Annotated in this window: 50 protein-coding genes and 2 pseudogenes (1 of these 52 only partly in view); 27 read left to right on the forward strand and 25 right to left on the reverse strand. The window is 73.7% G+C overall.

Annotated elements, in window-relative coordinates:
• On the reverse strand, positions 1 to 252 hold the 5' end (the start) of the coding sequence (locus ACZ45Q_RS29580) for a serine hydrolase (protein WP_468267007.1). Its footprint begins 723 nt before the window's first position; only the first 252 of its 975 coding nucleotides appear in the window; its start codon is at positions 250 to 252; its stop codon lies beyond the left edge, outside the window.
• A gap of 301 nt (positions 253 to 553) precedes the next feature.
• On the opposite strand from ACZ45Q_RS29580, the gene ACZ45Q_RS29585 reads away from it, so the two are divergent.
• The gene (locus ACZ45Q_RS29585) at positions 554 to 1,519 is read left to right on the forward strand and encodes a LysR family transcriptional regulator (RefSeq protein WP_468266887.1); all 966 of its coding nucleotides are present in this window, start codon (positions 554 to 556) and stop codon (positions 1,517 to 1,519) included.
• A 144-nt stretch (positions 1,520 to 1,663) separates the two neighbouring features.
• A complete protein-coding gene (locus tag ACZ45Q_RS29590; protein ID WP_468266889.1) occupies positions 1,664 to 2,455 on the forward strand; it encodes a PIG-L deacetylase family protein in 792 nt (263 codons plus the stop codon).
• Positions 2,456 to 2,464: 9 nt separating this feature from the next.
• Here the strand turns inward: ACZ45Q_RS29590 and ACZ45Q_RS29595 are convergent, their stop codons facing one another.
• Both ACZ45Q_RS29595 and ACZ45Q_RS29600 read right to left on the reverse strand, forming a co-directional pair.
• Positions 2,465 to 3,295, reverse strand: coding sequence for an alpha/beta fold hydrolase (locus ACZ45Q_RS29595; RefSeq protein ID WP_468266891.1), 831 nt, complete (start codon positions 3,293 to 3,295; stop codon positions 2,465 to 2,467).
• Positions 3,296 to 3,558: 263 nt separating this feature from the next.
• Entirely contained in the window at positions 3,559 to 3,906 is a 348-nt protein-coding gene (locus ACZ45Q_RS29600) for a VOC family protein (RefSeq protein ID WP_468266893.1), read from the reverse strand.
• Between the two features lie 390 nt (positions 3,907 to 4,296).
• Here ACZ45Q_RS29600 and ACZ45Q_RS29605 point away from each other — a divergent pair, with 390 nt between their 5' ends.
• On the forward strand, positions 4,297 to 5,676 hold the full coding sequence (locus tag ACZ45Q_RS29605; RefSeq protein ID WP_468266895.1) for a TrkH family potassium uptake protein: 1,380 nt from the start codon (positions 4,297 to 4,299) through the stop codon (positions 5,674 to 5,676).
• Positions 5,669 to 6,391 (forward strand): potassium channel family protein, encoded by a 723-nt coding sequence (locus ACZ45Q_RS29610; RefSeq protein ID WP_468266897.1) that lies wholly within the window; start codon positions 5,669 to 5,671, stop codon positions 6,389 to 6,391. Before ACZ45Q_RS29605 ends, ACZ45Q_RS29610 begins: the two co-directional genes overlap by 8 nt.
• Before the next feature lie 49 nt (positions 6,392 to 6,440).
• Here the strand turns inward: ACZ45Q_RS29610 and ACZ45Q_RS29615 are convergent, their stop codons facing one another.
• From ACZ45Q_RS29615 to ACZ45Q_RS29635, 5 genes are all read right to left on the reverse strand, one after another.
• Entirely contained in the window at positions 6,441 to 7,583 is a 1,143-nt protein-coding gene (locus ACZ45Q_RS29615) for an RNA polymerase sigma factor (protein ID WP_468267009.1), read from the reverse strand.
• 17 nt (positions 7,584 to 7,600) lie between these two features.
• On the reverse strand, positions 7,601 to 8,008 hold the full coding sequence (locus ACZ45Q_RS29620) for a YciI family protein (RefSeq protein WP_468266899.1): 408 nt from the start codon (positions 8,006 to 8,008) through the stop codon (positions 7,601 to 7,603).
• Positions 8,009 to 8,213: 205 nt separating this feature from the next.
• A complete protein-coding gene (locus tag ACZ45Q_RS29625; RefSeq protein ID WP_468266901.1) occupies positions 8,214 to 8,729 on the reverse strand; it encodes a GNAT family N-acetyltransferase in 516 nt (171 codons plus the stop codon).
• Positions 8,730 to 8,851: 122 nt separating this feature from the next.
• A complete protein-coding gene (locus tag ACZ45Q_RS29630) occupies positions 8,852 to 10,321 on the reverse strand; it encodes an aldehyde dehydrogenase family protein (RefSeq protein ID WP_468267011.1) in 1,470 nt (489 codons plus the stop codon).
• A gap of 156 nt (positions 10,322 to 10,477) precedes the next feature.
• A complete protein-coding gene (locus ACZ45Q_RS29635) occupies positions 10,478 to 11,368 on the reverse strand; it encodes an MBL fold metallo-hydrolase (protein ID WP_468266903.1) in 891 nt (296 codons plus the stop codon).
• 158 nt (positions 11,369 to 11,526) lie between these two features.
• On the opposite strand from ACZ45Q_RS29635, the gene ACZ45Q_RS29640 reads away from it, so the two are divergent.
• The 5 genes and pseudogenes from ACZ45Q_RS29640 to ACZ45Q_RS29660 all read left to right on the forward strand — a co-directional run bounded on the left by ACZ45Q_RS29640 (position 11,527) and on the right by ACZ45Q_RS29660 (position 19,063).
• A complete protein-coding gene (locus ACZ45Q_RS29640; RefSeq protein ID WP_468266905.1) occupies positions 11,527 to 12,609 on the forward strand; it encodes a glycoside hydrolase family 43 protein in 1,083 nt (360 codons plus the stop codon).
• Between the two features lie 209 nt (positions 12,610 to 12,818).
• Positions 12,819 to 13,664 (forward strand): MIP/aquaporin family protein, encoded by an 846-nt coding sequence (locus ACZ45Q_RS29645; RefSeq protein WP_468266907.1) that lies wholly within the window; start codon positions 12,819 to 12,821, stop codon positions 13,662 to 13,664.
• Between the two features lie 24 nt (positions 13,665 to 13,688).
• Positions 13,689 to 15,206 carry a glycerol kinase GlpK gene (glpK, locus tag ACZ45Q_RS29650; protein ID WP_468266909.1) on the forward strand — a complete coding sequence of 506 codons (1,518 nt, stop codon included), beginning with the start codon at positions 13,689 to 13,691 and terminating at the stop codon, positions 15,204 to 15,206.
• A 73-nt stretch (positions 15,207 to 15,279) separates the two neighbouring features.
• Positions 15,280 to 16,833 carry an MFS transporter gene (locus ACZ45Q_RS29655; RefSeq protein WP_468266911.1) on the forward strand — a complete coding sequence of 518 codons (1,554 nt, stop codon included), beginning with the start codon at positions 15,280 to 15,282 and terminating at the stop codon, positions 16,831 to 16,833.
• Between the two features lie 355 nt (positions 16,834 to 17,188).
• A pseudogene (locus ACZ45Q_RS29660) lies at positions 17,189 to 19,063 on the forward strand (PP2C family protein-serine/threonine phosphatase).
• Between the two features lie 44 nt (positions 19,064 to 19,107).
• Here the strand turns inward: ACZ45Q_RS29660 and ACZ45Q_RS29665 are convergent.
• Positions 19,108 to 19,719, reverse strand: a complete 612-nt coding sequence (locus ACZ45Q_RS29665) for a DUF998 domain-containing protein (RefSeq protein ID WP_468266913.1) — start codon at positions 19,717 to 19,719, stop codon at positions 19,108 to 19,110.
• A 22-nt stretch (positions 19,720 to 19,741) separates the two neighbouring features.
• The gene (locus tag ACZ45Q_RS29670; protein ID WP_468267013.1) at positions 19,742 to 20,833 is read right to left on the reverse strand and encodes a protein kinase family protein; all 1,092 of its coding nucleotides are present in this window, start codon (positions 20,831 to 20,833) and stop codon (positions 19,742 to 19,744) included.
• A 205-nt stretch (positions 20,834 to 21,038) separates the two neighbouring features.
• Here ACZ45Q_RS29670 and ACZ45Q_RS29675 point away from each other — a divergent pair, with 205 nt between their 5' ends.
• The 5 genes from ACZ45Q_RS29675 (at position 21,039) to ACZ45Q_RS29695 (ending at position 25,677) form a co-directional block, all read left to right on the forward strand.
• Positions 21,039 to 21,701 (forward strand): lipoprotein, encoded by a 663-nt coding sequence (locus tag ACZ45Q_RS29675; protein WP_468266915.1) that lies wholly within the window; start codon positions 21,039 to 21,041, stop codon positions 21,699 to 21,701.
• Between the two features lie 272 nt (positions 21,702 to 21,973).
• Positions 21,974 to 22,249 (forward strand): acyl carrier protein, encoded by a 276-nt coding sequence (locus ACZ45Q_RS29680; RefSeq protein WP_468266917.1) that lies wholly within the window; start codon positions 21,974 to 21,976, stop codon positions 22,247 to 22,249.
• Positions 22,246 to 23,532, forward strand: a complete 1,287-nt coding sequence (locus ACZ45Q_RS29685; RefSeq protein ID WP_468266919.1) for a beta-ketoacyl-[acyl-carrier-protein] synthase family protein — start codon at positions 22,246 to 22,248, stop codon at positions 23,530 to 23,532. Before ACZ45Q_RS29680 ends, ACZ45Q_RS29685 begins: the two co-directional genes overlap by 4 nt.
• A complete protein-coding gene (locus tag ACZ45Q_RS29690; protein WP_468266921.1) occupies positions 23,529 to 24,509 on the forward strand; it encodes an ACP S-malonyltransferase in 981 nt (326 codons plus the stop codon). The genes ACZ45Q_RS29685 and ACZ45Q_RS29690 overlap by 4 nt, the downstream gene beginning before the upstream one ends.
• A gap of 127 nt (positions 24,510 to 24,636) precedes the next feature.
• Positions 24,637 to 25,677 carry a LacI family DNA-binding transcriptional regulator gene (locus ACZ45Q_RS29695; RefSeq protein ID WP_468266923.1) on the forward strand — a complete coding sequence of 347 codons (1,041 nt, stop codon included), beginning with the start codon at positions 24,637 to 24,639 and terminating at the stop codon, positions 25,675 to 25,677.
• A gap of 45 nt (positions 25,678 to 25,722) precedes the next feature.
• Here the strand turns inward: ACZ45Q_RS29695 and ACZ45Q_RS29700 are convergent, their stop codons facing one another.
• The 10 genes from ACZ45Q_RS29700 to ACZ45Q_RS29745 form a co-directional block, all read right to left on the reverse strand.
• Positions 25,723 to 26,433 (reverse strand): sulfite exporter TauE/SafE family protein, encoded by a 711-nt coding sequence (locus ACZ45Q_RS29700; RefSeq protein ID WP_468266925.1) that lies wholly within the window; start codon positions 26,431 to 26,433, stop codon positions 25,723 to 25,725.
• Positions 26,430 to 27,881: an amidohydrolase family protein gene (locus tag ACZ45Q_RS29705; protein WP_468266927.1), complete on the reverse strand. Its 1,452-nt coding sequence runs from the start codon at positions 27,879 to 27,881 to the stop codon at positions 26,430 to 26,432. The genes ACZ45Q_RS29700 and ACZ45Q_RS29705 overlap by 4 nt, the downstream gene beginning before the upstream one ends.
• Positions 27,878 to 29,629: a uracil-xanthine permease family protein gene (locus ACZ45Q_RS29710; RefSeq protein WP_468266929.1), complete on the reverse strand. Its 1,752-nt coding sequence runs from the start codon at positions 29,627 to 29,629 to the stop codon at positions 27,878 to 27,880. The genes ACZ45Q_RS29705 and ACZ45Q_RS29710 overlap by 4 nt, the downstream gene beginning before the upstream one ends.
• A 218-nt stretch (positions 29,630 to 29,847) precedes the next feature.
• Positions 29,848 to 32,862, reverse strand: coding sequence for a 3-keto-alpha-glucoside-1,2-lyase-like domain-containing protein (locus ACZ45Q_RS29715; RefSeq protein WP_468266931.1), 3,015 nt, complete (start codon positions 32,860 to 32,862; stop codon positions 29,848 to 29,850).
• A gap of 297 nt (positions 32,863 to 33,159) precedes the next feature.
• The gene (gene lpdA, locus ACZ45Q_RS29720; RefSeq protein WP_468266933.1) at positions 33,160 to 34,572 is read right to left on the reverse strand and encodes a dihydrolipoyl dehydrogenase; all 1,413 of its coding nucleotides are present in this window, start codon (positions 34,570 to 34,572) and stop codon (positions 33,160 to 33,162) included.
• Positions 34,573 to 34,709: 137 nt separating this feature from the next.
• Positions 34,710 to 35,303: a DinB family protein gene (locus ACZ45Q_RS29725; protein ID WP_468266935.1), complete on the reverse strand. Its 594-nt coding sequence runs from the start codon at positions 35,301 to 35,303 to the stop codon at positions 34,710 to 34,712.
• 79 nt (positions 35,304 to 35,382) lie between these two features.
• Positions 35,383 to 35,823: a nuclear transport factor 2 family protein gene (locus ACZ45Q_RS29730; RefSeq protein ID WP_468266937.1), complete on the reverse strand. Its 441-nt coding sequence runs from the start codon at positions 35,821 to 35,823 to the stop codon at positions 35,383 to 35,385.
• Between the two features lie 163 nt (positions 35,824 to 35,986).
• Positions 35,987 to 36,907 carry an aminoglycoside phosphotransferase family protein gene (locus ACZ45Q_RS29735; RefSeq protein WP_468266939.1) on the reverse strand — a complete coding sequence of 307 codons (921 nt, stop codon included), beginning with the start codon at positions 36,905 to 36,907 and terminating at the stop codon, positions 35,987 to 35,989.
• Between the two features lie 75 nt (positions 36,908 to 36,982).
• Entirely contained in the window at positions 36,983 to 38,461 is a 1,479-nt protein-coding gene (locus ACZ45Q_RS29740) for a glutamate-cysteine ligase family protein (RefSeq protein WP_468266941.1), read from the reverse strand.
• A 135-nt stretch (positions 38,462 to 38,596) separates the two neighbouring features.
• Positions 38,597 to 38,950: a hypothetical protein gene (locus tag ACZ45Q_RS29745; RefSeq protein ID WP_468266943.1), complete on the reverse strand. Its 354-nt coding sequence runs from the start codon at positions 38,948 to 38,950 to the stop codon at positions 38,597 to 38,599.
• Between ACZ45Q_RS29745 and ACZ45Q_RS29750 the strand changes: the two genes are divergently transcribed.
• The 11 genes from ACZ45Q_RS29750 to ACZ45Q_RS29800 all read left to right on the forward strand — a co-directional run bounded on the left by ACZ45Q_RS29750 (position 38,942) and on the right by ACZ45Q_RS29800 (position 48,504).
• A complete protein-coding gene (locus ACZ45Q_RS29750) occupies positions 38,942 to 39,319 on the forward strand; it encodes a thioesterase family protein (RefSeq protein WP_468266945.1) in 378 nt (125 codons plus the stop codon). The genes ACZ45Q_RS29745 and ACZ45Q_RS29750 overlap by 9 nt on opposite strands.
• A 115-nt stretch (positions 39,320 to 39,434) precedes the next feature.
• On the forward strand, positions 39,435 to 40,532 hold the full coding sequence (locus ACZ45Q_RS29755; protein ID WP_468266947.1) for a winged helix DNA-binding domain-containing protein: 1,098 nt from the start codon (positions 39,435 to 39,437) through the stop codon (positions 40,530 to 40,532).
• A gap of 73 nt (positions 40,533 to 40,605) precedes the next feature.
• Positions 40,606 to 40,932, forward strand: coding sequence for an antibiotic biosynthesis monooxygenase family protein (locus tag ACZ45Q_RS29760; RefSeq protein ID WP_468266949.1), 327 nt, complete (start codon positions 40,606 to 40,608; stop codon positions 40,930 to 40,932).
• 99 nt (positions 40,933 to 41,031) lie between these two features.
• Positions 41,032 to 41,604 carry a GNAT family N-acetyltransferase gene (locus ACZ45Q_RS29765; protein ID WP_468266951.1) on the forward strand — a complete coding sequence of 191 codons (573 nt, stop codon included), beginning with the start codon at positions 41,032 to 41,034 and terminating at the stop codon, positions 41,602 to 41,604.
• Positions 41,605 to 41,897: 293 nt separating this feature from the next.
• A complete protein-coding gene (locus ACZ45Q_RS29770; RefSeq protein ID WP_468266953.1) occupies positions 41,898 to 43,019 on the forward strand; it encodes an amidinotransferase in 1,122 nt (373 codons plus the stop codon).
• 267 nt (positions 43,020 to 43,286) lie between these two features.
• Complete coding sequence (locus ACZ45Q_RS29775) at positions 43,287 to 44,462, forward strand: sensor histidine kinase (RefSeq protein ID WP_468266955.1); 1,176 nt, start codon at positions 43,287 to 43,289, stop codon at positions 44,460 to 44,462.
• Positions 44,459 to 44,860, forward strand: a complete 402-nt coding sequence (locus tag ACZ45Q_RS29780) for a roadblock/LC7 domain-containing protein (protein WP_468266957.1) — start codon at positions 44,459 to 44,461, stop codon at positions 44,858 to 44,860. Before ACZ45Q_RS29775 ends, ACZ45Q_RS29780 begins: the two co-directional genes overlap by 4 nt.
• The gene (locus ACZ45Q_RS29785) at positions 44,857 to 45,237 is read left to right on the forward strand and encodes a DUF742 domain-containing protein (protein ID WP_468266959.1); all 381 of its coding nucleotides are present in this window, start codon (positions 44,857 to 44,859) and stop codon (positions 45,235 to 45,237) included. Before ACZ45Q_RS29780 ends, ACZ45Q_RS29785 begins: the two co-directional genes overlap by 4 nt.
• The gene (locus ACZ45Q_RS29790; protein WP_468266961.1) at positions 45,212 to 45,805 is read left to right on the forward strand and encodes a GTP-binding protein; all 594 of its coding nucleotides are present in this window, start codon (positions 45,212 to 45,214) and stop codon (positions 45,803 to 45,805) included. The genes ACZ45Q_RS29785 and ACZ45Q_RS29790 overlap by 26 nt, the downstream gene beginning before the upstream one ends.
• Before the next feature lie 16 nt (positions 45,806 to 45,821).
• A complete protein-coding gene (locus ACZ45Q_RS29795; protein ID WP_468266963.1) occupies positions 45,822 to 47,165 on the forward strand; it encodes a cytochrome P450 in 1,344 nt (447 codons plus the stop codon).
• 214 nt (positions 47,166 to 47,379) lie between these two features.
• Positions 47,380 to 48,504, forward strand: a complete 1,125-nt coding sequence (locus ACZ45Q_RS29800) for a tryptophan dimethylallyltransferase family protein (RefSeq protein ID WP_468266965.1) — start codon at positions 47,380 to 47,382, stop codon at positions 48,502 to 48,504.
• A 66-nt stretch (positions 48,505 to 48,570) separates the two neighbouring features.
• Here ACZ45Q_RS29800 and ACZ45Q_RS29805 read toward each other — a convergent pair whose 3' ends face one another.
• From ACZ45Q_RS29805 to ACZ45Q_RS29815, 3 genes are all read right to left on the reverse strand, one after another.
• A complete protein-coding gene (locus tag ACZ45Q_RS29805) occupies positions 48,571 to 49,869 on the reverse strand; it encodes a flavin-containing monooxygenase (protein WP_468266967.1) in 1,299 nt (432 codons plus the stop codon).
• Positions 49,870 to 50,071: 202 nt separating this feature from the next.
• Entirely contained in the window at positions 50,072 to 53,446 is a 3,375-nt protein-coding gene (locus ACZ45Q_RS29810) for a pyruvate carboxylase (RefSeq protein WP_468266969.1), read from the reverse strand.
• 11 nt (positions 53,447 to 53,457) lie between these two features.
• Positions 53,458 to 53,907: a hypothetical protein gene (locus ACZ45Q_RS29815; RefSeq protein ID WP_468266971.1), complete on the reverse strand. Its 450-nt coding sequence runs from the start codon at positions 53,905 to 53,907 to the stop codon at positions 53,458 to 53,460.
• A 4-nt stretch (positions 53,908 to 53,911) separates the two neighbouring features.
• Here ACZ45Q_RS29815 and ACZ45Q_RS29820 point away from each other — a divergent pair.
• Positions 53,912 to 54,640: pseudogene (locus ACZ45Q_RS29820) on the forward strand (alpha/beta hydrolase); the annotation flags it as partial.
• A 138-nt stretch (positions 54,641 to 54,778) separates the two neighbouring features.
• Positions 54,779 to 55,525, forward strand: coding sequence for a hypothetical protein (locus tag ACZ45Q_RS29825; protein ID WP_468266973.1), 747 nt, complete (start codon positions 54,779 to 54,781; stop codon positions 55,523 to 55,525).
• Positions 55,526 to 55,718: 193 nt separating this feature from the next.
• Here the strand turns inward: ACZ45Q_RS29825 and ACZ45Q_RS29830 are convergent, their stop codons facing one another.
• Both ACZ45Q_RS29830 and ACZ45Q_RS29835 read right to left on the reverse strand, forming a co-directional pair.
• Positions 55,719 to 56,132, reverse strand: coding sequence for a PaaI family thioesterase (locus ACZ45Q_RS29830; protein WP_468267015.1), 414 nt, complete (start codon positions 56,130 to 56,132; stop codon positions 55,719 to 55,721).
• A 20-nt stretch (positions 56,133 to 56,152) separates the two neighbouring features.
• Complete coding sequence (locus ACZ45Q_RS29835; protein WP_468266975.1) at positions 56,153 to 56,497, reverse strand: GNAT family N-acetyltransferase; 345 nt, start codon at positions 56,495 to 56,497, stop codon at positions 56,153 to 56,155.
• Between the last annotated feature and the right edge of the window lie 10 nt (positions 56,498 to 56,507).

Consider the following 56,507-nt stretch of genomic DNA (forward strand, 5'->3'; position numbering starts at 1 on the left):
GGCGGCGGCCTGCCGGGCGAACTCCAGCACCAGCAGCACCTTGAAGATCGACGCGATGACGACGGGTTCGTCGGCTCCTAGGGCGACTTCGCGGCCACCGGGCTCGGAGGCGGACCGCCCGGGGGCCGCCGGGACCGCCGGTACGGGGAACGCCGGGACCGCCGGTACGGGGACCGCGTGCAGCCGGCCCTCGGCCCCCGCACCGGTGAAGACCCGCCGGATCCGCTCCTCGACCCCCTGCTCCTCGGTCACCCGCTCTTCGGTCACCTGCTCCTCGGTCACCCGCTCTTCGGTCACCCGCTCTTCGGTCACCTGCTCCTCGGTCACCTGCTCCTCGACCACCCGCTCCTCGGTCACGCGCCCCTCCATCCCCCAGCTCCCGGCGCCCCGCTCCCCGGCCGGCTGCCACCCGCTCCTCGGCTCCCCGGCCGGCGACCGCCCGTTGTGCGAACGCCGCTCCATGGTCGTCCGGCCCTCGTGGCGGCCGGGCTCCCCGCCCAGTGCCGACAACGCGCTCTCCCTCCCCGTACGGCCCTCACGTAAGGTCCTTGGCGTGGACCTCCTACGCCACCTGCGTCTTTTCGTCACCGTAGCCGACGAGTTGCACTTCAGCCGGGCGGCCGAGCGGCTCGGCATGGCCCAGCCGCCGCTCAGCCAGGCCATCCGCCGGCTGGAGCGGGAACTCGGGGCCGAGCTGTTCGACCGCTCGCAGCGCAACGTCCGGCTCAGCCCCGCCGGCGCGGCACTGCTCGACGAGGTCCACGAACTGCTCGCCCGGGAGGAGCGGCTGCGCGCACTGGCCCGCCGGGCCGCCGACGGGGGCCTCGGCACGCTCCGCGCCGGCGTGCCGCCGGACACCACCGCCGCCGTGCTGTCGGCGCTGCTGACCGCCTGCGCGGAACACGCCCCGGAACTCTCCGTCGACCTTCAGGAGGTGACGACCGAGGAGCAGGTGCGGCTGCTGTCGACCGGCGGGCTGGACGTCGGGCTCGTGCACCATCCGGTCGACGCCACCGAACTGCGCCTGGGTCCGGAGGTGTCACTGGACCTGGGTGTCGTCCTGCCCCGCACCTCGCCGCTGGCCCGGCTGCCGGAGGTGACGCTCGGCGAGCTGGCCGGCCACGACCTCGTCCTCTTCCCGCGGGCGCAGGCGGCCGGCTGGTACGACCGGGTCCTCGACGTGTGCCGCGCCGGGGGCTTCGTCCCCGGACGGGTGCGGCACGCGTCGAATCCCGAGTTCCTGCTGGCGCTGGTGACGGCGGGGCACGGCGTCGCCTTCGACCAGGGGCCGGTGGCCCGCAAGGAGCCCCGGGTCGCCTGGCGTCCGCTGGCGGGCCGCCCGCTCACGCTGCGCATCAGCGGCGCCTGGCCGGCCGGCCGCGCGGCGCACCCGGCCGCGCGCCGCTTCGCCGACCTCGCGGCCGGGGTCCTGTCCCGCGACCACACCGCGGTCACGGGCCGCGAGCCGGCGCGTCACAGCCCGGCCGACCCGCGACCGTGGTCGGTGGTGTACGGCTAGGCCGCGCTCCGGCGCGGGCTCCGCGGCCGTGACGCCCGGCGTCGGCGGCCGCTCGGTTCCCGCCGCCGTTCGCTGCGGCGACATGCCCCCGACGGACGTACCGGCATCTGTCGGCCAAGGCGCTCGGACCGTCATCATCTGGGCATGACGACTCAGGAGCACACGGGCGGTTTCGGCGTCCAGGGCACGCTGCCGGCGCTGCCGGAGGACTGGGACCGGTGTCTGGCCGTGGCGGCGCATCCGGACGACATCGAGTACGGCACGGCCTCGGCGGTCGCGCGGTGGACCGCCCAGGGAAAGCAGGTGACATATCTGCTCGTCACCCGCGGTGAGGCCGGCATCGACGGTCTGACGCCCGAACGGGCCGGGCCGCTGCGGGAGGCGGAGGAACGGGCCGGGGCGCGCGAGGTCGGCGTCGGCACGGTGGAGTTCCTCGACCACCGCGACGGCATCGTCGAGTACGGCCCCGCGCTGCGTCGCGACATCGTGCGGGCCGTCCGCAGGCACCGGCCCGAGGTGGTGGTGACCGGTGCGTTCACCGTGCGGATGGTCGGCGGCCTCACGAACCAGGCCGATCACCGGGCGGTCGGCCTGGCGGCCCTGGACGCCGCGCGGGACGCGGGCAACCGCTGGATCTTCCCGGAGCTGGCCGACGAGGGCCTCGCTCCGTGGAGCGGCGTCCGCTTCGTGTGCGTGGCGGGCGCCGAGCGCCCCACGCACGGGGTGGACGTCACCGGTGAACCGCTCGAGCGCGGCATCGCCTCGCTGGCCGCCCACGCCGAGTACACCAAGGGGCTGGGGCCGCAGGGCTTCGAGCCCCGCCCGTTCCTGACCTGGGCGGCGAGGACGGCCGGCCCCGCGCTCGGCGTGGCGGCGGCGGTCCTCTTCGACGTGCACCACCTGGCTTTCGAAGGACCGCCGCCCTGGGAGCGGTGACCGGGTGCGTCAGGACTTCACGAACTCCAGGAGGTCGGGGTTGAGGACGTCCGGGTGGGTGGACAGCATGCCGTGCGGCAGCCCCTCGTACGACTTGAGCGTGCCGTGCCTCAGCAGCGCGGCCGACAGCGGTGCCGAGTTGGCGTACGGCACGACCTGGTCGTCCGTGCCGTGCGCGACGAGGACCGGCACGTCGATCCGCTTCAGGTCCTCGGTGAAGTCGGTCTCGGAGAACGCCTTGATGCACTCGTAGTGGGCGTTGGCCGCGCCCATCATGCCCTGCCGCCACCAGTTGTCGATGAGGCCCTGGGACACGGTCGCGCCGTCCCGGTCGAACCCGTAGAAGGGGCCCGACGGCACGTCGATGTAGAACTGGGCGCGGTTGGTGGCGAGGGACGTGCGGAACGCGTCGAAGACGTCGATCGGCAGGCCGCCCGGATTGCTCTCGGTCCTGACCATGAGGGGCGGGACGGCGCCCACGAGCACGGCCTTCGCGACCCGGCCCGGCTCGGCGCGCGCGACGTAGCGCGCGACCTCGCCGCCGCCGGTGGAGTGTCCGATGTGCACGGCGCCCCGCAGATCGAGCGCGTCGGTCAGGGCCGCGACGTCGGCTGCGTAGGTGTCCATCTCGTGGCCCGTCGAAGGCTGGCCGGAACGCCCGTGTCCGCGCCGGTCGTGGGCGATGACGCGGTAGCCGTGGGACAGGAAGAACAGCATCTGGTTGTCCCAGTCGTCGGCGCTGAGCGGCCAGCCGTGGTGGAAGACGACCGGCCGGCCGTCGCGCGGGCCCCAGTCCTTGTAGTAGATGGTCGTGCCGTCCGAGGTGGTGACCGTGCCCATGGCTGTTCCTTCCGGGGTGCAGGCCGAGGCAGCCGGGTCGTGCGGGGTCCGCCGGTGTCCCGCCGGACGGGGCGGCGTTCGCCGTTTCCCGGCGGACGTGGACGGAAAACGGACGCGGACGTGCGCGAAGCCTGGACTCGGCTCGGGCGGTCGTTCCGGTTCCCTGCCAGTCAGGCTACGCCCAGGTCCGCCTTCCTTCATGTCCGGTCGCCGGCCGCCCGGAGACGTGGCGGGGTCGCCCGGCCCCGGGAGGCGTCGGGCCGTCAGCGGTGGCTCAGCACATTGATCACCCGGCCGTCGGGGTCGCGGACGAAGAACCGCCGCACTCCCCACTCCTCGTCCTGCAAGGGATGGACGATCTCCGCGCCGCTGTCCCGCACCGCCGCGTGGACCGCGTCCACGTCGTCCACCTCCACGCTCATGTCCGGCGTGACCGGAGCGGTCTCGTCCCTGGTCACAAAGCTGACCTGGGCCGACGGGGTGGACGGCGAGGCCATCGTCGTGATCCAGCCGAGATCCATGACCTCCTCGAAACCCAGCAGGCGGTAGAAGTCCAGGTTCCCCCGCGGGGTGTCCGACTGGACGATGGGCACGACACGGCGAACGGTCATCGACGACTCCGAGCAGGTGGGGTGTGACGGCTTCCGTGGCCCATTCGACACCAGGAACGGGTGGACGGGGTCCGGAGACCGCCGGAACGCGGCCCGTGCGGCGGGTGCCTGCCGGTTCGTCAGTTGTGAGGACGAGCACATGCCCTCCGCGCCCTTCCGGGCCTTCGTTGACGCGTTCCATACGGGCCGAGGGGCCATCTTGACGACATCCTGACGCGGACGTCGTCCCTGGTCGGCGCCGGCTCCCACGACCGGCCCACGGCCGCGTGTCGCCACCGCACGGGACGCGCCGTCACGCTCACCTCCGCGGGTAAGGTGTGCCGGGCTCGCGGCCCGCAGTCGCCGCGGACCCACCCGGAACAGCCGGCGCCGAGAGCGGAGGGAGGCGGGGTGACGGCACTGACGAACCGGGCGCGGTCACGGTCGTCCCTGCTGGCCGCGCACCCCGCTCGTACCGTCGTCGTGGCGTTCGCCTGCGTCGTGGTGGTCGGCACGGTGCTGCTGGCGCTGCCGGTCTCCTCCGCGGACGGCTCGGCGACCGGACCGGTGACCGCGCTGTTCACCGCGACGTCCGCGGTCTGCGTCACCGGTCTCGCCGTCGTGGACACGAGCGCGTACTGGAGCGCCTTCGGCGAGGGCGTGATCGTCGGGCTGATCCAGGTCGGCGGTTTCGGGATCATGGCGATGGCCTCGCTGCTGGCGCTGCTCATCTCCGGGCGGCTGCGGCTGCGGATGCAGCTCACCGCCCAGGCGGAGACGAAGAGCCTCGGCATCGGCGACGTACGCCGGGTCCTGCTGGGCGTCGCCGGCTCCACGCTGATCGTCGAGCTGAGCGTCGGCGCCGTGCTGGCGCTGCGCTTCCGGTACGGGTACGGCGAGGACATCGGCAGGGCCGTGCACCTCGGCTCCTTCCACGCCGTGTCGGCCTTCAACAACGCCGGGTTCGGCCTGCACGCCGACAGCCTCACCCGCTACGGGGACGACCCGTGGGTCCTGCTGCCCGTCGCCGTCGCGGTGATCCTCGGCGGCATCGGCTTCCCCGTGCTCCTGGAGGTGCTGCGCCACCGGCACCGGCAGCGCACGACGGGGCGCCGCACCTGGAGCCTGCACACCAAGCTGACGCTGGTCACCACGGCCGTCCTGCTGGTCGCCGGGGCGGCACTGACCTGCGCGCTGGAGTGGACCAACCCCGGCACGCTCGGCCCGCACTCCACGGCCGGCAAGGTCCTCAACGGCTTCTTCCATTCCGCCATGACGCGCACGGCGGGGTTCAACGCGGTCGACATCGGCGCCATGGAGGCGTCGACGCTGCTGCTGACGTGCGTGCTGATGTTCATCGGCGGCGGCAGCGCCGGGACGGCGGGCGGTATCAAGGTGACCACCTTCGCGGTCCTGCTCGTCGCGATCATCGCCGAGGTGCGCGGCGAGCCGCACTCGGCGGTGCTGGGCCGGCGGCTCGCCGCCCATGTGCTGCGTCAGGCCCTGACCGTGGCGCTGCTCGGAGTGGGGCTCGTGATGGGCTCGACGCTGCTGCTGCTCACGCTGGTGGACGAGGGGATGGAGCCGGTGCTCTTCGAGGCCGTCTCCGCCTTCGCCACGGTGGGCCTGTCCACCGGCATCACCGCCGGCCTGCCGGACGCGGGGCAACTGCTGCTGGTGGGCCTGATGTTCGTCGGCCGTCTCGGTCCGATCACCCTGGTCTCCGCGCTGGCCCTGCGCGAGCGCACCCGCCGCTACGAACTCCCCGAGGAGCGACCGATCATTGGCTGACCACACGCACTTCCTGCGCAGGCGGCGCCGCAAGCGCGCCGCCGTTCCCGGTGGCCACGGCTGCGGCGACCAGCGGGTCGCCGTCATCGGCCTCGGCCGCTTCGGGACCTCGCTGGCCAACGAGCTGATGCGCCGGGGCTGGGACGTCCTCGGCCTCGACACCAACGCCCGCCTCGTGCAGAGGCACAGCGAGGCGCTCACCCACTCGGCCGTCGCCGACTGCACCGACCCGGAGACGCTGCGCCAGCTGGGCGTCCAGGACTTCACCAGCGCCGTCGTCGCGATCGGCACGGACATCGAGGCGAGCATGCTGGTCAGTTCCAACCTGCTGGAGGCCGGGGTGCCCAACATCTGGGCCAAGGCGGTGAGCCGCCAGCACGGCCAGATCCTCGAACGCCTCGGCGTCCACCACGTCGTCCTGCCGGAGCACGAGATGGGCGAGCGGGTCGCTCATCTCGTCACCGGCCGGATGCTGGACTTCATCGAGTTCGACGACGACTACGCCCTGGTGAAGACCGTCGCCCCGGGCGTCGCCACCGGCGTCCCGCTCGGCCGGAGCCGGGTGCGCAGCCGGTTCGGCGTGACGGTCGTCGGCATCAAACGGCCGGGCGAGGACTTCACGTACGCCACCGCCGAGACGGTCGTGGAGCACGGTGACGTCATCGTCGTCACCGGCAAGACCCACGCGGTGGAGGCGTTCGCCGAACTCGGCTGAGTCCGGCGCGCGGTCCGCGGCGGGCCGGGCCCGGGAACCCGGCGGCGGGTCAGAGGCGGTGCGCGTTGAGCCGGGCGGCCTGGCGTGTCAGGTGGTCGCGTTCGGCGAGGTTCGGGGCCTTGCGGGCCGCTTCCGCGTAGAGCCGTGCCGCCGTAGCCCGGTCGCCGGCGCGCTCGTGGAGGTAGGCCGCCGCCGCGGTGCGGCGGGGCAGCGAGTCGTCCAGCTCCGCGAGTGCCGCGAGGCCGGCGCGCGGACCGTCGGCCTCGCCGACGGCCACGGCGCGGTTGAGCCGCACGACCGGGCTGTCGGTCAGCCGCGTCAGCTCGTCGTACCACTCCACGATCTGCACCCAGTCGGTCTCCTCGGCGGTGCGGGCGTCGGCGTGCAGCGCCGCGATGGCGGCCTGGGCCTGGAACTCGCCGAGCCGGTCGCGGGCCAGCGCGGTCTGGAGGATGCCGATGCCCTCGGCGATCGTCTCCGTGTCCCACCGGCGGCGGTCCTGCTCGGCGAGCGGCACCAGACTGCCGTCCGGCGCGGTCCGGGCGGCGCGCCGGGCGTGGTGGAGCAGCATGAGGGCGAGCAGTCCCGCGACCTCGGGGTGGTCGATGGCCGCCGCGAGCTGCCGGGTGAGCCGGATGGCCTCGGCGGCGAGGTCGACGTCGCCCGAGTAGCCCTCGTTGAAGACCAGGTACAGCACGCGCAGCACGGTGGCGACGTCGCCGGGCTGGTCCAGCCGCACGCCGGAGACGGTGCGCTTGGCCCGGCTGATGCGCTGCGCCATGGTCGCCTCGGGCACCAGGTAGGCCCGGGCGATCTGGCGGGTGGTGAGCCCGCCGACGGCGCGCAGGGTGAGCGCGACCGCGGACGACGCCGTCAGGGACGGGTGGGCGCACAGGAAGTAGAGCTGGAGGGTGTCGTCCACGTCGGGCGCGGGTCCGGGCGCGGGCTCCTCGTCGGCCAGGTCCTCCCGCCGGCGTCGGGCTGCGTCCGCCCGGGTCGCGTCGAGGAACTTGCGCCAGGCCACGGTGACCAGCCAGCCCTTGGCGTCCCGCGGCGGGTCGGCCGGCCAGACGCGGACCGCCTCGACCAGCGCCTCCTGGACGGCGTCCTCCGCCGCCGCGAAGTCGGCTCCGCGGCGGCGGAGGATCCCGAGGACGCCCGGGGTGAGGCTCCGGATCAGGGCCTCGTCCATCTCGGTCACCTGGGAGGTCACTCCGTGATGGTGGGCGGAGCGGTCAGGAACGGGCGCAGCTCGAGCCACTCGTGGATCGGCTCGCCGCCGGCTCCCGGGGCGGCGGACAGCTCCCCGGCCAGTTCGACGGCGCGCTCGTGGCTGTCGACGTCGATCACCATCCAGCCGGCGATGAGGTCCTTGGTCTCGGCGAACGGACCGTCGGTGACCGGCGGGCGCCCCTCGCCGTCGTACCGGACCCAGCTGCCCTCGGGGGCGAGTGCCTGACCGTCGACGAACTCGCCGGTCTTCTCCAGCCGGTCCGCGAAGTCCTGCATGTACTGCATGTGCGCCGAGATCTCCTCCGGCGTCCACTGGTCCATGGGCACGTCGTTGACGGGGGTCGGGGCGCCGCGGTAGTGCTTCAGCAGCAAGTACTTGGCCATGGTGTCTCTCCTCGGTCCGGTGCGACCCATTGTGGTCGCCTTCACCCCGGGGACGGTGCCGACCGCCCGGTCTCGACATCGCCGGCCGGCTTTTCTCGGAATTTTTTTCCGGGGCGGGGAAACGGGCCCCGGGCGGCGGACCGGCAGGCAGGTGGGCGGGTGGGTGGGACGGCGGGGTCCGGGCGGTGAGGCGCGGTCGTCCCGCTCAGTCGATCACGGGGCTGCGCCGCTCCACGAGGACCACGTCCCGCCACACGCCGTGGTGCCGGCCGATGCGCCGGCGGGTGCCGATGACCCGGAATCCGGCGCGCTCGTGGACGGCGAGGCTGGCGGTGTTCTCCGGGAAGATCCCGGACTGGACCGTCCAGATCCCCGCCGCCTCGGTGGACTCCACCAGAGCCTTGAGCAGCGCCGAGGCGACTCCCCGGCCGCGGGCCGCCGGGTGGACGTAGACGGAGTGCTCGACCACTCCGGCGTAGGCGCACCGGTCGGAGACGGGGCTCACGGCGACCCAGCCGAGCACCGTGCCGTTCTCGTCGACGGCGGCGAAGCGGTGTCCGGGCAGCTTGGCGGCGTCGAACGCCTCCCAGGTCGGGGCGGCGGTCTCGAAGGTCGCGTTGCCCTCCTCGATGCCGGCGCGGTAGATGGCGAGGACCTGCTCGGCGTGTTCGGCGGTCAGCGGCACGATCGCCGCGCCGGCCGGGCCGGGGGCCTGGGGCATGCCGCCGTCTCCTTCCGTGGTCCGTTCGGCATACGCCCATGGTGGCATGTGAGGTGGTGGCCCGTGTGCGGGTGGCCTGCATGCCGGTGGCCCGTGTGCGGGTGGCCTGTGTGCGCCGGCGCCTAGGCGAACCACCGCTGGGGAGCGGGTGAGAGCCGGCGCCAGATGTGCTTGGTCTCCTGGTACTCCGCCAGGCCGGCGGGGCCCAGTTCGCGGCCGAAGCCGGACTGCTTCATGCCGCCCCACTCGGCCTGGGGGACGTACGGGTGGAAGTCGTTGATCCACAGGGTGCCGGCGCGGACCCGGGAGGCGACACGGTGGCCGCGGGCGGTGTCCTCGGTCCACACGGCGCCCGCCAGACCGTAGACGGTGCTGTTGGCCAGGGCGACCGCCTCGTCCTCGTCACGGAACCGCTCCACCGTCAGGACCGGCCCGAAGGACTCGTCGCGGATCACGGACATCCCGGCGTGGCACTCGTCCAGCACGGTCGGCAGGTAGTAGAAGCCGTCCCGCAGGTCCTCGCGCTCCGGGCGCCGGCCGCCGCAGCGCAGCACCGCGCCCTCGGCCAGCCCGGCCGCGACGTACGCCTCGACCTTGTCGCGGTGGGCGGCGGAGATCAGCGGCCCGGTGCGGGCGTTCTCGTCGAAGGGCCCGCCGAGGGGGATGCGCTCGGCCTGCTCGACGATCGCGTCCACGAAGGCGTCGTGCAGGTCGTCCTGGACCAGCAGCCGGGCGCCGGCCGAGCAGACCTGGCCGGAGTGGAGGAAGACCGCCATCAGGGCGTGGTCGACCGCCGCCTCGAAGTCCGCGTCGGCGAAGACGATGTTGGGGTTCTTGCCGCCGAGTTCCAGGGCGACCTTCTTCACCGTCGGGGCCGCCGCCGCCATGATGCGCCGGCCGGTGACGAGACCGCCGGTGAAGGACACGAGGTCGACCCTCGGGTCCTCGGTGAGCGGGGCGCCGACGGCCGGTCCGGTGCCGAGCAGCAGGTTCGCCGCTCCCGGGGGCAGCCCGGCCTCGGTGAGCAGCCGCATCAGCATGATGGCCGTGTGCGGGGTCAGTTCGCTGGGTTTGAGCACGAACGTGTTGCCGGCGCCGACGGCGGGCGCGACCTTCCAGGCGGTCTGGAGCAGGGGGTAGTTCCAGGGGGTGATCAGTGAGCACACCCCGACCGGCTCGTGGACGACCCGGCTGTCGACGCCGCCTTCCGCGGTGTCGACGATGCGGTCGTCGCCGCCCGCGGCGACCAGGTTGCCGAAGTAGCGGAAGCAGCCCGCGATGTCGTCCATGTCGTAGCCGCTCTCGACGAGCCGTTTGCCGGTGTCGAGGGATTCGGCGCGGGCGAAGGCGTCCCGATCGCGTTCCAGCAGCGCGGCGACGCGCAGCAGCAGGGCCCCGCGCTCGGCGGCCGGGGTGCGTGGCCAGGGGCCGTGGTCGAAGGCCTCGCGTGCCGCGGCGATCGCCGCGGAGGCGTCCTCGGGGCCCGCCTCGTCGACCGTCGCGACCAGCGATCCGTCGGCGGGACAGCGGATCTCCCGCCTCCCGCCCTCTGCCGCGGCGACCCAGTCACCGCCGATGAAGAGCTCCGGCACTGCGACCTCCCGGGTCAGGACGGCGCCCCTGAGGACGTCCGGTGCGTCACGCACCGACAGTAGTCGCGCCGCCGGGAGGGCGCAGCACGAGCGCCCCCCGCGGGTCGGCGCGGCACGAGCCACGCCCCCCGGGCCTGCGCCCGCGCCTGCGCGACGCTACGCCGCGCGGTACCTGCCCTGCCCCGCCTCCAGGACCCGGCCGTCGCCCAGCAGCCGGTCCAGGTGCTGCGCCGCGGTCCTGCGCTCCACCGTCCTGACGTGCGCTCCCTCGACATGGGGCCGGTAGACCAGACGGTGGTCGACGATCTCCTCGACGGTCCGCGGTTCGGCGAGAAACGCCAGCAGCGTCGCCTCCCGCCGCCGCACCACGCCGGCGAAGGCGTCCAGCCGCCGCCGGAACTCGGCCGCGCCCTCGATCACGCCCTTCTGGTGGGCCGTGCCGTACCAGCGCGCGTCGATGTCCCGGCAGCGGCGCATCGACTCCTCGAAGTCGGCCAGGTCGCTGTCGACGTCGCCGTAGTACGGGCCGAACGACGTCAGGTCGATGTCCGCGACGAAGAGGAAGCCGTCCGGCTCGATCAGGAAGCCCGAGTGGCCCGTGGTGTGACCGGCGAGGTGGACGACGGTCACGGTGCGCCCGCCGAGATCGAACACGGTGCCGTCCGTGAAGCCCGTCGCGTCCGGGCGGCCGTGCACGTGGAACCGGTCCCGCAGGGTCTGCTCGAACTCGGCTGCCGCGTCGGGCGGGAGGCCGTACCCGGCGAGCAGCGCCGCCCGGGAGCGCAGCGCGGCGAGGTCGGCCTCATGGACGTGCACCGGCACGTCGTAGCCGCCGAGGCCGGCGATGTGGTCCTCGTGGGCGTGGCTGACCAGGACCAGGTCCGCGGGCGGTGCCCCCTGAAGGAGCGACAGCGAGGGATCGACGACCAGGGACGCCGACGCGCCCCGGACCAGCAGCGAGTTGCCGTACGGGTAGGCGCCCCGCTCGGCGCCGACGAGCACGCTCACACCGCCGTACTCGACCGCCGTGTATCCCTTGGTCCGCATCTCGGCCGCTGCCCCCTCGAACCCCTCGACGAGCCGGTCCGGCGGAGCCTACCAAGGGGAACCGCCCGATATTGACAGGTGCTCTTCAATTCAGCATGCTGCCCGGAGAGCCCTTTACATCGATGTAGGAGCGGTACGTCAGGAAGGAAGACGACGCGATGCAACTCCTCCGACCGCTCTCCCGCGCCGGTGCCTTCGCGCTCGCCGCGGTCCTCGCCGCGGTCCTCGCCGCCGCCCTGTCCCTGGCCGTCGCGGAGCCGGCCCGGGCGGGACAGACCGGCCTGCGGGCCGCGGACCCGAGCGTGCTGAGGGTCGGCGGCACCTACATCTCCGTGCAGTCGACCGGCGGCGGCATCGCCGTCCGCCAGGCCCCCTCGACGGACGTCCTCGCGTCGGCGCCCGCCCGGCAGGTGTGGTCCGACAGCCGCGGTCTCGGCGAGGTCTGGGCGCCCGAGATCGTGCGGGACGGCGGCCGGTACTACATCTACTTCTCGGCCGGACGCGGACCGGCCCACCGCATGTACGTCATCAGCTCGGCCACCCCCGACAGCGGCTACACCGCCGAGACGAAGCTGGCCCTGCCCGACGACAAGTGGGCCATCGACGGGACCCTGTTCACCTTCGGCGGGCAGCGCTGGTTCGTCTGGTCCGGCTGGGCCGGCGACACCAACGTCGAGCAGAACCTCTACATCGCGCGGATGAGCAGCCCGACCACCCCGACGGGACCCCGGTACGTCATCTCCCAGCCGAGGGAGAGCTGGGAGCGCGTGGTCGGCAACCCGTACATCAACGAGGCCCCGGAGCCGATCAAGGACCCGAACGGGCAGCTGCACATCGTCTACTCCGCCAACGGCAGCTGGAGCGACCGGTACTGCCTGGCCGACCTGCGGCTGCGCGCCGGCGGCGACCCGACGTACGTCTGGGACTGGTACAAGTCCAACGGCTGCCTGTTCGGCTCGCACCGGGCGACCATGATGGCCGGCTGGGACCCGACGCTGTACATCGACGGCCCCGGCCACCACACCTTCGTCCTGCTCGACGGCGACATCGCCACGAGCCCCCCGGCCGGCCCGAGGTTCCCGCTGATGTTCCACGCGGTGCCGAAGGGAACGCCGTACGCGTGGGAGAACCGCTACTGGTACACCGGGACGTTCGCCTGGTGGGGGAACACGACGTACAGCCGCAGCAACGTCCCCGGCCCCGAGCGGGACACCGGCTGGAGCCTGAAGTTCTTCGAGTGACCCCCGGGTTCTCCGCGCGCGTCTCGTCGCAGCCGTACCTGGATCCGATCCGCTGGCCGCGGAGAAGTTCAGCCGGGTCACCCTCCCCCTCACCTCTGGGAGCGAACTCCCTCTCACCTCTGGGTGCGAATTACCACATATGCCCTTAATCTCTCCAGGAGGGACTCGAGCGCTCGACGCTCGGTCTCGCCGGCGGAAGGTGGGCTCCCATGGCTGAGTGGCGCAAACGGTCCGGCCTGCCGGGCGAGTTGGCGGCCGAGTTCGCGGGCACGATGGTCCTCATCCTCTTCGGCTGCGGCGTCGTCGCCCAGGTCGTCGCCGGCGGCGCCCTGACCGATCCGGCGGGCGGCCTCGGTGACCACGACAGCATCGCGTGGGCCTGGGGCCTGGGCGTCACCCTCGGTGTGTACGTGGCGGCGCGCCTGAGCGGCGCCCACATCAACCCCGCGGTGACACTCGGTCTGGCCGTGTTCAAAGGCTTCCCCTGGCGCAAGGTGGCGCCGTACGCGGTGGCCCAGACGGCCGGCGCCTTCGTGGCGGCGCTCCTGGTCCGCTGGAACTACACGGAGGCCCTGGCGAAGGCCGACCCCGGGCACACCATCAAGACACAGGGCGTGTTCTCCACGCTCCCCGCCAACGGCAACACGAACCTGCCGGTCGGCGAGTGGGGCGCCTTCCGTGACCAGATCATCGGCACGGCCATCCTGCTGCTGCTGGTCATGGCCGTCACGGACCTGCTGAACACACCGCCGGGTGCCAATCTGGCCCCGTTCATCATCGGCCTGATCGTCGTCGCGATCGGCATGGCCTGGGGCACCAACGCGGGCTACGCCATCAACCCCGCGCGCGACTTCGGCCCCCGGCTGGCCAGTTTCCTCACCGGCTACGGCGGGGCGTGGCGAGATCAGTACGGGAACCTCTACTTCTGGGTGCCGATCCTCGGACCCCTCATCGGCGGCGTGCTGGGTGCGGGTCTGTACAAGGCGCTCATCGGCCGGTTCCTGCCGGCGGCGGAACCCGAGCCGCCGGGACGCGTCCCGACGCCAGAGCCCTGACCCCGGCCCGGAGAGGCGGCAACCATGGCGGACTTCGTCGGTGCGGTGGACCAAGGCACCACCAGCACCCGCTTCATGATCTTCGACCACGGCGGCAACGAGGTGGCGAAGCACCAGCTGGAACACGCCCAGATCCTCCCGCGCTCGGGCTGGGTGGAGCACGACCCGGTGGAGATCTGGGAGCGCACCAACTCGGTGATGCAGAACGCCCTGCGGCACAGCGGCCTGGCGGGCGAGGACCTGACGGCCATCGGCATCACCAACCAGCGGGAGACCACCGTGGTGTGGGACCCGCGCAACGGCCGCCCCTACTACAACGCCATCGTCTGGCAGGACACCCGCACGGACGCGATCGCGGCCGAACTCGAACGCTCCGGCAAGGGCGACGTCATCCGCCGCAAGGCGGGTCTGCCGCCGGCGACGTACTTCTCCGCGGGCAAGGTCCAGTGGATCCTGGAGAACGTCGACGGCGTCCGCGAGGCGGCGGAACAGGGGCACGCCCTGTTCGGCAACACGGACGCCTGGGTGCTGTGGAACCTCACGGGCGGGCCCGACGGCGGCATCCACGCCACCGACGTGACCAACGCCAGCCGCACCATGCTGATGAACCTGGAGACGCTGGACTGGGACGACGAGCTGCTGGGCTTCTTCGGCATCCCCCGCGCGATGCTGCCCGCCATCAACGCCTCCTCGCACCGCGAGGCCTACGGCGTGGCCCGGACCTCCCGGCCGCTGCGGGCCGCCGTGCCCATCACCGGGGTGCTCGGCGACCAGCAGGCGGCCACCGTCGGGCAGGTCTGCTTCGCGCCGGGCGAGGCGAAGAACACCTACGGCACCGGCAGCTTCCTGGTGCTGAACACCGGCACGGAACTCGTCCGCTCCCGGCACGGGCTGCTGACCACGGTGGCCTACCGGTTCGGCGACGAACCCGTGGTCTACGCCCTGGAGGGCTCCATCGCGGTGACCGGGTCCGCCGTGCAGTGGCTGCGCGACCAGATGAAGATCATCAAGACCGCCGCGGAGAGCGAGGACCTCGCCCGCAGCGTCGAGGACAACGGCGGGATGTACTTCGTCCCGGCCTTCTCGGGCCTGTTCGCCCCCTACTGGCGTTCCGACGCGCGGGGCGCCATCGTCGGCCTCGCCCGCTACAACGACAACGGGCACCTGGCGCGCGCCACGCTGGAGTCCATCTGCTATCAGAGCCGCGACGTCGTCGAGGCCATGGAGCAGGACTCCGGCGTCCACCTCGACGTCCTGAAGGTCGACGGCGGTGTCACCGCCAACGACCTGTGCATGCAGATCCAGGCAGACGTCCTCGGCGTCCCCGTCAGCCGTCCCGTCGTCGCGGAGACCACCGCGCTGGGTGCCGCGTACGCGGCCGGACTGGCCACCGGGTTCTGGCAGAGCACCGATGAACTGCGCACGCACTGGAAGGAGTCCAGGCGCTGGAGCCCCCAGTGGTCCGAGGAGCGGCGCGCGGAGGGCTACGAGGGCTGGAAGCGGGCGGTGGAACGCACCCTCGACTGGGTCAAGGTCGACTAGCGCGCCGCCGAGTGGTGGCCCGCGCGCCGCGGACGTACCGTCGAACGGTGAACCCCCGAAGGGGCGACCCGGCATGAGCGGTGTTCCGCGGCCGGTCGCCACGGCCAGGACGAGCGCCGGCGAGTCCCGCGGCGGCGGGAACGCGATGGCCCTGCTGGTCATCGCCTCCTGCCAGCTGATGGTGGTGCTGGACATCACCATCGTCAACATCGCGCTGCCGCACATCCAGCGCTCCCTGGACTTCTCCACCACCAGCCTGTCGTGGGTGGTCAGCGCCTACACCCTCACCTTCGGCGGGCTGCTGCTGCTCGGCGGCCGGGCCGGTGACATCCTCGGCAGACGGCGCGTCTTCGTCTTCGGTGTGCTGCTGTTCGTCCTGGCGTCCCTGCTGGGTGGGCTGGCGCAGAACCCCGGCCAGCTCCTCGCGGCCCGTGCCCTCCAGGGCGTCGGCGGCGCCATCGCGTCGCCGACGTCGCTCGCGCTGATCAGTACGACGTTCCGCGAGGGACCGGAACGCAACCGGGCGTTCGGGGTCTTCGCCGCGGTCTCGGCGGGCGGCGGTGCGATCGGCCTGCTCGCCGGCGGCATGCTCGTGGAGTGGCTGAACTGGCGGTGGGTGCTCTTCGTCAACGTCCCGATCGGGCTGCTCATCGCCATCGCCGCGCCCCGCTGGATCAAGGAGTCCGCACGCCACCCGGGCCACTTCGACGTCACCGGCGCACTCACCTCCACCGCCGGCATGGTGCTGCTGGTGTACGGGTTCATCCGGGCCGCCCAGCAGGGCTGGCGGGACGCCCTGACACTGGCGTCGTTCGCGGTGGCCGTCGTCGTCCTGGTGGTGTTCCTGCTGATCGAGAGGAGATCCCGGCAGCCGATCACCCCGCTGCACATGTTCGCCGACCGCAACCGGGCGGGCACGTACGGCATCATGCTCTGCCTGGCCGCGGCGATGTTCGGCATGTTCTTCTTCCTGACCCTGTTCGTGCAGAACGTGCTGGGCTTCGGCCCGCTGCGGGCCGGGCTCGCCTTCCTGCCGGTCAGCGCGGTCATCGCGGTCGGCGCGGGGCTGGCCTCCCGGTTCCTGCCGGTGTACGGGCCCAAGCCGTTCATGGTGACGGGCGGCGTCCTCGCGGCGGCCGGCCTGGCCTGGCTGACCCTGACCGACGTCCACTCCACCTACGCGGGCAGCGTCCTCGGGCCGATGCTGGTCTTCAGCCTGGGCATGGGCATGGAGTTCGTCTCGCTGACGCTGATGGCGCTGTCGAACGTGCCGACCGCGGAGACCGGTGCGGCGTCCGGACTGCTCAACGCCACCCAGCAGGTCGGCGGCTCGCTGGGCCTGTCCATCCTGGTCACCGTGTTCGGCACGGCCGGCGCCGGTGAGGCGGAGCGGCAGATCCCGCGGTTTCTGGAGCAGGCGACGCCCGTCGAGCGCCTGCGCTTCGAGCGCACCGGGGAACTGCCGCCGCCCTGGGGCGACGCCGTGCTCACCTCCGGCGTCTCGGCGGCGTTCATCACGGCGGCGGTCTTCGCCGTGGTCGCCGCGCTGATCGCCCTGGTGGCGATCCAGGTACGCCCCTCGGACCTGGAGCGCCTGCGGGGCGGCCAGGACCCCGGGCAGGGATGAGCCGCGCGCCGCGGCCCTCCCGGCCCGTTCACCGTACGGACGCCGCCGGGGGTCCGTGGCTTTCCGGTCGGACCGGGTCCGCCGGTTCCGGTCGGGCCGGTTCCGGTCGGGCCGGGTCCGCCGGTTCCAGTCGGGCCGGGTCCGCCGGTTCCAGTCGGGCCGGGTCCGCCGGTTCGGGCGGTGGCCGCGCGGTGACGCTTCAGCGGGAGAGCCGGCCGCACGGCGGCTCCGGCACCACCGCGTAAGCGGGTGCGTTCCCCGTCCGGGGCACGGGTCCGTCCGCCCCGCGTCCCGTGCCGAGGGGCGGGCGATGTGGTCTGCTACGTAGTAGCTGTGCCGCGAGGAGTGAAGGCCCATGACCGGATCAGGCGACGCCGTCGGCCCCGGTTTCGCGGATGCCGTGCTGCACGGCATCGGGGTGGGCGTCCTCACCATGGACGCGGCCGGGCTCATCACATACGTCAACCCCTGGGGGGAGCGGCTGCTGCGCCGGTCCGCGCGGGACATGCTGGGCCGGGACGCGCACGATCTGCTCCACCGGCGCCCCGACGGAAGCGCCATGGCCGCGAGGAGTGCCTGATGCGGACTCCGCTGCTGAGCGGCCGGGACGCCGAGGAGGGCAGCGAGGAGTACCTGCTGCGGGGCGACGGCACCACGCTGCCTATCATCTGGTCCACGACGCCGCTCGCCCTGGAGGGCGGCAGGAACGGGCTGGTGGTGGCCTTCAGCGACTTCAGCCTGCACCGGGGCGCCGCGGAGCGGGCGGCGGCGCACACCGCCGCCCTGGAGGCGATGACCGGCCGGCTGAATCTGCTGGCGGACGTCTCCTCGGTGCTGATGTCCAGCATGGACGCCTCCGCCGCGACCAGCCGGCTGCTCCCGCTGCTGGTGCCGGAGCTCGGGGACTGGGCCGCCGTCGACCTGGTCGACGACCGTTCCGGGGAACTGGAGCGGATCGCGGTGCGCAGTCCCGCGCACCCGCGCCGGGCGCAGGAGCTGGAAGGCCCGCTGGAGCTGCCCGCCGGGGCCGCCCGGGCGGGCTCCCGGGGCACCCTGGGCGATCAGCCGCTGCTGCTGAACGCGGCCGGCCTGCGGGACCCGGCCGCGCCGTTCGCCGCCACCCACCGCCGCCTGTTCGACCGGCTCGGCGGCCACTGGGCCACGGTCGCGCCGATCCGCTCCCGCCGCCGGCGCTACGGGCTGCTGACCGTCGCGCGGGCCGACCGCACGTCCCCGCCGCCCGACACCGAGGTGCGGCTGCTCGCGGACATCGGCCGGCGCCTGGCCCTGGTGCTGGACAACGGCCGGCTCTACGGCGAGCAGCGCAACGTCGCCGCGACCATGCAGCGCCGGTTGCTGGCTCCGCTGCCCCAGGTCGACCACCTGCGGATGACCGCCCGCTACCTGCCGGCGCAGAGCGCCATGGAGGTCGGCGGCGACTGGTACGACGCCTTCCTGCTCGGCGACGGAGTCCTGGCCCTGGTCATCGGGGACGTGGTCGGCCACGACCTCCAGGCCGCCGCCCACATGGCCGAGGTCCGCAACATGCTGCGCGCCCTCGCCTGGACGCACACCGAGCCGCCCAGCATGATCATGCGCCGGCTGGACGAGGCGGTCACCAACACCAGCGACGCGCCCATGGCCACGCTCGTCTTCGCCCGCATCGAGGGACCCGAGGGCGGACCCTGGCGGCTGCACTGGGTCAACGCCGGTCATCCCCCGCCGCTGCTGGTGACGCGGGAGGGCGGCACCCGCTTCCTCACCGGGGGGGCACGGCCCGCTGATCGGGATGAGCGCCACCCTGCATCTCGGGCTGAGCTGGCCGGACGCGCGGGAGGACCTGCCCGCGGAGTCCCTCGTGCTGTTCTACACCGACGGTCTGGTGGAGAGCCGGGACCGTCCCATCGACGCCGGTCTGGCCCGGCTGCGCCATCACGCCGCCGTCCTGGCCCGGCGGCTGTCCGGGCAGAGCGTGGACGCCTTCTGCGACCAGCTGCTCGACCGCCTCTCCCCCGAGGGCGACGACACCGCCCTGCTCGTGCTGCGGCTGCCCGCGGCCGGCGCCGGCGCCCCGGGTGACCAGAGCCCGCCGCTGCCGCCGCAGACCTCGCGCAGCCCCGCCGCGCCGGAGCGCGCAGCCCCGGGCTCCGTGCAGGAGGACGCCCCGGTGCAGGACCCGACCCGGGAGACCCGCGAGGCGCTGCGGCACCGGGACGGGCTGGAGGAATAGGCACCGGGCGGACCGCCGGCGCGGCCGGGTCACGCGGGCGACGGTCACGCGGGCGACTCGTCCGCCTCCGCGGGGCTCCGGGAACGGCGCAGGCAGGAGGTGACGACCACGAACGGCCACACGGACTGCACGGCGGTCACGACCCGCTCGGCCGCGCCGGCGACGCCCTGCCACTGCATCTCCGCGACGAACCACACGGCGCCCGCGACCATCGCGGACGTCGCCAGGATCGACGGCGCGGGCCGCAGGGCCCAGGGTGCGGTCCGGCCGCGGCCGGCGGCCAGCACCGGCCACACCGCCAGCAGGGCGAACCCGACGGCGGCCACGGAACCGTGGCGCAGGGACCCACCGCTGCTGGGCGCGGGCACCAGCGCCACCACCAGCGCGGCGAGACCGCCACCGGCCAGCGCCAGCCGCCCGGCCGTCGCGGCCGGCCGCAGCGCCAGGGCGGTGAGCAGATGGCAGACGCCCAGTGCCAGGAGCGCCCCGGTCATCACCCAGTACCCCGGGGACCCGTGCGCCGCCAGGACGCTGATCGTCTGCCTGGCCGGATCGTAGGCGGGACCCTCCAGCCCGGCCGCGACCAGCCACCCCACGACCAGCAGTACGGGAGCGCACGCCGACGAGACCAGGGCCCACTTGGGAACACTCGGCATCGGGCGAGCATATAGGGACAGATCAGGACATCTGCGACGCATCACGGCCGGTCGGCCGTCCCTGCCGCTGCTCGGTCCGGCGGATCGCCTCCAGCGGGTACGGGACCGCCCGGCTCTCCTGCCGGAACCGGCGGGTGAACTCCCCCATCACCGCCGCGATCGGCGCGTGCCGGAGCAGGAGCGAGGCGAGCGCGGGCGGGATCCCGCCCGGGCGGACGCCCTGGGCGCAGGCGCGCACGAACGCCGCGCGCTCGTCCGGTCCGTGGCCGTACAGGGCGAAGGCCAGCCAGTTGACCAGGTACGCCGACGTGTAGCACCGGTCGTAGGTGCGGTGCCCCTCGAAGAAGTCGGCCTCTGCCCGGCTCAGCTCGAAGCGGGAGGAGACGGCGAGGCCGTAGTCGGCGAAGTACAGCCGCCGGCCGTCGGTGAGGATGTTCTCGAAGTGGGCGTCGAAGTGCAGCAGCCCGCGGGCGTTCATGAACGAGACGCCGGCCGCCAGTTGGTCCTCGACCATGGCACAGGCCCGCTCGGCCGCCTCGCCACCGGCCCGGATCCGGTGCCCCAGCCACTCGTGCAGGTTCCACGGGATGTACTCCAGGAACAGCGTGAGGCTCGCCGACGACCGCCTGAGCGCCTCGATCCGGTCGCGCACGCCGGACCCGCCTCCCCAGTAGGCGACGGCGCGTTCCACATCGGCCAGTTCCCCGGGCAGCGGCCGGCCGTCGTCGGGCAGGACCCGCCAGTGGTGCAGCAGCGGGAACCCCTCGTGGTCCCCCGCGATCACCCAGTTGGTCGTCATGGTGTGGGCGGCCAGCTCCCGCCAGGCGCCGAACCCGGGCCCGCCGATGCTGCCGATGCCGTACTGGCAGAAGACCGGAAGGCCGAACAGGTCGGCCGTGGAGCGGACGTTCTCCGGGCGTCGTTCACGATCGGTCAGACGTACCTGCTTGACGAAGACCGGTGTGCCGTCGACCTCCAGCAGGACGGACGTGCCGCCGATGCCGGAACCGACCGGCGTGCCGGCGTCGACGAGTTCGCGCAGCCTGCGGTCACCGCACAGCGCCAGGGAGGTGGAGACGGCACCGTGGGCGGCCAGCCGCGCATCGCGGGACATGTCGGCGCTCTTCACGTGGGCGGGCCTCCTTCACATGGGTCTCCGCGGGGGCGTGGGGCCCCACGGGGCGCCCGCCGCCCGGTCGTCCACCGCGCCGGACACCTGGCGGGAGCCCCGCCAGCCTCTCACGTGCGCGCCCCCGGTTCCGCGGGCGGTGAGCGGCGCCGGTTACAGTTGCGCGGCTCGACTGGGAGGAGAGGCGCAGATGCGGCTCGGGGTGGGAAGCGTGTGGCGGGGACTGGGCGTCGTGGTGCTCGCCGCAGGGGTGTTGACGGGGTGCGGCGGCGAGGAGGGGGCCGAGGGAGGTGCCCGTGCGTCCGCGTCGGCCGGTGCCGCCGCCCGGGGCGACGGTCCGGGCGCCGACGTCGGCGGCACGATCGGGGCCGCAGGCTCGGCGTGTGAACTGCCGGTGACCTTCGACATCGCCGAGGGCTGGACGGCCGAGGCCGTCGACGGCGACGGGGCGGCCGCCGAGCTCGCGGACGCGCTGCTGCGTCAGGGCCCGGTGACGCTGGTCTGCGAGGTGGACGCCAAGCCGGCGGGGCACCTCGGCTATCTGCGTGTGTGGACCGGCGAGCCGGGCGTCGCCGATCCCCGTCGCGTGCTGGAGGAGTTCGTCGCGGCGGAGGGCGAGGTGAGCGGGGAGAAGTACGGCGCCTTCCGGGCGGGCGAGCTGGCCGGGGCCGAGGTGGAGTACCTCCGGCGGAGCGAGCTGCTCGAGGAGACGAAGCCGGAGCGGGCGCTCGCCGTCCGCACCGGGGACCGGACGGTCCTCGTCCACCTCGGCGGACTCGACGCCGAGGAGCACGAGGCGATGCTTCCCGCCTACGAGCTGGCCAAGCGGACCCTGGCCGCGCCGCAGGCCTGAACCGGGGCCACGAGGAGGCGTTCTCGCCGTCCGGGTGCCCGTCGCGGGGGCGACGTCCGTACCGCCGGGGCCCGTTACGTGTCCGTCGGGGGGCACCCTCATGCCGGGGCGGGGCGCTTGTGGGTGAAGGTGCGGCGGGCCCCTCGCGGGGGCGCCCGCCGGATGCCCCGCGTGCTCCACTCGCCCTCCTCAAGTGGCGCTTGGGGTTCCGGATGACCGGAAAGCCTGCGGTCGTGGACCCGGCAGGACGCCGGTCCGTGAGGAGGAACCGCATGCTGCCCGCAGCCGACGAACGACAGCTCTTCGGAGAGCTTCAGGAACTGCTCGCCGCGACGGTCGAGGACCTGTCCGCCCAGGACGTGCGCCTCGACAGCTCCCTGACCGACGACCTGGGCGTCGACTCCCTGGCACGGCTCGAACTGGTCACCGCCATCGAGGAGCACTGGCAGATCCAGGTGCCGCCGGAGGACGCGGAGCGGCTCACCACGGTGCGTGAGATCGTCAGCCACCTCGCCGCCGTGACCGCTCCCGCCGGCGGGGCCTCGTGAGTGCTCCGCGGGGCACCGCCCGGTTCCGTGCGGAGGGGGCGGCGGCGGTCACCGGTCTGGGGCTGACCACGGCGCTGGGGGGTGACGTCCCCACCACGTGGGCGGCGTTGCTGGCCGGGCGGTGCGGGATCGAGCGCGTGACGTTCGAGATGCCCGACGGCTCCGCGCAGGACCACCTCGCGGCCCGCGCGGCCGTCGACCCGCGGTCGGTGCTCCCCGCCGCGAAGGCCTCGCACTGCGACCGCTCCGCCCAGCTCGCCCTCGTCGCCGCGAAGGAGGCGGTGCGGGACGCCGGTCTGGCGGACGAGCCGGGCCGCACCGCCGACGGGACCCGCCTGGCCGCGGTCGTCGGCGTGGGCCTGGGCGGGCTGTCCAGCATCCTGGAGCAGCAGCACCGGCTGGCGACGGAGGGAGCGGGCCGGGTCACCCCCCGCACCATCCCCCGCATGCTGCCCAACCATCCCGCGGCCGAGGTCGGGCTGATGGTGGGGGCCAAGTCCCGGGTGCACACCCCGGTCAGCGCCTGCGCGGCCGGCGCCGAAGCCCTCGCCCAGGCCCTGGGCATCATCCGCGACGGCCACGCCGACGTCGTGGTCGCGGGCGGCACCGAGGCCGCGCTGGTGCCACTCGCCCTCGCCGGGTTCGCCCGGCTGGGCGCCCTGTCCCGGCGCCACGACGACCCCCTGCGGGCGTCCCGGCCCTTCGACGCGGACCGGGACGGGTTCGTGATGGGCGAGGGGGCGGGCGTCCTCGTCCTGGAGAGCCCGGAGCACGCCGCGGCACGGGGCGCCCGGGTGCACGGCTACCTGACCGGTGCGGGCATCACCAACGACAGCCACCACGTGGCCCAGCCCGCCCCCGGCGGAACCGGCTGCGCCGCCGCGGTCACCGCCGCCCTGAGCGACGCCGGTCTGACACCCCGCCAGGTCCAGCACGTCGACGCCCACGCCACCTCGACGCCGCTCGGCGACCTGGGTGAGGCCCGGGCGCTGCGCGCGGTGTTCGGCGACGCGCTCAAGAACATCGCGGTCAGCGCGCCCAAGGCCGCCCTCGGCCACACCCTGGGTGCCGCGGGGGCCGTCGAGGCCGTCCTCACGGTGCTCGCCCTGCGCGAGCGGACCGCACCGCCGGTGTGCACGCTGGACCGTCTCGACCCGGCCGTCGAGCTGAACGTCGTCGGCCGCAGCCCCCAACCGCTGCCCTCCGGTCCGCTGGCCGCCGTCAGCACGAGCCTGGGCTTCGGCGGGCACAACGTGGCCCTGGCCTTCGCCGGTGCCTCATGACCCGCGGCGCCCCCGTGCCCGCGGCGCGGCCCCCGCGCACGGTGCTGATGTGCCCCGGGCAGGGCGCCTACCTGCCCGGGGCCCTGCGGTACCTGGGGGGCGTCCCGGCGGTGCGCGCGGTCCTGGAGGCCGTGGACTCCGGGTCCGGTTACGGCACGGAGCCGGTGAGCCGGCTGCTCACCGACCCCGGTGCGCCGGGCCCCGAGGAGCTCCTGGCCGGCGACCCGCTCGCCTTCGACCTGGCCACCTACGCCGCGGTCGTCGCCTCCGCCGCCGTCCTCCTCGACCATCTGCGGGCACCCGTGGACGCGGTCCTCGGGCACAGCGTGGGCGACCTGGCGGCGCTCACCGTCACCGGCGTCATCACCGCCTACCAGGGCGCCTCCCTGCTGCGCCGCCGCGACCTGCTGCTGCGGGAGGCCGCGCTGCCGCCGGCGGGACTGCTGGCCACGGACATGACCGCGGAGCAGACGGCGGCCCTGCTCGCGTCCTGCCGTACGCCCGAGGTGCGCGTCGCCGCCCGCAACGCCCCCGCCCAGGTGGTCCTCGCCGGCCCGGACGACGCGCTCGCACGCGCCCGGCAGGCCGCACTCGGCCGCGGCCACCGCGCCACCCTCCTGTGCTCCCGCACCGCCTACCACCACCCGCTGCTGGACGACGTCCACCGCGCCTTCGGCCGGATGGTGCGCAGGCAGCCGGTCCGGCCGCCGGAGCGCATGGTGTGCACGGCCGCGGGTGACGGGCCCGCACGCACCCCCGATCAGCTCCGCGCCGTCGCCGGCGCCCACCTCGTCCGGCCGATGGCCCTGGACAGCACCCTGCGCAGGCTGCACACGGCGGGTTGCGCCGTCTTCATCGACAGCGGCCCGCGCGCCCTGCTCAGCACCCTGGCCAAGGCCAATCTGCCGGGCTGCCGCACCACCGCACCGCTGCGCACCCCGGTCGACGCCGACCGGATACGCCGGCGGCTGGCGTGACCGGTCCCGGACCCGGTCACGACGTCACGGGGCGCGGACGAAGGGTGGCCCGGGCGGCACGGCCGGGCGGCGGGTCGGCGAAGATGGTCGGGACAACCGTTCCCGCCCGCGAGGAGTGTCCGCGCAGATGGCTACGTCCGCCTCCGGTCCCAGGCCGCCGACGATCGCGGATGTCGCGCGCGTCGCCGGGGTCTCGCGCACGACCGTGTCGCACGCCCTGAACGGGCTCGGCAAGGTCGACCCCCGCACGCGCGAGCGGATCCGGCAGGTGGCGGCGGACCTCGGCTACCGCCCCAACCTGCGGGCGCAGCGGCTGCGGCGGGGCGAGGCGAAGGCGATCGCCCTGGCCTCCTCGATGCCGTTCGCGGTGGCCGGCGGGCCCTCCCGGCTCGGGTTCTACATGGAGGTCGCGGCGGCCGCCGCGGAGCGCGCGCTGCTGCACGACTACGCGCTCGTCCTCGTGCCGCCCGTGCAGTCGCGTGCCGCGCTGTACTCCGTCGACATCGACGGGGCCATCGTGGTCGAGCCCGACGTCGAGGACGCGGCGGCGGCCCAACTGCGCGAGCGGGGGCTGCCGTACGTGGCGCTCGGCCGGCCGGTGTCGCCGGACGAGGACGCCCCGTACGTCGACCTGCGCGGGCGGAGGGTAGCGGAGCTGCTGCTCGGGCATCTGCACGAGCAGGGGGCGACGCGGCCGGCGCTGATCGTGGGCGCCGGCTCACGCCACTCCTCCGTCGACGCGATCGCCGCCTACGAGCGGCTCGCCGAGGAGCACGGCTGGACGCCGGTCGTGGCCGGGGTGGCGGAGTCGGGCGGTGAGCAGGCGGGGTACGAGCGGTGCGCCGCCCTGCTCGACGAGCATCCCGGCATCGACGCGGTGTGCGCGCTGGTCGACGCCTTCGCGGTGGGCGCGGTCCGGGCGATACGGGAGAGCGGGCGCGCCGTACCGGACGACGTCATGGTCGTCACCCGGTACGACGGGCTGCGGGCCCGCACCTGCGAGCCGCCGCTGACCGCGGTCGACCTGCACCTGGACCGGGCGGCGTCGGACGCGGTGGAGCTGCTGCTCGGACGGCTGCGCGGGGACGCCGGCACGCCGTCGGTGGCGGTGACCCCCGAGCCGGAGGTGATCGTCCGCGCGTCGTCGCGCCGGACCGTACGAAGGTGACGGCCCGGGCTTCGCCGCCGCGGGACGCGATCGCCCGTAGCCTCGTCAGACCCCCAGCATCAGCACCAGCCCGGACACCAGCGCGAAGACCAGCACGAACAGACGCATCCGGCGGGCGTCCAGCCGGTGGTGCACCAGGCGGCTGAGCCATGCGCCGACGGCGATCGCCGGCAGCAGAACGGCGGCCTGCCCCAGTTCCGCGGCCTCGGCCTTCCCTGTGGCGAACAGAAGGGCCAGCGAGGCGACTTCGCCGACGAGAAAGCAGGCGGCGACGGTGGAGCGCAGTTCGGCGGGCGGCCGGTGCTGGTAGACCAGCGCGAGCGGCGGACCGCCCACACCGGTCGCCGTCTCCGTCAGTCCGGTCACCGCGCCCGCGCCGACATAGGCGGCCCGGCCGGGCGTGAACGCGGGCGCGGCCAGGCTCACCACCGCCGCGAGCACGGTGGCGACGCCCACGAACACACCGAGGCTGCGTTCCGGGATCAGCCAGAGCAGCGCCAGCCCCGCCGGGGTGGCGGCGAGCCGCGCCCCGGTGATCCAGCCCGCGCCGCGCAGGTCCAGCGAGGCGCGCTCCCGCCAGGCGACGTACAGGTTGAGCGGGATCATCGCCGCCAGCACGAACACCGGGACCAGCCGGGGGTCGACCAGCCCGGCCACGGGCGCGACGATCAGCGCGAAGCCGAGTCCGCTGCTGCCCTGGACGAACGCCGCCACCGCCACCGTGACGGCGAGCACCGCCAGCGTCTGCACCGTCACTGCGCCGTGCTCCGTTCCCGTGCCCGATGCAGCGCCCGTGCCGCCATGGAGGTGGGGTGTGCCCGGGTGATGTCCGCCCGGCCGACGGCGGCGCGGGCCAGCTCGGCGGCGCGCCGCACCAGCGCGGGACCGTCCCAGCCGACCGGCCGGCCCTGCCACAGGCGCAGGCGTCCGGCCACGAAGACCGCCTGGATCTGGTCCCGGTTGCCCCGCCGTACGAGCTCCCAGGGCAGGTCCCAGGAGAGCGCGAGTTCCGGAGTGTCGATGTCGACCAGGAGGAAGTCGGCGGCCATGCCCGCGGCGACGGTACCGGTGCGGCCGCCGAGGCCGACGGCGTCCGCGCCGCCCCGGGTGGCGTGCTCCAGCCAGGTCCAGCCGGCCCCGCAGGAGGAGTCGCCGGTGCTCAGCCCGTACGCCAGCCGCTGGGCGAACTCGGCGGCGTCCGCGAGCCGGAAGCCGTCGCCGCGGGTGCCGTCGGTGCCGAGCCCGAAGCGGATGCCGCGCTCGGCCATCGCGGTGGCGGGCGCGACCGCGTTGCCCTTCCAGGCGCTGGCGACCGGGTTGTAGCTGACGGCGGTGCCGGTGTCGGCGAGCAGGGTCACCTCGCGCGGCGTCAGGAGCGTGGCGTGCGCGGCGAGCAGCTGAGGGCCGAGCGCGCCGACGCGGTGCAGGTGCTCCAGGGGCCTCAGCCCGTGCCGTACCAGGGAGCGTTCCACGCCCGCGAGGTGCTCGTTGACGTGGATCTGTACGACGGCACCGGCCTCGGCGGCCAGTCGGGCGGTGGCGCGCAGGGTGCGCTCGGTGGCCGCCTCGGGGATGGAGACGGCCAGGGAGGGGTGCACGAGCGGGTCGCCCGCGTACCGGGCCAGGTGCTTCTCGGCGCTCTCCAGGACGGCCGGGGCGGCGGTGTCCGAACCGCCAGCGCTGCTCGCGCCCTTCGCGTTGCTCGCGTCGTGCGCGTCGTTGCAGACCAGGCCGAGGACGCACCGTATCCCCGCGTCGCGGGCGGCGGACGCCACGACGTCGATGTCCACGTCGGCGCGGGTCCCGGCGTCGGCGACGGTGGTGAACCCGCCCCGCAGCGCTTCGAGAGCGGCCAGCTTGGCCGCGGTGTAGGCCGCTTCCTCCTCGAGTGCGCCCTCCAGCGGCACCCATACCCGGCGGAAGATCTCCGAGGGCTCCCCGAAGGCGAGCGCGGCGCCGAAGCTCTGGGTGAGGTGGTGGTGGGCGTCGACGAAGCCGGGCATCAGCAGCCGGCCCGGCAGCGGTACCGGCCGCAACTGCCGGTGGGTGCGCCGCAGTTCCTCCGCCGGGCCGAGGGCCTCGAACCGGCCGTCGCCGATCACGACGGCCCAGCCGGCGACGGGGCCTTCGGGGAGGAGGACCGCCTCCGGTTCGAGGAGGAGGGGGCCGGGGGCGGCGAGGAGGTCTCGGTCGGGCTGGTTCATCGGTCGCTTCCTGTGCGGGCGGTGGTCAGGCGGGCGGCGACGCCGGGCCGGACGTGGTGGAAGAGGATGTTGAGGACGGCGGCGACGAACGCGCCGACGGCGACGCCGCTCTCCAGGAGGATGCGGACGTTCGGCGGGAAGCCGCCGTACACGCCGGGGACGAGGATCGGCAGCAGGCCGAGCGCCAGCGCGACGGCGCAGATGAACGTGCTGGTGTGCTTGTCGAGGTCCGAGCGGCCGAGCATCTGGACGCCGAGCACGGTGATGACGGCGAACACGACCATGGCGGTGCCGCCGACGACCGCGGACGGGATCACGCTGATCGCCTGGGTGACGGGGGCGAGGAACCCGATGGCGACGAGCACCACGCCGGCCGCGGCGGTGACGAACCGGCTGCGGACCCCGGTGACCCGGACGATGCCGATGTTCTCCCCGCTGGTGACCATGAGCGGCAGGCCGAAGCAGCCGCCGAGGAGGGAGGTGAACGCGTCGCCGCGGACGGTCTTCGGCACGTCGGTGCGCCGGTCGATGTCCTTGCCGACGGCCTCGGCGTTGATGACGGTCTGGCCGGTGGCCTCGGCCATGGAGGCCAGGCTGTAGAGCATCAGCGGCAGTGCGGCGACGAGGTTGAACTCGGGCGAGCCGAAGGGCATCGGCTGCGGCACGCTGATCAGTCCTGAGCCGACGGCGCTCCCGGTGTCGACCGCGCCGGCCACGGCGGCGAGCGCGGTGCCGGCGAGCAGTCCCAGCATGACGGCGAGCTGGCGCATGATGCCGGTGAAGAGCAGGTAGAAGACGACGGTGAACCCGATCGTCGCCATGCCGAGGCCGAGGTCGACCGGGTCGGCGAAGCCGGGCGTGCCGGGGCGGCCGGTGACCAGGACCGCGCCGACCTTCACCAGGTTGACGCCGACGATGACGATCATCGTGCCGATGACGAGGGCGGGGAAGAACCTGAGCAGCCGGGAGAAGACCGGCAGGACGACGAAGTAGAAGGCCGCCGTGAGGATCACCGCGCCGGTGGCGGTGGGCAGCCCGTGCTGCTCGGCGATGGCGAGGAACAGGATGAGCGGCGCACCGCCCGGCAGCATCACGAACGGCAGCCGGGGCCCGAACTTCCAAGGTCCCAGCGACTGGATCAGCGATCCGACGCCGGACAGCACGAAGGCCGCGGAGAGCAGGTCGACCGTCAGCCCGGCCTCGAGACCGAGGGTGGCGCTCATCAGGAAGATCGCCGAGATGGGGGTGGCGGCCATGACGAGGACGTGCTGGATGCCGAAGAGCAGGATGCGGCCGAGCGGCCGGGACTCGTCCACGGGGTGGGTGCCGGGGCGGGCGCCGCTCCCGGCCCCCTCGCCGGCCCGGCCGGCGGCGCCCCGGCCCGCGCCCGCGGCCCCCTCGTCGGCCCCGCCGACCGCACCCCGGCCCGCGCCCGCGGCCCCGCCGTCGCCCTCGGCCTGCGATCCGGGGGCGGCCTGGGGGACGGAAGCGGTCGCGGACGACTCGGCGACGGTCGCGGGCTCGGGGAGGTCAGCGGTCGGGGACGACTCGGGGACGGTCGCGGGCTCGGGGACGGAAGCGGGCGCCGGCGGTTCGGAGGCCGTGGCGGACGGCTCGGAGGCCGTGGCGGGCGGCTCGGGAGCGGATGCGGAAGGGCTGGTGGGCTCGGCGGCCGGGTGGGTGGCCGCTGTGCGGCCCGGGACCGGCGGTCGGCCGGACGCCGGCCGGCTCTGGCGGGGACTGGACACGTTCGGGCTCCGTTCGGGCGTACGGGAACGCTCGGATTTCAGCCGCGATCCGGCCCTGGACGGAGAGCCAAATCGATTTGGCCAAATCGATTTGGCCGTCAGTATGTGAGCCCGCGCACCGACCGTCAAGAGCTGCCGCAGCAGCGGAGGGGGCGAGAACGGCGCCCCGCCCGCCCCGGCCGGGCGGGGCGGGCAGTGCGCCTGGGGCGGTGCGGGCGTCAGTCCAGCGGCTGGACCCACACGTTGCGGAAGCGGACCTTGTTGCCGTGGTCCTGGAGCCTGACCGGACCGGTCGCGGGCCCCTCGGCGATGCCGCCGCCGGTCGGCCCCGCGAGGGCCACGTCGTCGTGGACCTTCCGCCCGTTCCACCACACGGTGACCCGGGCGTCCTCCGTCTTCCGCCCGGCGCTGTCGTAGCGCGCCGCGCGGTAGACGATGTCGTAGGACTGCCAGGTGCCCGGCGCGGTCGCGGCGTTGCTGTCCGCCGCCTTCTGGTTGTAGACGGCGGCCGCCTCGTCGGCGGCGAGGTCCGCCACGCCGTAGGAGTCGAGGATCTGGATCTCGTAGCGGTCCTGGAGGTAGACGCCGCTGTTGCCGCGGTCCTGGCCGGTGACGTCGTCGGGGAGTTCGGGGATGTTGAACTCGACGTGCAGCCTGTGGTCGCCGAAGCCCTGCTTGGTGCGGATGTCCCCGCAGCAGACCTCCACGGCCCCGTCCCCGGCGCGCGGCCAGCTCACCGCGCGTCCGTCGGTGTGCTGCCACTGCGACAGGGTGCCGCCGTCGAACAGGGCGATCCGCTCGTCCGGCCGGTTGATGTGGATCATGTCGAGGTTGACGTGGCCGTCGTCGCCGTCCTCGTACCGGTAGGCGATCGTGTTGTGGCCCTTGCGCAGCGTCAGCCGCTCGTTCTGCGTCGCCCACGTCGTCCAGCCGCCGGTAGGCGGCAGGCTGGTCTGCCGGACCTCGTGCCCGTTGACGTAGAGGCTGAGCTTCTTGGTGCCGTGGAAGGGGTGGGGACCGTTGGCGTAGCGCAGGCCCACGTCGTACGTGCCCTTCTTGGCCGCGTCGACGTGGAAGGTGACGCCGGCGCCCTTGGTGCCGAAGCGGTCGACGAAGCCGCCGCCCGAGTAGCCCTGGTGTTCCTTGGTGACGCCGGCGCCGCCGGAGAGCTTGGCCTCCTCCGCCTCGTGGGCGGTGACGGGCGACCTGTCGCCGGGGATCGCGTTCAGCGTGTACCAGGCCTCGGTGCTCCACAGCTCCTCTCCGCCGGCCGCCGCGAAGGGCCGCGGGGAGCGGATGTGGACGACGCGGTCGGCGCGGAGCCCGGGGATGCCGAGGCGGACCTCGGTGCGGTCGGCGGAGACGGTGGCCTCGGCGACGGTCAGGGACTCTTCGTCGATCTTGGGGCCGCCGTATTCGGGGGTCGGGGAGTAGCGCCACTGCTTGACCCGGTAGCTCTCGGCGAGCTTGTCGACGGTCTCCTGCGCCAGGGGCTTGGTGTACTTCAGTACGAACCCGGTGCGGGTGGCCCGCATGGAGTGGATGTCGAAGGCGCGGGTGCCGTTCGGCGTCAGTTTCTGAAGTCCGAAGCGGAGTTTGCCGGCCTGGCCCCAGTTGCCGTCGGCGCCCAGTCCGCCGGCGTAGAGGGCGCCGTCCGGGCCGACGCTGATGCGGTTGACGCCGGCCTCCAGACCTTGCGTGTGCCGGAAGACGGCGCCCTGGTACTCACCGTTCACCTTTTGCAGGCTGGCCCGCTGAAGACCGCCGTAGGTCACGTCGCCGAAGAGCATCTGCCCGGCGAAGGGGCCCTCCTTCAGCATCAGCGGTGTGCTCGGCGAGTTGGCGATCTCGTTCTGCGGCAGCCACAGCACCGGCTTGGTGACCGGCCGGTCGTCGAAGGGTCCGGCCGAGCCGTCCCGGTAGCGCGTGTAGTGGTTGAAGAAGCGGTCCTGCTTGATGTGGACCAGTTTCGAGGCGGGCAGCCAGCCGCCCTGGTTGTCGGTGACGAAGAGGCCGCCGCCCGGGCCCCGGCCGATGCCGTTGGGGGTGCGCAGCCCGCCGGCGAGGTAGGAGACCTCACCCGTCGCCTTGTCGACCTTGACGGTGGTGCCCCGGCCGCCCTCGGCCGGCTGCGGGTCGGTCGTCGCGCCGCCGTAGTTGATGGCGACCGACAGGTTCAGATAGAAGCTGCCCTTGTCGTGGAGGAGGCCGAAGGCGAACTCGTGGAAGTTGCCGCCGTAGGGCCAGGTGGCGATCGTCTTCTTCTCGTCGGTGACCTCGTCGCCGTCGTGGTCGCGCAGCTCGGTCAGCCGGTGCTTCTCGGAGACGTAGAGCCTGCCGTCGGCGTGGGTGATGCCCATGGGTTCCTTCAGGCCCTCGGCGACCTTCTTGACGGTGACCTTCTCCGGGCCGGTGTCGCCGGTGACGTTGTCGAGCAGGTAGACCTCGCCGTCGCTGGTCTCGCTCTCGCCCCAGGTGGTGATGGCCAGCCTGCCGTCCGGCAGCCAGGCCATGCCGGAGACCTTCGGTTCGAAGCCCGCGGGCCGCAGGTCGGTCAGGGTGTAGTCCGGGTGGACGCCGGTCAGGGGCAGGCCATCGCCGGGGCTGTCCTGTCCGCCGACGCACTCCTTGCGGCCGGGGGCGGTGACGCGGACGACGTCGGCGTCGGTGCTGAGCGCCGTGGCCGGCAGGGCGGTGAAGTCCGAGGCGCCCGGCGGCTTCCACTGGAGGGTGAGCTGCTGGCCGCCGCCCGCCTCGAAGTGCTCGATCAGCAGCGGATGGTGACCGGCAGTCAGGTAGGTGGTGCCGTCCTCGGGTTCGGCGCCGTGCAGTCCGTCGTGGTCGATCACCTGCTCGTCGCCGATGGTCAGACGGGAGCCGTCGTCGCTGATGAGGCGGAAGGCGTACGTCCCGGACTCGGGGACGTGGAGGTTGGCGAGGACGTGGGCGACGAAGTTGTCCGCCAGGCCGAAGTCGGCCTCGGTCGTCCAGTCGACGGCGGGCATCAGCTTGTCGATGTTGGGCGTCTGACCGTCCTTCAGGCGGCAGATCTTCTCCAGCGGAGCCTGCACGTCGAAGACGCGCAGCGTCACTCCGGGCTCCTGGGGCGGGAGGTCGGCGGCGGCCCGGCCGGCCGGCTGTGCGGCGGCCGGGGCGGTGGTGGCGAGGACGGCCGCGGCGAGGGCGAGGCCGGTGGCGTGTCTGAGAAGTCGGCGGTACGGCCGGTGGTTCACTCTTCCTCCTGGCGCTGGGGGTGTGCGGGCGACGGGTGTCGGCGTGGGGTGAGCGCGGGCAAGGGGTGAGCGATTGCGACGGAAACGCTAAGGACTTCCGCCTCCGGGGTCCATACTTCGTCCTGGGAAAGTTGAAACTCGCGGCACCCTGACCGGTAGTCAGCAGGCTGCCGGGAAAAGCGGGTCGGTGGGCATGAAGGAACCCCTCGGCGTGCCGGGCGGTGGTCCCTGCTCGGCACGCTGAGGGGTTCGGCGGAGGGTTCGGCGGGGGCGGCGAGGGCGGGGGCCCGGCGGGCCTCACATGTTGATCATGTGCCCGGCCAGCCCGTGCACCGCCTCCTTCACCGCCTCGCCCAGCGTCGGATGGGCGTGGACGTTGCGGGCGACCTCGTGCACGGTGAGGTCCCACTGCTGGGCCAGGGTCAGTTCGGGCAGCAGCTCGGTGACGTCCGGGCCGATGAGGTGGCCGCCGAGCAGCTCGCCGTACCGGGTGTCGCTGATCAGCTTCACGAAGCCGGTGGCGTCGCCCAGGCCGTGGGACTTGCCGTTGGCGGTGAAGGGGAACTTGGCCACCTTCACGTCGTGGCCCAGCTCGCGGGCCTGGGCCTCGGTGTAGCCGAAGCTGGCGATCTGGGGCTGGCAGTAGGTGGCGCGCGGGATCATCGCGTAGTCCAGCTCCATGGTCTCCGCCCCGGCGATGGTCTCGGCGGCGACGACGCCCATCGCCTCGGCGGCGTGCGCGAGCATCAGCTTCGCGGTCACGTCACCGATGGCGTAGATGTGCGGGACGGACGTACGGCACCGGGCGTCGACGTCGATGGCGCCGCGCTCGGTGACCCGGACGCCGGTGCTCTCGAGGCCGTAGCCCTCGACGTTCGGGGCGAAGCCGATCGCCTGGAGGACCTTGTCCGCCTCCAGGATCTTCTGGGTGCCGTCCGCGGCGGTGACGGTGACCCGCACCTGGGGTCCGGACTCGTCGATGGCCTCGACGCGGGTGGAGGTGAGCACGTCGATGCCCAGCCGGCGGTACTGCTTGGCCAGCTCGGCGGAGACGTCGGCGTCCTCCAGCGGGGTCATGCGGTCGAGGAACTCGACGATGGTGACCTTCACGCCGTAGTTGTGCAGCACGTAGGCGAACTCGACGCCGATGGCGCCGGCGCCCGCGATGACGATCGAGCGGGGCAGTTCCTCGGCGAGGATCTGCTCCTCGAAGGTCACCACCCGGGAGGTGCGGCGGGTGCCGGGCAGCAGCTTCGGCGTGGCCCCGGTGGCGATGATGCAGTGGTCGAAGCCGATGGTGCGGGTCTCGCCGTCGTACCCGGTCACCTGGAGGGTGTGCGGGTCCACGAAGGTGCCGCGTCCGTCGAACTCCCTGATCTTGTTCTTCTTCATCAGGTAGTGGACGCCCTTGACCCGGCCGTCCGCGACCTTGCGGCTGCGGCGGAACGCCTCGCCGTAGTCGAAGGTCACCTGCCCGTCGATCCGGATGCCGAAGGTCTTGGCCTCGTGGTTGACGATGTGCGCCAGCTCGGCGTTGCGCAGCAGGGCCTTGCTCGGGATGCAGCCGACGTTCAGGCAGACGCCGCCCCAGTACTTCTCCTCCACCACGGCCACGCTCCTGCCCAGCTGGGCGGCGCGGATCGCGGCGACGTAGCCGCCGGGCCCCGCTCCGAGAACCACGACGTCGAAGCGTTCGTCCTGCTCGGGCATGGAGGGGTCCCTTCTCCTGGGTGGGGGTCGGACGTGCGGACGGGGCCGACCGGCATCAAACGGATCATCCATGGGCCGTGCCGCCTCCCGCAACCGCTGCCCCGGCCATCGGGAGCGGTATCCGCGCCACCCCGGCGTCAGCCGTCGCGGCCGGCTTCCCGGGCCGCGCGTTCCAGACGGCCGCGGTACTCCTCCCACCAGGTGGCGTCGTCCGAGGGGAGGCTGGTGTTGTCCGCCCGCATCCCGACGGCGCCGTCCGTCAGTTCCCGGAGGATGTCGGCGTGCCCGGCGTGCCGCTGGGTGTCGGCGACGACCCGTACCACGGCGTGGTGCAGCGTCACCTCGTTCCGGTCGGCCGGCCACCACGGGACCCGGCCGACCGTGTCCAGCGCGAGGGCCTCGATCGTCGCGTCCGCGTGCGCCCATGCCCGCCGGTAGAGCCCCACGACGTCCTCGCGGGACTCGTCGGCGGTGGCCCACATGTCGCCGTTGGGTTCGGCGCCCTCCGCGAGCCACGGCAGCGGCTCGTGCGAGGGCCGTCCGAAGGTGTCGCCGAGGTAGCCCAGCTCGACGGTGGCGGCGTGCTTGACCAGACCGAGGAGATTGGTGCCGGTGGGCGTTCGCGGGCGACGGATGTCGTACTCGGAGAGGCCGTCCAGCTTCCAGACCAGGGCGTCGCGGGCGGCCTGGAGGTAGGAACGCAGGTCGGCTTTGGGATCGTAGGGGGCCATGGGGCACAGTCTGCCGCCGCGGCGGGGGATGTTCACGGTCTTTTCGCGGTCGGTGGCGGTTGCTCACGGGCGGCGGTGTTCACGGGGTGCAGGCCTCGGCGATCGACACGCCGTCCTCGTAGAGGTGGTGCCGGGTGATGCGGCCGTTCTCGACCGTCAGACGCAGCGCGAACGGGCCGTCGAAGGACTTGCCCGTCGCCCGTACGGTCCCGGACACCCGCCCCGTCAGGACGGCGTCGGTGCCGTCGACGAGGAAGGCGTCGAGGCAGGCCCGCGCCTCCCCGGGGACGGTGTGTTCCATCAGCTCCGTGAACTGGGCGGCGCAGTCGGCGGCGGTGGACCGCGGGCGGATCCAGGGGACGGCGGGGTTGTCGGCGAGCAGCCAGTCGACCTCGTCGGCGAAGAGCGCGCGGAGCCGGCCGGTGTCCCCGGCCAGCCGGGCGGCGAGGAACTCCTGGACGACGGCCCGCGTGTTCTCGGCGGTGGAACCGGGCGTCGGGACGGGGGCATCGGCGGGCATGGCGTCCTCCTCGGTGGCGACGGTCGGAACCGGCGGGGGGCTGTGCCGGTGTGCCCGATCCTCGCGGGGAGGCGGGACGCCGTCGATTACCCCGGAGGTCATCGGCCGATCCGCATCGCGCGCCTCACCGGAGCCGCCCCGTGCCGTCGGCGCCGCCCTCGCCTCACGTCAGCAGCTCCGCCAGGCCGTCCGCGAAGCCGAGGAGCCGGGCCAGCGGCGCCCCTCGGCGCGCGACGCGGAAGCCGTGGCGCCGTCCGGTGAACGCGGCCAGGACGGCGTGGAACTGGCACCAGCGCCGGACCCGTTCGCGGTCGAGCTCGGCGGCTTCGGCGAAGACGTCGATCACCCGGTGGACGGCGCCGCGCACCTCGTCCGCCTCCATCAGGGACGGCGCGCGGGACTTCAGCAGCGTGCCGGCGTCGTAGGCGCGGTCCCCCGCACAGCCCTTGGTGTCGACCGCGAGCCACGGCTCCCGCTCGGCGCGCAGGACGTTCCGGGCGTGCAGGTCTCCGTGGACGACGGTGTCCGGCTGGTCCCGGCCCAGTTCGCGGACGGTGGCCAGGGCGGCGTCCACCACCCGGGGCGGCAGCGGGTGCGTCAGTTCCCCGGCGTCCTCGCGCAGCCGGTGCTCCCAGACGTCCGCCCGGTCCCGCAGCCGGGGCAGGCCGGAGGGTGCCGGGACGGCCAGCCGGCGGCTGATCCGGCCGGCGACCGCCGCGACGCGGTCGCCGTCGGCGGTCTCGGCCAGGGTCGCCGTGCTCACCCGTTCGAGCAGCATGGCGTAGTGCTCGTCGTCGCGTGCGTACAACCGGACGGCGCCCCGCCCGGCCCAGACCGTGAAGGCGTCCGGCTCGTGGACGTTGCCCGGGTGCGGGAAGGACACCTTGAGCACGGCGGGTCCCTCGGCCCGGCGTACGGGGACGACGAGGCCGACTCCGCCGTGCAGCACCGCGCCGTCCACCCCGCACGCCCAGCGCTCCAGCAGCCCGGCCACGGTCCCGGGCAGCCCGGCCAGCCACGCCTCCCCGGCCCGCCCCTCGCGCTCGACGGTGCCCCGTGCGAACGCCTCCGGTACCACGATCACCCGGGCACCCTACGTCCGCGTGTCCTCCCGGGTGCGCGCGGGACGGGGCTCCGGCGGGGGCGGCGCGGGTGTTGCTCAATCGACCGGCCAGGTGTGCACCGGGGCGTTGAGGTGCATGTAGTCGATGTAGAGCTGCGTCATCCGCCGCAGCGCCTCGTGGCGGCCGCAGTGGGCGGTGGCGTCGATGTGGTGGAACATCTCCTTCTGCCAGGCCGCCCCGTTGCGGCCCGTGACGCACCGCTGTTCGATCACGCCGAGCAGCGGCTCCCGCCAGGAGGCGTCCATTCCGGAACGCTCGAGGCCGAGGTGGGCCAGCGGCAGCAACCGGCGCAGCACGAGTTCGGCCACCGGGACCTCGCCCACGCCCGGCCAGTACACGCGGGCGTCGATGCCGTGCCGGGCCGCCGTGTGCAGGTTCTCCTCCGCGGCCGAGAAGGACATCCGCGACCACACGGGCCGTTCCTCCTCCGCCAGGGCGCGGGTCAGCCCGTAGTAGAAGGCGCCGTTGGCGAGCGTGTCGGCGACCGTCGGGCCGGCGGGAAGCACCCGGTTCTCCACCCTGACGTGCGGCTTGTCGTGGGCGACGGCGTACACCGGGCGGTTCCAGCGGTAGATGGTGCCGTTGTGCAGGGTCAGCTCGCCGAGCTCGGGGACGTCGCCGCGGTCCAGGGTCTCCGCCGGGTCCTGCTCGTCGCACAGGGGCAGCAGGGCGGGGAAGTAGCGCAGGTTCTCCTCGAAGAGGTCGAAGACGCTGGTGATCCAGCGCTCCCCGAACCACACCCGCGGCCGTACGCCCTGGATCTTGATCTCCTCCGGGCGGGTGTCCGTGGCCTGCTCGAACAGCGGGATCCGGGTCTCGTGCCACAGCTCCTTGCCGAACAGGAACGGCGAGTTGGCCGCGAGCGCGACCTGGACGCCGGCGATGGCCTGCGCGGCGTTCCAGTAGGCGGCGAAGTGCTCGGGGGCCACCTGGAGGTGGAACTGGGTGCTGGTGCAGGCGGCCTCCGGGGTGATGGTGTCCGCGTACGTGCGCAGCCGGTCGACGCCGTCGACCTCGATGCGCAGGTCCTCGCCGCGTGCCGCGAAGATCTGGTCGTTGAGCAGCCGGTAGCGCGGGTTCTCCGAGAGCGCGGCCTCGCCCACGTCCTGCTGGCGCAGGGTGGGCAGGATCCCGGTCATGATCAGGTGCGCGCCGACCGATCCGGCGCGCTGCTCCGCGTGGTTCAGCGCGGCGCGGATCTCGGACTCCCAGGCGTCCGGCCCGCCCTCGGTCAGCCGGCGGGGCGGGACGTTGATCTCGAGGTTGAAGCGGCCCAGCTCGGTGGACCAGGCGGGGTCCGCGATCGCCTCCAGCACGTCGCTGTTGCGCATCGCGGGCTCCGCCCGGTCGTCGACCAGGTTCAGCTCGATCTCCAGCCCCACCTGGGGCCGCTCGGCCTCGAACCGCGCGTCGCGCAGCATCTGTGCCAGCACGTCGAGGCACGTCTGCATCTTGATCCGGTACCGGCGGCGGTCCTCGCGGGTGAAGACCAGCGCCGGAACGTCCCGTCCCATCGGCCTCTCCCGGTCACCCGTCCTCGGTCGGTCTCCCTCCCAGCGTCGCACCACCGGGCCGCTCCGACCATGCGGGCGCCGTCCGCCGCCGGCCGCGGGGAGCGCCTGCCTCCCCGCCGGAGCCGGCGGGCAGGGTCAGGACTGCGGGCGCTTCCCGTGGTTCGCGGCGTTGTTGCGGCGGGCCTTCTTCTTCCGGCGGCGCTTGGAGGACATGGCTGCTCCCTTCTCGTGGTCTGTTTCCCGTGGTTCTCGTGATCTGGTTCCCGGGCTTCTCCGGTCCGGTTCCCGTGGTTCTCGGGGTCCGCTTTCCGAGGCCCGATTCCCGTGGCACCTGCCGGCGTGGCACGTTCCCGTGGCCCGTCCCACTCTCGTTGCCCGAGGTGATCCACGATTCCACAGCGCCGGGGGCGCCGCGATCGCGCTCCTGCCGCCGCGGCCCCGGGACCCGGGGGCGGCGGCCCGGCGGGTTAGCGTGGGCCGATGCGCCATGAAGTGAACGAAGCCGACACCGCCGTGGCCCTGGGCAGCGGAGACGTGCCCGTGCTGGCCACCCCACGACTGATCGCCTGGCTGGAGGCCGCGACGGTACGGGCCGCCGCCCCCTTCACCGCGGCGGAGCGGACGACGGTCGGCACCGCCGTGCGGGTCGATCACCTGCGGGCCACGCCCGTCGGCGGGCACGTGGAGGTCCTGGCCGACCCCCCTCAGGCCGACGGACGCCGCCTCACCTTCCAGGTACGGGCCGTCGACGGGGACGGCAGGCCGGTCGCGGCCGGCGAGATCGAGCGCGCGGTCGTCGACCGGCGGAGGTTCCTGGAGTCGACGGGCGGCCCGGCGGGGCCCGACGCCGGTTCCTGAGTCCGGGCACGGCGAGCACCGGCGGCGACACGAAGACGCGGACGGTTTCTGACCGCATCGCCTGCGAGCGTGGTGCCGTACGCCGCCGCACGACAACCGGAAGGGCCCCGTCACGGTGACCGTTCTCGACTCCCGCTCGCTCAACCGGGCCACGCTCGCCCGGCAGTTCCTCCTCGACCGCTCCGACGTGCCGGCACGGGACGCGGTCGCACACCTGTGCGGTCTACAGGCGCAGGAGCCGCAGGAGCCGTTCGTCGGCCTGTGGTCGCGGCTGCGCGCGTTCGACCCGGCGGAACTGTCGGACCTGCTGACCGGGCGGAGGGTGGTGCGCACCCACCTCATGCGGCGCACCGTCCACCTCGTGACCGCCGAGGACGCGCTCGCCTGGCGCACCCGGCACGAGGCCATGCTGCGCCAGCGGGTGCTCGGGGTCTACCGGCGCGAACTCGCCGGCGTCGACCTCGAGGCGCTGGCCGAGGCGGGGCGCGCGGTGCTGGCCGACGGCGAGCCGCGCTCCCCGGGCGACCTCGGCCGGGCGGTCGGCGAGCGCTGGCCGGAGCCGGGGCCGCGGCCCCTGGGCGAGATGCTGCTCGCGCTCCTGCCGCTGGTGCAGTTGCCGCCGCGCGGGCTGTGGCGGACCACCGCCGGTGTGCGCTTCGCGCCGATGTCGTCCTGGCTCGGCCGCGAGGTCGACCCGCCGGCCCCGGACGGCACCGATCCGGTGGGCCGGGCCCTGGTACGGCGCTATCTCGCCGCGTTCGGTCCGGCGGCCTCCGCGGATCTGCGGGCCTGGTGCGGCCTGGCCGGGCTGCCGGCCGCGGTGGCCGCGGTCCGCGACGAACTGGTCGCGTTCCGGGACGAGCGGGGCCGGGAGCTGCTGGACCTGCCCGACGCGCCCCGGCCGGACCCGGGCACTCCCGCGCCCGTGCGGTTCCTGCCGGCGTTCGACAACGCGATCCTCGGCTACGCCGACCGCGGCCGGATCATCGACGACGCGCACCGGGGCCTGTCGGTGGCCGGTGCCCGCGTCGTCCTGGTCGACGGCCGGGTCGCCGCGACCTGGACCGTCGAGGACGGCACCGTCCACGTCGCTCCGCTGCGCCGCTTCTCCCGGGCCGAGCGCACCGCCGTGGGCGACGAGGGGCGTGCGCTGGCGGGGTTCCTCTCCGACGGCGACAGCCACCGCGTGCACGTCCGCGCCTGGTCCGGGTGAAGCGGTGTGACCGTGTCCCGCCGCACCGTGCCCCGCGGTCCGCGGGCCGGCCGGTGTCGGGCAGGATGTGGGCATGAGCGTAGTCAAGATCAATGTGCTGACCGTCCCCGCCGAGCAGCGGGAGACGCTGGAGAAGCGCTTCGCCTCGCGTGCGCACGCCGTGGAGAACTCGGACGGCTTCGAGTGGTTCGAGCTGCTGCGTCCGGTCGAGGGCACCGACACCTACCTCGTCTACACCCGCTGGCGCGACGAGGAGTCCTTCCGGGCTTGGATGGAGGGCCCGATGAAGGCGGCCCACCAGGGCGGCGGGGCCGGCGGCGAGCGCCCCGCGCCCGCGGCGAGCAACGCCACGCTGTGGTCCTTCGAGGTGGTGCAGCAGGCGGCGCCGAAGCCGGCCTAGGGCCTGCCAGGCGTCGCGGGGCAGGCGGGAATCGTCAGACAGGCCCTGGTGCCCGGCCGGCCGGCGGCGGGACCGGGCACGGCGTGCCATCGTGGTGGCATGAGCATCGAGGTGCGCCCCGCGACGGAGTTCGAGGACGTCCGTGCCGTGCTCGGTCCGAAGTCGCCGTCGGCCAACGTCTGCTGGTGCCTGAGCTACCGGATCCCGGCCAGGCTCAACAACGAGCTGCGCGGCCCGGCCCGCGGCGAGTACGTCGCGGAGCTGTGCCGCGCGGACCCGGCGCCGGGCGTGCTGGCCTACGACGGGGCCGAGCCGGTCGGCTGGGCGGCCGTGGCGCCGCGTGCGGACACCTCGTTCGCACGCAGCCGCGCCATCCCGCACGTCGACGACCTTCCGGTGTGGTCCCTGTGGTGCGTCCGGGTCCGCCCGGGCCATCGCAAGCAGGGCCTCTCGCACGCCCTCATCGCGGGGGCGGTCGAGTTCGCCCGCGCCCACGGCGCGCCGGCGGTCGAGGCGTATCCGCTCGACAACGGTGACGCCAGGGTCGATCTGACCATGGCCTATCCCGGCCTGCGGAAGAACTTCGAACGGGCGGGGTTCGTCCATGTCGCCGACACCGGCTCGGTCCTGGCCGGGCATCCCCGGGTCCTGATGCGGTACTACCCGCGCTGACCCGGCCCGCCGGCATCTCCCCTTTCGCCGCCCGCCACGGACGTGTGTTCCCCCGTTGCCCGCCGCCGTTCGTTTCCGGTCCGTTTCCGCCGGTTCCGCGCAATCGGGCCGGGCGACGCGCAGGGCCATTGACGCGAACGGCTCTCCGGCGCCACCCTGAGTAATCTGGTGGCTGCAATGGATCAGTGGTTCGGTAATCGAAAGCGGTCGAGCATGCCGGTTGCGAAAAGCCCCTGCCCTCCCACGGCGACGGAAATCTGCGGCACCCCCGCGCCGGCAGTGGACCGGGTGCGATGACGGCGCCGTCGGTCACCGAGGACCGCTCCGCTCAGTCCTCCGCGTCCCCGGTCCGGTCGCACAACGAGTGGGACCCGCTGGAGGAGATCGTCGTCGGCCGCCTGGACGGCGCGACCATCCCCGGCAACCACCCGGTCGTGGCCTGCAACATCCCGCCGTGGGCGGCCCGGCTGCAAGGACTGGCCGCCGGCTTCAAGTACCCGCGCCGGCTGATCGAGCGGGCCCAGGAGGAGCTGGACGGGTTCGTCGCGCTGCTGCAGTCCCTCGGCGTCACGGTGACGCGCCCGGACCCGGTGGACCACCGGCGGCGTTTCGCCACCCCCGACTGGACCTCGCGCGGATTCTGCAACACCTGCCCGCGCGACAGCATGCTCGTCATCGCCGACGAGATCATCGAAACGCCGATGGCATGGCCGTGCCGCTATTTCGAGACCCACTCCTACCGTTCCCTGCTCAAGGACTACTTCCGCCGCGGCGCGCGCTGGACGTCGGCGCCGAAACCGCAGCTCACGGACGAACTCTTCGACGGGACGTTCCGCATTCCCCGGAAGGGTGAGCCCATGCGGTACATCCTCACCGAGTTCGAGCCGGTCTTCGACGCGGCCGATTTCGTGCGGGCGGGACGCGACCTGTTCGTGACCCGGAGCAACGTCACCAACGGCATGGGCATCGAATGGCTGCGCCGCCACCTCGGTCCCGGGTACCGGATCCACGAGATCGAGAGCCGGTGCCGCACGCCCATGCACATCGACACCACGCTGGCCCTGCTGGCGCCGGGCAAGGTGCTGGTGAACCCCGAGTACATCGACGTCGACCGGCTGCCCGACTCCCTCAGGTCCTGGGACGTCCTGATCGCCCCCGAGCCCGACCCGATCGACGACCGGCTGCTCAAGGTCACGTCGATGTGCGGCAAGTGGCTCAGCATGAACGTGCTCATGCTCGACGAGAAGCGGGTGATCGCGGAGCGGCACCACACGGGCATGCTGCGCGCCCTGGAGAAGTGGGGTTTCGAACCGGTCCCCTGCGACCTGCTGCACTACGCGCCCTTCGGCGGCTCCTTCCACTGCGCGACCCTCGACGTCCGGCGGCGCGGGACGCTGGAGTCGTACTTCGACTGACCGGCCGCGGGCAACCCCGACGTCACCCGCCGTACACGTCGCCCGGGGCGACGCCAACGCGGCCTGCGTTGTGGACTCTTGACGTCCATTCACCTGTTCGAGCGGTGATACGATCACCGCGTTTGCGGAGCGGGCGGACGACTGAGCAACGACATGTCCGGCTTCAGGGACGGCCCGGGCGGCAATCCCGGTGCGGGCGGTCCGCCACCGCTCGCATATGACGGGAAATCAGCAAGCCGGCCGTCAGTCGCGCCTGAAGAGAGTCTTATGACGGAATACATAGGGAACCCCTTGCCCTGGGTTCTCCTCGTCGCCCTCGTCGCCGCCATCGCCCTCGTCGTCCGCCAGCGCAGGGCGGCGCGCGCGTTGCGGCGGGAAGTCGAGGACCTCAAGGTCCACTACGCAGAGCTGGAGAACGACTACGACAAGTCCGTGCGGGCGGCGCAGGAGCAGGCGGAGGAAGAGACCAAGACCGTCCTGAAGTCCGCCATGCGGACGCTTCAGGGCCTCGCCGCCGAACAGCAGCTGGTGCTGTCCCGGCTCCAGAGCAAGTACGGAGACTCGGCGATGCTCCAGGACCTGCTGGAGATCGACCACACCAACTCCCAGTTCGGGCGCCGCGCCCAGTCCATCGCGGTGCTCTGCGACGGCTGGCTGGGCGGCCGGCGGGACACCGCCTCGGTGTACGACGTGGTGCGCAGCGCCCAGGGCCGGATCCGGCACTTCCGCCGGGTGGAGATCCTCTCCCAGGTCGACTTCGGCATCACCAGCCGGGCCGTGGAGCCGGTGGCCCTGACCCTGGCCGAGCTGCTGGACAACGCCACCAGCTATTCGAGCCCCGACACCGTTGTCGAGATCAACATCCGGACCGTGCCCAAGGGCATCTGCATCGTCGTCGACGACGCCGGTGTCGGCATGAGCGAGGAGGAGCGGGTCCGCGCCGAGAAGCTGCTCTCCAGCGAGCGGGCCTCGGGCGTGGCGGGGCTCGGCAACCCGCCGCAGTTCGGCTTCGCCGTCATCGGCCTGCTGTGCGAGCGGTTCGGCTTCGAGGTGTCGGTGGACTCCACCTCCCCGTACGGCGGGGTGCGCGCGGTCGTGCTGCTGCCGCACGACCTGCTCACCGCCATGCCCGAGAAGAAGGCACCGCCGGCGCCCACCGTCCGCGCCGCCGACCGGCCCGGCGCGGAGGGCGGCCCGGAGGCCGCCCTGCCCCCCTCGTCGACGACCGACGGCCTGCCCCGGCGGCGGCGCAAGCGGCCGATGGCCATCGTGCCGGGCAGCACCTCGGCCCCGCGCTCCGGCAGCCGCTCCGACGCCGACCAGGCGCGGGTCATGGCGGCCTTCCAGCGGGGCACGCAGTCGGGCCGGGCGGCACAGCCGGACGACGCGGACCAGACCAGCAGCACACCTGGTGCAAGCAGCGAAGGACATGAGGTCTCGTGAAGGACGATCTGTCATGGATGCTCGACAGCGCGCTGGAGATTCCCGGGGCGCTGCACGCGGTCCTGATATCCGCCGACGGGCTGCTGATGGCCCGGACGAAGGACTTCGACAAGGATGACGCGGACCGGGTCGCCGCGGCGATGAGCGGCGTGCAGTCGCTCAGCCGCACGCTCGGGTTCTTCTGCGAGGACCCGCACCAGAGCTGGCGGCAGACCCTGGTGGAGTTCGACGGCGGCTGGGTGTTCCTGATCTCCGCCGGCGAGGGCGCCTACCTCGGGGTGTCGGCCTCCCCCGACGTCGACATGGCGGACATCACCTTCCGGATGCAGCAGCTCGTCGCCCAGCTCGGCAAGGAGCTCACGACCCCGCCGCGCGAGAACCTCGGCGCCCGGTCATGACCCACGACGCCTGGGAGCCGGAGGCCGGTGAGCTGGTACGGCCGTACGTCATCACCAAGGGGCGCGATCTGCCCGACGAGGAGCAGCTCTCGCTCATCACGCTGGTCACCGCGGCCCCGGCCCCGGAGCATGGCCGGCGGCCGGCCCGGCTGTCGCCCGAGGAGCAGAGCCTGCTGGAGCTGTGTGCCGCCGGCTATCTGTCGGTCGCCGAGATCGCCGGGCACACCCGGTTACCCCTCGGTGTGGTGCGGATCCTGCTGGCCTCCCTCACCGAGGGCGGCCACGTCGTGACCCGGCCGCCGGTGGCCCGTGCGCCCCTGGCCGACAAGGAGATCCTGGAGGAGGTGCTCAATGGTCTCCGCGCCAAGTTTGGGTGAGCAGGCCTACGTCCGCGGCGGGGCGACCCAGACCGCGGTGAAGATCCTGGTCGTCGGGCACTTCGCGGTGGGCAAGACCACGTTCATCGGGTCGATCTCCGAGATCGAGCCGCTGTCCACCGAGGAGACGATGACCCGGGCCGCCGAGTCGGTGGACGACCTCAAAGGGGTGGAGGGCAAGACCACCACCACGGTCGCCATGGACTTCGGCCGGCTGACCATCAGCGACCGGGTGGTCCTCTACCTGTTCGGCACACCGGGCCAGCAGCGGTTCGTGCAGATGTGGGAGGACATGGCCCGCGGTGCGCTCGGTGCGCTGGTGCTGGTCGACCCCGAGCGGCTGGCGGACTCCTTCGCGGTGATCGACCTCATCGAGCACTACGGCCTCGACTACGCCATCGCCGTCAACCACTTCGACGGTGCGCCGCCGCGCGACGAACGGGCGCTGCGCGAGGCGCTGGACCTGCTGGACGACACCCCCGTCGTCACCTGCGACGCCCGCGACGAGCGGTCCTCGGCCGCCGCGCTGACCACGCTCGTCCGCTATTTGCTGGACCGCGCCCACTAGGAGCTGAGAGCAGAACATGGACGCTCACGACAACCACCCGGTCCCGCCGCCCGGGTGCCCGGCGCACGGCTCCGGCGGCCGGGTGCCGCTGCACGGACCGGAGTTCGCCGCCGATCCGCAGGGCTACTACGAGTTCCTGCGCCACTACGGGCCCGCCGCGCCCGTCGAGCTGGCTCCCGGCGTCGAGGCGACCCTGGTCACCGACTACGCGGCGGCCCTGCACCTGTTGCAGGACTCCGCCGCCTTCCGCAAGGACGCCCGCCGCTGGCGTGCCTTCGCCGAGGGCAAGGTCGGCCCGGACAGCCCGGTCGCACCGCTGCTGGCCTACCGGCCGAACTGCATGTTCGCCGACGGCGCCGACCATCTGCGGCTGCGTCAGGCGGTGACCGACAGCATGGCCCGGGTGGACACCCGGCGGCTGACCCGCAGCACCGAGCAGATATCCGGCTACCTCATCGCCCAGTTCGGCTCCCGCGGCTCGGCCGACCTGCTCGGCGACTACGCCAAGCAGCTGCCGCTGTTCGTGTTCAACGAGCTGTTCGGCTGCCCCGCCGGCATCGGCGACCGGGTGCTGTTCGGCATCTCCGGCATGTTCGACGGGGTCAACGCCGACAAGGCCACCGAGGTGCTGTTCCAGGCCGTGGGCGAACTCGTCGCCCTCAAGCGGAGCAAGCCCGGCGAGGACGTCACCTCGTGGCTGATGCAGCATCAGGCCCAGTTGAGCGACGAGGAGATGGTCCACCAGCTCGCCCTGCTGCTCGGTGCGGGCGCCGAGCCGCTGCGCAACCTCATCGGCAACACGCTGCACCGGCTGCTCACCCACGACCGGTACGCCCACGAGGGCGGGCTGATCGACGAGGCGCTCGACGACACGCTGTGGGAGAACCCGCCCATGGCGAACTACGCGCCGCACTACCCGGCCACCGACATGGAGTTCGCCGGGCAGCAGTTGCAGGCCGGCGACCTGGTGCTGGTGAGCTTCGCCGCGGCCAACACCGGTCCGACGCTCACGGCGGCGCGCCAGGCCGGCAGCAACCGGGCGCATCTGGCGTGGAGCGCGGGCCCGCACGCCTGCCCGTCGAAGGAGCCGGCCCGGCACATCACGGTCACCGCGATCGAGAGCCTGTTCAACGAGCTTCCCGATCTCGAACTGGCCGTGCCCGAGGCGAGCCTGACGTGGCGTCCGGGGCCCTTCAACCGGGCGCTGGCGACGCTGCCCGCCCGCTTCACGCCGGTGCGGCCGGCGCGCGGGCCGGCGGACCGGTCCGAGCGGGGCGAGCAGGAACGGGCGGCGGAGGCGGCGCGCGCGCCCGGACGCAGCGGGCTGTGGAGCCAGTTCCTCAACTGGCTCACACGGTGATATGCGCAACACCCTCCCCCCTTCGCATGATCGTTCGACGGCAGGGGTAGTGAGCAACGCGGCATTCGAGTTGCTTACGAGGTGAAGGAGGTGTCGTGGACCACATATCCACGAACACTGCTTTCCTGCCGGTCAGACCCCAGATACCCGCCCATCCAGGCGGGTATCGTCATGTGCGCCCGCCGCGGCACGCCCTGCGACACCGGGCGGCCCGGTGACCGCCGCCCGAGCCGGTCGCCAGGAGCCCGGCACACCGACTCTCGGCACGTTCACCGGCGGCCAGTTGCGGCGGCTGTGCACGGTCGTCGGCCTGTCCGACGCCGACGCCGAGAGCTATGCGCAGGTCCTGACCGACTGTCTGGGTCCCGCGGCCGGACGGCCGTTGGACCTGCCACCCCCCAACCGCACCTTCCTGTCCGACGACCACACGCCCGTCGAGTTCTCGCTCTCCTTCCAGCAGGGCGCGGACCCGGCCCTGCGGGTGCTGGTGGAACCAGGCTGCGGCGCAGGCAGCCTGGCCGCCACCGGCCGCGCGGGGCTCGCGGCCGTCCGGGCGATGGCGGAGCGCTGGAACTTCTCCACCGCCGCACTGGACGACCTGACGGACCTGTTCCTGCCCGCGGCGCCCCGGGGCACGCTGGCACTGTGGTGCGCGCTGGAGCTGCGGGGCGGGGGTGTGCCCAAGGTGAAGGTGTACCTGGACCCGGCGGCGTCGGGGCCGGGGCGCGCCGCCGGCACGGTACGCGAGGCGCTGCGACGGCTCGGGCACGGGAGCGCCGCCGAGTCCCTGCCGGAGGCCGACGGGTACCCGTTCTTCGCCCTGGACCTCGGGGACTGGGAGGAGCCGCGGGCCAAGGTCTATCTGCGGCACGACGGCCTCACGGCCGCGGACGCCGGGCGGTTGTCGCGCATGGACCCCGCCCCCGCGCCCGCGATGGTCGAGGAGTTCTTCCGCACGGCCGCCGGCGCCGGGACCGACGGCACGCCGCTGACCGGGCGTCCCGGCCTGACCTGTCACTCCTTCACCGACGCCGAGGCCGCGCGGCCGACCGGCTTCACCCTGCACGTGCCGGTCCGTGACTACGTCCGGCACGACGGGGAGGCGCTGGCACGGGCGGTCAGCGCGCTGCGCCGGCACGGCCTGGACTCGGGGGTGCTCGCGCGGTCCCTGGCCGCGGTCGCCGAGCGGCGGCCCGAGGACGGGGCGGGGCTGATCGCCTATCTGGCGCTGGCCCACCAGCAGGGCCGGCCGCCGCGGGTGACGGCGTACGTGTCCTCGGAGGCGTACGCGGTGCGTCCGCCGGCCGTCCGGGCACGCCCGGTGCGGGCCGTGCGCTGACGCGACGAGGCTCCCGGCACGGCACCGGGAGCCTCGCGCCCGACGGGCGGTGGGACGGGAGCGGTCTCACACGGTCAGCAGTTCCCGCAGCTCCCCCAGGTACGGGCCGACGTCGACCTGGATCGAGGCGCCCTGGGTGCGGCCGTAGCGCCGGGCGATGCCGTCGAGGTAGGCGTCGATCTCCTCGCGCATGACGTCCTCCGGCGGCAGCGCGGTCGTCCCCTCGACGATCCCCGCGAGCCAGCGCGCCTGCGCCTCCACGAGCCGGGTGATCGCGCCCACGGGACGGACCAGGCCGGCGAAGTACAGGCCGGGCCTGCCGGGTGCGACGACCCGCTTGTACAGCTCGACCGAGCCGCCCGGGCCCAGGGGGCAGCCGTCGGGCAGGAAGGGGAAGGCCATGCGGAAGCCGGTGCAGTAGACGACCGCGTCCGCCTCCTCGGTGGTGGAGTCGGTGAAGACGACCCGTTCGCCGTCGAAGGAGGCGATGGCGGGCTTGGGTGTGACGGCGCCGTGGCGGATGCGGCTGAGGATCTCGTCGGAGATGGTCACGGCGGAGGAGAAGACCGGGTGGTCGGGTTCGGGAAGGCCGTAGTCCGCGAGTCTGCCGCGGGCGACGAGGAGGGCCTGTTCCACGAACCGGCGCTGTTCGGCGAAGGACATCTTCCCCCACCACGGGGCGTCGGCGATCAGGTCGACCGACATCCCGAAGAGCTGCTTGGGGACGATGTGCAGTCCGCGGCGCACGGAGAGCAGCGTCCGCCCGGCGTGCCGGGAGAGGTCCGTGGCGATGTCCACGGCGGAGGCGCCCAGCCCCACCACGACGACGCGCTGCCCGGCGAAGTCGGCGCCGTCGTGGTAGTCGAGCGAGTGCAGAATCCTTCCTGCGAAGGACGGGGCGCCCGGCGGGAGGGGGTCGGGCAGGGCCGGCTCGGTGTGGTGTCCGGAGGCGACGACCACGTGCTCGAAGCGGCGCGTGGCCAGGGCACCGTCCGCACCCCGGCTGACCACCGTCCAGCCGCCGCCGGTGTCCTGACGCACGGACAGCACCTCGGTGCGCAGTTCGACGTGGCCGAGCAGTCCGGCCCACTGCGCGAAGGAGCGCAGATACGCGGCGACGTCGCTGTGCCGGGGGTAGAGCGGGTAGCTGTCCGGCATCGGGTAGTCGGCGTACCCGGTGAGCTGCTTGGCGGTGTTCAGGTGCAGCGACTTGTAGCCGGGACCGCGCTCACCGGCCTCCGGCCGGCGCCAGATGCCGCCGACGCCGGCAGCCCGCTCCAGGCACACGAACCCGATGCCGTGGTCCTTGAGGGCGTGGGCGACGGCCAGCCCCGACAACCCCGCACCGATGACGCACACACGCACAGCTTCTCCCCAGGACACACACGCGTTCCTCCCCGGACAGGCATTGCCTGCCCATCCGCCACTCCTCGCACACCAGTACCGGCACCGGACCGGCGTGGTGGTCCTCACGTTTCGCGGTGGCGCCCGGGAACGCGCCGGACGGGGCCGGCCGCACCGCGTGGCGGTGGCCGGCCCCGTCCGAGGCCGTCCGGAGAGTCCGGGGTCAGGCGAGTTCGACCAGGAGGTCGCCGCCCTCCACCTGCTGGACGCGGTTGATGGCCAGCCTCGCCACCGTGCCGGACTTCGGCGCGGTGATGGCGGCCTCCATCTTCATCGCCTCGATGGTGGCGACCGTGGCGCCGGCCTCCACGGCGTCGCCCTCGGCCACCGCGAGGGTCACCACGCCGGCGAACGGCGCCGGGACGTGGCCGGGATTGCCCCGGTCGGCCTTCTCGGTGACGGGGACGTCGGAGGCAGCGGCCCGGTCGCGGACCTGGATGGGACGCAGCTGGCCGTTGAGGGAGGACATCACGGTGCGCATGCCGCGCTCGTCGGCGTCGCCGATCGCCTGGAGCTCGATGAGCAGCCGGACGCCCGGTTCGAGGTCGACGGTGTACTCGGTGCCGGGGCGCAGCCCGTAGAAGAAGTCCTTGCTGTCCAGGACGCTGGTGTCGCCGTAGGTGCCGCGGTGCGTCTCGAACTCGCGCGTCGGGCCGGGGAACAGCAGGCGGTTGAGCGTGGCCCGCCGGTCCTTGGCGAGCCCCTCGCGGTCGTCGGCGGACAGCTCCCGCACGGGCTTGGCCTCCGCGCGGCCGCGCAGTGCCTTGCTGCGGAACGGCTCGGGCCAGCCGCCGGGCGGCGTGCCCAGCTCGCCGCGCAGGAAGCCGATCACGGAGTCCGGGATGTCGTACCGGTCCGGATCCGCCTCGAAGTCCGCGGGGTCCACCCCCGCGCCGACCAGGTGCAGGGCGAGGTCGCCGACCACCTTGGAGGACGGGGTCACCTTCACCAGGCGGCCCAGCATGCGGTCGGCGGCGGCGTACATCGCCTCGATGTCCTCGAACCGGTCGCCGAGGCCGAGCGCGATCGCCTGGGTGCGCAGGTTGGACAGCTGGCCGCCCGGGATCTCGTGGTGGTAGACGCGGCCGGTCGGCGAGGCGAGACCCGCCTCGAAGGGGGCGTAGACCTTGCGGACGCTCTCCCAGTACGGCTCCAGGTCGCCGACCGCCTGGAGGTCGAGGCCGGTGGGCCGGCCGGAGTGGTCGGTGGCGGCGACGATCGCCGACAGGGAGGGCTGGGAGGTGGTGCCGGCCATGGACGCCACCGCACCGTCCACCGCGTCGGCGCCGGCCTGGATCGCGGCCAGGTAGGTGGCGAGCTGGCCGCCGGCGGTGTCGTGGGTGTGCAGGTGCACCGGCAGGTCGAACTCCCGCCGCAGGGCGGACACGAGGGTCGCGGCGGCCGGTGCGCGCAGCAGGCCGGCCATGTCCTTGACGGCCAGGACGTGGGCGCCGGCGTCGACGATCCGCTCGGCCAGGCGCAGGTAGTAGTCGAGGGTGTAGAGCCGCTCGCCGGGGTCGGACAGGTCGCCGGTGTAGCACAGGGCGACCTCGGCGACGGCCGTGCCCGTCTCCCGTACGGCCTCGATGGCGGGCCGCATCTGGCCGACGTCGTTGAGGGCGTCGAAGATGCGGAAGACGTCGATGCCGGTGGCCGCCGCCTCCTGGACGAAGGCGTCGGTGACCTCGGTCGGGTACGGGGTGTAGCCGACGGTGTTGCGGCCGCGCAGCAGCATCTGGAGGCAGATGTTGGGCACCGCCTCGCGCAGCGCGGCGAGCCGTTCCCACGGGTCCTCGGCGAGGAAGCGCAGGGCGACGTCGTAGGTGGCGCCGCCCCAGCACTCCAGCGACAGCAGCTGGGGCAGGGTGCGGGCGACGACCGGGGCGACGGCGAGCATGTCCTTGGTGCGCACCCGGGTGGCGAGCAGCGACTGGTGGGCGTCGCGGAAGGTGGTGTCGGTGACGCCTATGGTGGGCGACTCGCGCAGCCACCGGGCGAAGCCGTCGGGGCCGAGTTCGGCGAGCCGCTGCCGGGAGCCGGCCGGGGGCTCTCCCGCGGGCAGCGGCGGGATCTTGGTCATCGGGTCGATCAGGCGGGGCCGTTCGCCGTGCGGCTTGTTCACCGTGACGTCGGCGAGGTACGTCAGCAGCTTGGTGCCGCGGTCGGCGGAGTGGCGGGCGGTGAGCAGTCCGGGGCGCTGCTCGATGAAGGAGGTGGTGACCCGGCCGGCCTGGAAGTCCGGGTCGTCCAGCACCGCTTGCAGGAACGGGATGTTGGTGGCCACGCCGCGGATGCGGAACTCGGCCACCGCGCGCCGGGCGCGGCCCACCGCGGTGGCGAAGTCCCGGCCCCGGCAGGTGAGCTTGACCAGCATCGAGTCGAAGTGCGCGCTGATCTCCGTACCGGCGTGGGTGGTGCCGCCGTCGAGGCGGATGCCGGAACCGCCGGGTGAGCGGTAGGCGCTGATCTGCCCGGTGTCCGGGCGGAAGCCGTTGGCGGGGTCCTCGGTGGTGATCCGGCACTGGAGGGCGGCGCCGCGCAGGGTGACGGTGTCCTGGGCGAGCCCGAGGTCGGCCAGCGTCTCGCCGGCGGCGATGCGCAGCTGGGACTGGACCAGGTCGACGTCGGTGACCTCCTCGGTGACCGTGTGCTCGACCTGGATGCGCGGGTTCATCTCGATGAAGACGTGGTTGCCGTCGCGGTCGAGGAGGAACTCCACCGTGCCGGCGTTGCGGTAGCCGATCTGCCGGGCGAAGCGCACGGCGTCGGCGCAGATGCGGTCGCGCAGCCGAGGGTCGAGGTTGGGCGCGGGCGCCAGCTCGATCACCTTCTGGTGGCGGCGCTGCACCGAGCAGTCCCGTTCGAACAGGTGGATGACATCGCCCTCGCCGTCGGCGAGGATCTGCACCTCGATGTGGCGTGGTTCGACGACGGCCTTCTCCAGGAAGACGGTGGCGTCGCCGAACGCGGACGCCGCCTCCCGGGACGCGGCCTCGATGGCCTCGCGCAGCTGGGCGGGGTCCTCCACGCGGCGCATGCCGCGTCCGCCGCCGCCTGCCACGGCCTTGACGAAGACGGGGAAGCCGATGCCGTCGGCGGCGCGGACGAGTTCGTCCACGTCGGTGGAGGGTGCCGAGGAGCCGAGGACCGGGACGCCGGCCTCGCGGGCGGCGGCCACGGCGCGCGCCTTGTTGCCGGTCAGCTCCAGGATGTCGGCGCTGGGGCCGACGAAGGTGATGCCCGCCTCCTCGCAGGCCCGCGCCAGGTCGGGGTTCTCGGACAGGAAGCCGTACCCCGGGTACACGGCGTCCGCCCCCGCCCGGCGGGCCGCGCGCACGATCTCCGCCACGGAGAGGTAGGCACGGACGGGATGGCCGGGCTGCCCGATCTCGTAGGCTTCGTCGGCCTTCATGCGGTGCAGCGAGTTGCGGTCCTCGTGCGGGAAGACGGCAACGGTTCGGGCGCCCAGCTCGTAGCCCGCGCGGAACGCGCGAATCGCGATCTCACCGCGGTTGGCTACCAGCACCTTGCGGAACATCGGTGATCCCTTCAGCCTGCCGGTGACGAAAGACCATGGTGTCGGTGGCACCCGCGGTACGCCATGTGACTCGGGCCACTCGGCCCTTCCCGCCGGGCCTTTCCGGCGCCCGTTCGGGCCGGTGCGGCGTGCTGGCCCCCGGTCTGCTCCCCTGCCTGCTCCTCGACCTCGTCCGCCAGGGCCCCGAGCAGCCAGTCGTGCGCGGAGCCGGGGGTAGGCTCCGGACGGCCGCCGGGCGCGGTGGTCACCTGGGACACGAGGTCCCAGTAGCGGTCGATGCGAGGGTCGGCCGGCAGTTGCGCGGCCAGCAGCCGGCGCAGCCCGGGGCTGTCCCTCGTGCCGTACGTGCCGGCGTAGGCCGCCACGAAGCAGTCCAGCGCCTCGCCCGCGCGGGGCGGGCGCCCGCCCCGCAGGGACACGCGCGCCAGGTCGTACGCCTCGGCGAGCCCTTCGTACAGCACGGCCGCCTCGGCTTCGCCCCCGCACCTGCGCCCGTTCGTGCTGGACGTGCCCGAGTTCCCGCGTGAGCGCGGCGAGCGCGTCGACCTGTACCTGCCCGCCGCCGGAGGGCCGCGCCCGGCGGTGGTGTTCGTCCACGGCGGTCCGGTCCCCGAGGGCGCCCGGCCGGCGCCCCGCGACTGGCCCGGTCTGACGGGGCACGCCCGGTTCGCGGCGGAGCGGGGGGCAGTGGGGGTGACGGTGGACCACCGCCTGCACGACCTGTCCGACTACGGGCGTGCCGCCGCGGACGTGACCGCGGCGGTGGAGTCGGTCCGGGCCGATCCCCGCGTGGACGCGGACCGGATCGCGCTGTGGTTCTTCTCCGGCGGCGGACTGCTCGCGGCCGAGTGGCTGGCCGCTCCCCCGCCCTGGCTGCGCTGTGTCGCGGCCTCCTATCCGGTCCTGGCGCCGCTGCCGGGCTGGGGGCTCGAGCAGGGCCGGTTCCGGCCGGCGGACGCGGTGGCCGAGGCGGGTGACCTGCCCGTGGTGCTGATCCGGGCGGGGCTGGAGCTGCCCGGGATCGCCGCGACCGTCGACGCCTTCCTGACCGCCGCCGGGGACTGCCGGGCGCGGGTCGAGGTGGTCGACGTGCCCCACGGCCACCACGGCTTCGACACCGCCGACCCGGCGGAGGAGTCCCGCACGGCGCTGCGGCACGCGATGCGCGCGGTCCTCGCCCACCTGACGGCGTGACCGGTCCGCCACCGGCCGGCCCGCGGCACCGCCCACGGTCGGGCTGCGCCGTACGGGGGACGCGGGCGGGGAGTGGGGCGCAACCGGATGCTCGGCGGTCAAGCAATGAGTTGTCCACCCCCTGGAGTCGGAGGCTGTATGACCGTCCGGAAGGCACTGACCCTCGTGATCAGCGCTGTCCTGTGCACCGGGGCGCTCGCGACCGGCTGTGCGCCACGGCCCGGGGAGGACTCCCCCGCTCCCGGCCGCGCCTCGGGCGCCCCGGCCGCGCCGGCCTCCACCGCCCCGGCGGCCCGGCCGCTGCCCGGCCTCGGGCCCGTGACGCGGTCCCGTGTCCCCGAGGACACCCGGCAGGTCCTGATCGTCGAGGGCACGACCATGAACACGGCCGGGTCGGACGCGGTGCTGTACGAGAAGGACCCGGTCCGCGGCTGGCGTCCGGTCGCCGGGCCCTGGCCGGCCCACAACGGCCTGCGGGGTTGGACCCGCGATCACCACGCGGGCGACCTGCGCACGCCGATCGGGGTGTTCGGGCTGCGGGACGCCGGGGGTCGGCTGCCCGACCCGGGGACCCGGCTGCCCTACGACCAGGACCCGGAGTTCGCCATCTCGGGCACCGGGCACCTCGGCGAGCCGCTGGAGGGCTCGTTCGACTATGTGGTGGCCATCGACTACAACCGGGTGCCCGGCACCACCCCGCTCGACAAGAGACGGCCCCTCGGCGCGGGTCGGGGCGGCGGGGTCTGGGTCCATGTGGACCACGGCGGCCCGACCAACGCCTGTCTGTCCCTCGACAGGGAGCACATGCGGGCGCTGCTGCGGCGGCTGGACCCGGAGAAGGAGCCGGTGGTCGTGATGGGGCCGGTGTCGGCGCTGCGCGCCTGACCGGGCCGGTCGGCCGCCCCGGTCGGCCGGTCTCGGTCGGCCGCCCCGGTCGGCCGGTCTCGGTCGGCCGCCCCGGTCGGCCGGTCTCGGTCGGCCGCCCCGGTCGGCCGGTCTCGGTCGGCCGGGCCGGCCCGGCGCCGTCGCCCTGCCCGGCGACTCGCTCCCACGGCCCGACCGGCCGCCAAGGGCCTGTCTACGACACGGCGACGGAGCCCTGCGCCACGGCGCACAGGGTCGGGTTCCCCGCCTCGTCCACCGCGGAGATGTCGCACCGGCACACGACGCGGGAGCGGCCCGCCCGGACGACCCGTGCGTGGGCGCGCAGCAGGGCGCCGCCGGCGGGGCGCAGGTAGTCCAGGGTGAAGCCGGCGGTCAGCAGCCGGGCGCCGGCCACGGTGCCCGCGGCGAAGGTCAGCGCGTTGTCGGCCGCGTAGGCGAGCACGCCGCCGTGCACGAAACCGTTCTGCTGGCGCAGGTCGTCGCGGATGTCCAGCTCGAGCGTCGCCTCGCCCGGGCCGAATCCGGTCAGCCGGGCGCCGAGCAGCCGGCTGAACGGCTGGGCCGCCAGCACCTGCTGAGCTGCCGCCAGGTCCGGGATGTCGGTCATGTGCCGGTCCCCCTCGTCCGTCATGTGCCGGTCCTCCTCGTCGAGTCGACCTCGTCGACCAGGCGTGCGCCGACCCCTCGGCCGCGGGCGGCGGGGCCGACGCACAGCGAGATCAGCTCCGCCGGGCCCGGCTCCTCGCCCGGGACGCCGCTCGCCATCCCGGCCGGCCTGCCGTCGAGGCGGGCGACGAGGTGGTACGACCCGGGGACCGCCAGCCGGGCCCGCCACCGCTCCTCGCGGTCGCCCCCGCCCCGCCACTCGGCCGGTGTGGCGCCGAACGCGTGCGGTGCCCCGGCGAGGGCGGCCGGCCGCAGCGCGCGCCACTGCCGCCATCCGTCGGGGCCCGCCCCCCGTGTCTCGATCACGCCGACGAGT

The organism is Streptomyces sp. NPDC031049 (genome assembly GCF_055571015.1).

Coding starts and splice junctions, on each gene's coding strand:
- ACZ45Q_RS29745 (WP_468266943.1), bottom strand. CDS start 38,950: ATGGCGCATCGGCCCACGCTAACCCGCCGGGCCGCCGCCCCCGGGTCC.
- ACZ45Q_RS29590 (WP_468266889.1), top strand. CDS start 1,664: ATGACGACTCAGGAGCACACGGGCGGTTTCGGCGTCCAGGGCACGCTG.
- ACZ45Q_RS29625 (WP_468266901.1), bottom strand. CDS start 8,729: ATGCCCCAGGCCCCCGGCCCGGCCGGCGCGGCGATCGTGCCGCTGACC.
- ACZ45Q_RS29635 (WP_468266903.1), bottom strand. CDS start 11,368: ATGCGGACCAAGGGATACACGGCGGTCGAGTACGGCGGTGTGAGCGTG.
- ACZ45Q_RS29795 (WP_468266963.1), top strand. CDS start 45,822: ATGGACGCTCACGACAACCACCCGGTCCCGCCGCCCGGGTGCCCGGCG.
- ACZ45Q_RS29775 (WP_468266955.1), top strand. CDS start 43,287: ATGACGGAATACATAGGGAACCCCTTGCCCTGGGTTCTCCTCGTCGCC.
- ACZ45Q_RS29830 (WP_468267015.1), bottom strand. CDS start 56,132: ATGACCGACATCCCGGACCTGGCGGCAGCTCAGCAGGTGCTGGCGGCC.
- ACZ45Q_RS29680 (WP_468266917.1), top strand. CDS start 21,974: ATGCTGCCCGCAGCCGACGAACGACAGCTCTTCGGAGAGCTTCAGGAA.
- ACZ45Q_RS29665 (WP_468266913.1), bottom strand. CDS start 19,719: ATGCCGAGTGTTCCCAAGTGGGCCCTGGTCTCGTCGGCGTGCGCTCCC.
- ACZ45Q_RS29615 (WP_468267009.1), bottom strand. CDS start 7,583: ATGGACGAGGCCCTGATCCGGAGCCTCACCCCGGGCGTCCTCGGGATC.
- ACZ45Q_RS29645 (WP_468266907.1), top strand. CDS start 12,819: ATGGCTGAGTGGCGCAAACGGTCCGGCCTGCCGGGCGAGTTGGCGGCC.
- ACZ45Q_RS29600 (WP_468266893.1), bottom strand. CDS start 3,906: ATGACCGTTCGCCGTGTCGTGCCCATCGTCCAGTCGGACACCCCGCGG.
- ACZ45Q_RS29760 (WP_468266949.1), top strand. CDS start 40,606: ATGAGCGTAGTCAAGATCAATGTGCTGACCGTCCCCGCCGAGCAGCGG.
- ACZ45Q_RS29670 (WP_468267013.1), bottom strand. CDS start 20,833: ATGTCCCGCGATGCGCGGCTGGCCGCCCACGGTGCCGTCTCCACCTCC.
- ACZ45Q_RS29655 (WP_468266911.1), top strand. CDS start 15,280: ATGAGCGGTGTTCCGCGGCCGGTCGCCACGGCCAGGACGAGCGCCGGC.
- ACZ45Q_RS29640 (WP_468266905.1), top strand. CDS start 11,527: ATGCAACTCCTCCGACCGCTCTCCCGCGCCGGTGCCTTCGCGCTCGCC.
- ACZ45Q_RS29785 (WP_468266959.1), top strand. CDS start 44,857: ATGACCCACGACGCCTGGGAGCCGGAGGCCGGTGAGCTGGTACGGCCG.
- ACZ45Q_RS29810 (WP_468266969.1), bottom strand. CDS start 53,446: ATGTTCCGCAAGGTGCTGGTAGCCAACCGCGGTGAGATCGCGATTCGC.
- ACZ45Q_RS29750 (WP_468266945.1), top strand. CDS start 38,942: ATGCGCCATGAAGTGAACGAAGCCGACACCGCCGTGGCCCTGGGCAGC.
- ACZ45Q_RS29765 (WP_468266951.1), top strand. CDS start 41,032: ATGAGCATCGAGGTGCGCCCCGCGACGGAGTTCGAGGACGTCCGTGCC.
- ACZ45Q_RS29740 (WP_468266941.1), bottom strand. CDS start 38,461: ATGGGACGGGACGTTCCGGCGCTGGTCTTCACCCGCGAGGACCGCCGC.
- ACZ45Q_RS29790 (WP_468266961.1), top strand. CDS start 45,212: ATGGTCTCCGCGCCAAGTTTGGGTGAGCAGGCCTACGTCCGCGGCGGG.
- ACZ45Q_RS29620 (WP_468266899.1), bottom strand. CDS start 8,008: ATGGCCAAGTACTTGCTGCTGAAGCACTACCGCGGCGCCCCGACCCCC.
- ACZ45Q_RS29730 (WP_468266937.1), bottom strand. CDS start 35,823: ATGCCCGCCGATGCCCCCGTCCCGACGCCCGGTTCCACCGCCGAGAAC.
- ACZ45Q_RS29690 (WP_468266921.1), top strand. CDS start 23,529: ATGACCCGCGGCGCCCCCGTGCCCGCGGCGCGGCCCCCGCGCACGGTG.
- ACZ45Q_RS29595 (WP_468266891.1), bottom strand. CDS start 3,295: ATGGGCACGGTCACCACCTCGGACGGCACGACCATCTACTACAAGGAC.
- lpdA (WP_468266933.1), bottom strand. CDS start 34,572: ATGCCCGAGCAGGACGAACGCTTCGACGTCGTGGTTCTCGGAGCGGGG.
- glpK (WP_468266909.1), top strand. CDS start 13,689: ATGGCGGACTTCGTCGGTGCGGTGGACCAAGGCACCACCAGCACCCGC.
- ACZ45Q_RS29695 (WP_468266923.1), top strand. CDS start 24,637: ATGGCTACGTCCGCCTCCGGTCCCAGGCCGCCGACGATCGCGGATGTC.
- ACZ45Q_RS29705 (WP_468266927.1), bottom strand. CDS start 27,881: ATGAACCAGCCCGACCGAGACCTCCTCGCCGCCCCCGGCCCCCTCCTC.
- ACZ45Q_RS29675 (WP_468266915.1), top strand. CDS start 21,039: ATGCGGCTCGGGGTGGGAAGCGTGTGGCGGGGACTGGGCGTCGTGGTG.
- ACZ45Q_RS29825 (WP_468266973.1), top strand. CDS start 54,779: ATGACCGTCCGGAAGGCACTGACCCTCGTGATCAGCGCTGTCCTGTGC.
- ACZ45Q_RS29725 (WP_468266935.1), bottom strand. CDS start 35,303: ATGGCCCCCTACGATCCCAAAGCCGACCTGCGTTCCTACCTCCAGGCC.
- ACZ45Q_RS29770 (WP_468266953.1), top strand. CDS start 41,898: ATGACGGCGCCGTCGGTCACCGAGGACCGCTCCGCTCAGTCCTCCGCG.